The organism is Aurantiacibacter hainanensis (assembly GCF_036321025.1).
GTDB classification, from domain to species: Bacteria; Pseudomonadota; Alphaproteobacteria; order Sphingomonadales; family Sphingomonadaceae; genus Alteraurantiacibacter; species Alteraurantiacibacter hainanensis.
This window is the reverse complement of the sequence record NZ_JAZAPB010000002.1, coordinates 1,563,198-1,619,572: the sequence shown is the minus strand read 5'-3', so window position 1 is coordinate 1,619,572 and position 56,375 is coordinate 1,563,198. Positions and strand designations below refer to the sequence as shown.

At 63.8% G+C, this 56,375-nt stretch carries 52 protein-coding genes and 1 tRNA gene (2 of these 53 cut by a window edge); 24 read left to right on the top strand and 29 right to left on the bottom strand.

The features are described 5' to 3' along the window. The 6 genes in view from trpD to AAA989_RS15260 are tightly spaced (at most 31 nt apart) and all read right to left on the bottom strand, a layout consistent with a single transcriptional unit that may run on beyond the window. Positions 1-810 carry the 5' portion of an anthranilate phosphoribosyltransferase gene (gene trpD / locus AAA989_RS15285; protein ID WP_338245059.1) on the bottom strand. 183 nt of this gene lie to the left of the window's left edge, so the window shows 810 of its 993 coding nt (coding positions 1-810); it begins with the start codon at positions 808-810; its stop codon lies off the left edge, out of view. Further along, positions 807-1,421, bottom strand: a complete 615-nt coding sequence (locus tag AAA989_RS15280) for an anthranilate synthase component II (protein WP_338245057.1) — start codon at positions 1,419-1,421, stop codon at positions 807-809. The genes trpD and AAA989_RS15280 overlap by 4 nt, the downstream gene beginning before the upstream one ends. A 31-nt stretch (positions 1,422-1,452) precedes the next feature. Next, a complete protein-coding gene (pip, locus tag AAA989_RS15275; RefSeq protein WP_338245055.1) occupies positions 1,453-2,412 on the bottom strand; it encodes a prolyl aminopeptidase in 960 nt (319 codons plus the stop codon). Then, positions 2,409-3,191 carry a phosphodiester glycosidase family protein gene (locus tag AAA989_RS15270; RefSeq protein ID WP_338245053.1) on the bottom strand — a complete coding sequence of 261 codons (783 nt, stop codon included), beginning with the start codon at positions 3,189-3,191 and terminating at the stop codon, positions 2,409-2,411. The genes pip and AAA989_RS15270 overlap by 4 nt, the downstream gene beginning before the upstream one ends. After that, positions 3,188-4,705 (bottom strand): anthranilate synthase component I, encoded by a 1,518-nt coding sequence (gene trpE / locus AAA989_RS15265; protein ID WP_434781449.1) that lies wholly within the window; start codon positions 4,703-4,705, stop codon positions 3,188-3,190. Before trpE ends, AAA989_RS15270 begins: the two co-directional genes overlap by 4 nt. Positions 4,706-4,715: 10 nt before the next feature. Beyond that, positions 4,716-6,650, bottom strand: coding sequence for a peptidylprolyl isomerase (locus tag AAA989_RS15260; protein ID WP_338245051.1), 1,935 nt, complete (start codon positions 6,648-6,650; stop codon positions 4,716-4,718). A 237-nt stretch (positions 6,651-6,887) separates the two neighbouring features. On the opposite strand from AAA989_RS15260, the gene tpiA reads away from it, so the two are divergent. From tpiA to pyrG, 3 genes are all read left to right on the top strand, one after another. Next, entirely contained in the window at positions 6,888-7,652 is a 765-nt protein-coding gene (gene tpiA / locus AAA989_RS15255) for a triose-phosphate isomerase (protein ID WP_338245049.1), read from the top strand. A 91-nt stretch (positions 7,653-7,743) separates the two neighbouring features. Continuing rightward, positions 7,744-8,139 carry a preprotein translocase subunit SecG gene (secG, locus tag AAA989_RS15250; RefSeq protein WP_338245047.1) on the top strand — a complete coding sequence of 132 codons (396 nt, stop codon included), beginning with the start codon at positions 7,744-7,746 and terminating at the stop codon, positions 8,137-8,139. A gap of 90 nt (positions 8,140-8,229) precedes the next feature. After that, on the top strand, positions 8,230-9,870 hold the full coding sequence (gene pyrG, locus AAA989_RS15245; RefSeq protein ID WP_338245045.1) for a CTP synthase: 1,641 nt from the start codon (positions 8,230-8,232) through the stop codon (positions 9,868-9,870). A 356-nt stretch (positions 9,871-10,226) separates the two neighbouring features. On the opposite strand, the gene AAA989_RS15240 is transcribed toward pyrG, so the two are convergent. Next, positions 10,227-10,700 (bottom strand): Hsp20 family protein, encoded by a 474-nt coding sequence (locus AAA989_RS15240; RefSeq protein ID WP_338245043.1) that lies wholly within the window; start codon positions 10,698-10,700, stop codon positions 10,227-10,229. Between the two features lie 127 nt (positions 10,701-10,827). Between AAA989_RS15240 and grxC the strand changes: the two genes are divergently transcribed. From grxC to AAA989_RS15225, 3 genes are read left to right on the top strand one after another with little or no spacing between them, the layout of a single operon-like run. After that, positions 10,828-11,091: a glutaredoxin 3 gene (grxC, locus tag AAA989_RS15235; protein WP_338245041.1), complete on the top strand. Its 264-nt coding sequence runs from the start codon at positions 10,828-10,830 to the stop codon at positions 11,089-11,091. A gap of 9 nt (positions 11,092-11,100) precedes the next feature. Continuing rightward, the gene (locus AAA989_RS15230) at positions 11,101-11,928 is read left to right on the top strand and encodes a carbon-nitrogen hydrolase family protein (protein WP_338245039.1); all 828 of its coding nucleotides are present in this window, start codon (positions 11,101-11,103) and stop codon (positions 11,926-11,928) included. After that, complete coding sequence (locus AAA989_RS15225) at positions 11,925-12,401, top strand: DUF1178 family protein (protein ID WP_338245037.1); 477 nt, start codon at positions 11,925-11,927, stop codon at positions 12,399-12,401. Before AAA989_RS15230 ends, AAA989_RS15225 begins: the two co-directional genes overlap by 4 nt. A gap of 125 nt (positions 12,402-12,526) precedes the next feature. On the opposite strand, the gene AAA989_RS15220 is transcribed toward AAA989_RS15225, so the two are convergent. Then, positions 12,527-12,603: transfer RNA gene (locus AAA989_RS15220), tRNA-Arg, on the bottom strand. A 115-nt stretch (positions 12,604-12,718) separates the two neighbouring features. Continuing rightward, positions 12,719-15,865: a TonB-dependent receptor domain-containing protein gene (locus AAA989_RS15215; protein ID WP_338245035.1), complete on the bottom strand. Its 3,147-nt coding sequence runs from the start codon at positions 15,863-15,865 to the stop codon at positions 12,719-12,721. A gap of 654 nt (positions 15,866-16,519) precedes the next feature. Here AAA989_RS15215 and AAA989_RS15210 point away from each other — a divergent pair. Continuing rightward, complete coding sequence (locus AAA989_RS15210) at positions 16,520-17,824, top strand: MarR family winged helix-turn-helix transcriptional regulator (protein WP_338245033.1); 1,305 nt, start codon at positions 16,520-16,522, stop codon at positions 17,822-17,824. A gap of 30 nt (positions 17,825-17,854) precedes the next feature. Here the strand turns inward: AAA989_RS15210 and AAA989_RS15205 are convergent, their stop codons facing one another. Both AAA989_RS15205 and hppD read right to left on the bottom strand, forming a co-directional pair. Continuing rightward, positions 17,855-18,400: a hypothetical protein gene (locus AAA989_RS15205; protein WP_338245031.1), complete on the bottom strand. Its 546-nt coding sequence runs from the start codon at positions 18,398-18,400 to the stop codon at positions 17,855-17,857. Between the two features lie 112 nt (positions 18,401-18,512). Further along, positions 18,513-19,622 carry a 4-hydroxyphenylpyruvate dioxygenase gene (hppD, locus tag AAA989_RS15200; RefSeq protein ID WP_338245030.1) on the bottom strand — a complete coding sequence of 370 codons (1,110 nt, stop codon included), beginning with the start codon at positions 19,620-19,622 and terminating at the stop codon, positions 18,513-18,515. 119 nt (positions 19,623-19,741) lie between these two features. Between hppD and AAA989_RS15195 the strand changes: the two genes are divergently transcribed. The 3 genes from AAA989_RS15195 (at position 19,742) to AAA989_RS15185 (ending at position 22,700) form a co-directional block, all read left to right on the top strand. Further along, positions 19,742-20,056 (top strand): FtsB family cell division protein, encoded by a 315-nt coding sequence (locus AAA989_RS15195; protein ID WP_338245028.1) that lies wholly within the window; start codon positions 19,742-19,744, stop codon positions 20,054-20,056. Between the two features lie 235 nt (positions 20,057-20,291). Then, the gene (gene pdhA / locus AAA989_RS15190; RefSeq protein ID WP_338245566.1) at positions 20,292-21,302 is read left to right on the top strand and encodes a pyruvate dehydrogenase (acetyl-transferring) E1 component subunit alpha; all 1,011 of its coding nucleotides are present in this window, start codon (positions 20,292-20,294) and stop codon (positions 21,300-21,302) included. A gap of 3 nt (positions 21,303-21,305) precedes the next feature. After that, positions 21,306-22,700, top strand: coding sequence for a pyruvate dehydrogenase complex E1 component subunit beta (locus AAA989_RS15185; protein WP_338245026.1), 1,395 nt, complete (start codon positions 21,306-21,308; stop codon positions 22,698-22,700). Positions 22,701-22,800: 100 nt separating this feature from the next. Here the strand turns inward: AAA989_RS15185 and AAA989_RS15180 are convergent, their stop codons facing one another. From AAA989_RS15180 to AAA989_RS15170, 3 genes are read right to left on the bottom strand one after another with little or no spacing between them, the layout of a single operon-like run. Further along, complete coding sequence (locus tag AAA989_RS15180) at positions 22,801-23,241, bottom strand: TadE/TadG family type IV pilus assembly protein (RefSeq protein ID WP_338245024.1); 441 nt, start codon at positions 23,239-23,241, stop codon at positions 22,801-22,803. Positions 23,242-23,246: 5 nt separating this feature from the next. Next, on the bottom strand, positions 23,247-23,744 hold the full coding sequence (locus AAA989_RS15175; RefSeq protein WP_338245022.1) for a TadE/TadG family type IV pilus assembly protein: 498 nt from the start codon (positions 23,742-23,744) through the stop codon (positions 23,247-23,249). After that, the gene (locus AAA989_RS15170; protein ID WP_338245020.1) at positions 23,741-25,336 is read right to left on the bottom strand and encodes a pilus assembly protein TadG-related protein; all 1,596 of its coding nucleotides are present in this window, start codon (positions 25,334-25,336) and stop codon (positions 23,741-23,743) included. The genes AAA989_RS15175 and AAA989_RS15170 overlap by 4 nt, the downstream gene beginning before the upstream one ends. Positions 25,337-25,514: 178 nt before the next feature. On the opposite strand from AAA989_RS15170, the gene AAA989_RS15165 reads away from it, so the two are divergent. Continuing rightward, entirely contained in the window at positions 25,515-26,171 is a 657-nt protein-coding gene (locus AAA989_RS15165) for a squalene/phytoene synthase family protein (RefSeq protein ID WP_338245017.1), read from the top strand. 27 nt (positions 26,172-26,198) lie between these two features. Beyond that, positions 26,199-26,672 carry an EF-hand domain-containing protein gene (locus AAA989_RS15160; RefSeq protein ID WP_338245015.1) on the top strand — a complete coding sequence of 158 codons (474 nt, stop codon included), beginning with the start codon at positions 26,199-26,201 and terminating at the stop codon, positions 26,670-26,672. Between the two features lie 4 nt (positions 26,673-26,676). On the opposite strand, the gene trmFO is transcribed toward AAA989_RS15160, so the two are convergent. Then, positions 26,677-28,044 (bottom strand): methylenetetrahydrofolate--tRNA-(uracil(54)-C(5))-methyltransferase (FADH(2)-oxidizing) TrmFO, encoded by a 1,368-nt coding sequence (gene trmFO / locus AAA989_RS15155; protein WP_338245013.1) that lies wholly within the window; start codon positions 28,042-28,044, stop codon positions 26,677-26,679. A 54-nt stretch (positions 28,045-28,098) separates the two neighbouring features. Here trmFO and AAA989_RS15150 point away from each other — a divergent pair, with 54 nt between their 5' ends. Further along, positions 28,099-29,574 carry a S41 family peptidase gene (locus AAA989_RS15150; RefSeq protein ID WP_338245011.1) on the top strand — a complete coding sequence of 492 codons (1,476 nt, stop codon included), beginning with the start codon at positions 28,099-28,101 and terminating at the stop codon, positions 29,572-29,574. A gap of 10 nt (positions 29,575-29,584) precedes the next feature. Next, positions 29,585-30,292: a lysoplasmalogenase family protein gene (locus AAA989_RS15145; RefSeq protein WP_338245009.1), complete on the top strand. Its 708-nt coding sequence runs from the start codon at positions 29,585-29,587 to the stop codon at positions 30,290-30,292. A gap of 7 nt (positions 30,293-30,299) precedes the next feature. On the opposite strand, the gene AAA989_RS15140 is transcribed toward AAA989_RS15145, so the two are convergent. After that, positions 30,300-30,890, bottom strand: a complete 591-nt coding sequence (locus AAA989_RS15140) for a J domain-containing protein (RefSeq protein ID WP_338245008.1) — start codon at positions 30,888-30,890, stop codon at positions 30,300-30,302. Between the two features lie 444 nt (positions 30,891-31,334). Here AAA989_RS15140 and AAA989_RS15135 point away from each other — a divergent pair, with 444 nt between their 5' ends. Further along, on the top strand, positions 31,335-31,562 hold the full coding sequence (locus tag AAA989_RS15135; RefSeq protein ID WP_338245006.1) for a hypothetical protein: 228 nt from the start codon (positions 31,335-31,337) through the stop codon (positions 31,560-31,562). A gap of 56 nt (positions 31,563-31,618) precedes the next feature. Here AAA989_RS15135 and gyrA read toward each other — a convergent pair whose 3' ends face one another. Further along, positions 31,619-34,456: a DNA gyrase subunit A gene (gyrA, locus tag AAA989_RS15130; protein WP_338245004.1), complete on the bottom strand. Its 2,838-nt coding sequence runs from the start codon at positions 34,454-34,456 to the stop codon at positions 31,619-31,621. A gap of 373 nt (positions 34,457-34,829) precedes the next feature. Between gyrA and AAA989_RS15125 the strand changes: the two genes are divergently transcribed. Then, positions 34,830-35,999: a tetratricopeptide repeat protein gene (locus tag AAA989_RS15125; protein ID WP_338245002.1), complete on the top strand. Its 1,170-nt coding sequence runs from the start codon at positions 34,830-34,832 to the stop codon at positions 35,997-35,999. A gap of 64 nt (positions 36,000-36,063) precedes the next feature. On the opposite strand, the gene ychF is transcribed toward AAA989_RS15125, so the two are convergent. After that, complete coding sequence (ychF, locus tag AAA989_RS15120) at positions 36,064-37,164, bottom strand: redox-regulated ATPase YchF (RefSeq protein ID WP_338244999.1); 1,101 nt, start codon at positions 37,162-37,164, stop codon at positions 36,064-36,066. Positions 37,165-37,290: 126 nt separating this feature from the next. Here ychF and AAA989_RS15115 point away from each other — a divergent pair, with 126 nt between their 5' ends. Next, entirely contained in the window at positions 37,291-38,808 is a 1,518-nt protein-coding gene (locus AAA989_RS15115; protein WP_338244997.1) for a tetratricopeptide repeat protein, read from the top strand. Positions 38,809-38,869: 61 nt separating this feature from the next. Here AAA989_RS15115 and AAA989_RS15110 read toward each other — a convergent pair whose 3' ends face one another. Further along, complete coding sequence (locus tag AAA989_RS15110; protein ID WP_338244995.1) at positions 38,870-39,613, bottom strand: cistern family PEP-CTERM protein; 744 nt, start codon at positions 39,611-39,613, stop codon at positions 38,870-38,872. A gap of 161 nt (positions 39,614-39,774) precedes the next feature. Here AAA989_RS15110 and AAA989_RS15105 point away from each other — a divergent pair, with 161 nt between their 5' ends. Then, positions 39,775-40,791, top strand: a complete 1,017-nt coding sequence (locus AAA989_RS15105; RefSeq protein ID WP_338244993.1) for a tetratricopeptide repeat protein — start codon at positions 39,775-39,777, stop codon at positions 40,789-40,791. Positions 40,792-40,794: 3 nt separating this feature from the next. On the opposite strand, the gene pth is transcribed toward AAA989_RS15105, so the two are convergent. The 8 genes from pth to AAA989_RS15065 form a co-directional block, all read right to left on the bottom strand. Then, on the bottom strand, positions 40,795-41,364 hold the full coding sequence (gene pth / locus AAA989_RS15100; RefSeq protein ID WP_338244991.1) for an aminoacyl-tRNA hydrolase: 570 nt from the start codon (positions 41,362-41,364) through the stop codon (positions 40,795-40,797). Positions 41,365-41,376: 12 nt separating this feature from the next. After that, positions 41,377-41,841: a hypothetical protein gene (locus AAA989_RS15095; RefSeq protein WP_338244989.1), complete on the bottom strand. Its 465-nt coding sequence runs from the start codon at positions 41,839-41,841 to the stop codon at positions 41,377-41,379. Continuing rightward, on the bottom strand, positions 41,841-42,536 hold the full coding sequence (locus AAA989_RS15090; RefSeq protein WP_338244987.1) for a 50S ribosomal protein L25/general stress protein Ctc: 696 nt from the start codon (positions 42,534-42,536) through the stop codon (positions 41,841-41,843). The genes AAA989_RS15095 and AAA989_RS15090 overlap by 1 nt, the downstream gene beginning before the upstream one ends. A gap of 97 nt (positions 42,537-42,633) precedes the next feature. After that, entirely contained in the window at positions 42,634-43,506 is an 873-nt protein-coding gene (locus tag AAA989_RS15085; RefSeq protein WP_338244985.1) for a TraB/GumN family protein, read from the bottom strand. Continuing rightward, entirely contained in the window at positions 43,503-44,393 is an 891-nt protein-coding gene (locus AAA989_RS15080; protein WP_338244983.1) for a TraB/GumN family protein, read from the bottom strand. Before AAA989_RS15080 ends, AAA989_RS15085 begins: the two co-directional genes overlap by 4 nt. Before the next feature lie 43 nt (positions 44,394-44,436). Further along, positions 44,437-44,862, bottom strand: a complete 426-nt coding sequence (locus AAA989_RS15075; RefSeq protein ID WP_338244981.1) for a hypothetical protein — start codon at positions 44,860-44,862, stop codon at positions 44,437-44,439. After that, positions 44,846-45,043, bottom strand: coding sequence for a helix-turn-helix transcriptional regulator (locus tag AAA989_RS15070; protein WP_338244979.1), 198 nt, complete (start codon positions 45,041-45,043; stop codon positions 44,846-44,848). Before AAA989_RS15070 ends, AAA989_RS15075 begins: the two co-directional genes overlap by 17 nt. Before the next feature lie 398 nt (positions 45,044-45,441). Beyond that, on the bottom strand, positions 45,442-46,401 hold the full coding sequence (locus AAA989_RS15065) for a TraB/GumN family protein (protein WP_338244977.1): 960 nt from the start codon (positions 46,399-46,401) through the stop codon (positions 45,442-45,444). Between the two features lie 109 nt (positions 46,402-46,510). Between AAA989_RS15065 and AAA989_RS15060 the strand changes: the two genes are divergently transcribed. The 3 genes from AAA989_RS15060 to ppdK all read left to right on the top strand — a co-directional run bounded on the left by AAA989_RS15060 (position 46,511) and on the right by ppdK (position 52,374). Further along, positions 46,511-47,422: a glycine--tRNA ligase subunit alpha gene (locus AAA989_RS15060; RefSeq protein ID WP_338244975.1), complete on the top strand. Its 912-nt coding sequence runs from the start codon at positions 46,511-46,513 to the stop codon at positions 47,420-47,422. Then, positions 47,419-49,575, top strand: a complete 2,157-nt coding sequence (gene glyS, locus AAA989_RS15055; protein ID WP_338244973.1) for a glycine--tRNA ligase subunit beta — start codon at positions 47,419-47,421, stop codon at positions 49,573-49,575. The genes AAA989_RS15060 and glyS overlap by 4 nt, the downstream gene beginning before the upstream one ends. 120 nt (positions 49,576-49,695) lie before the next feature. Beyond that, the gene (ppdK, locus tag AAA989_RS15050) at positions 49,696-52,374 is read left to right on the top strand and encodes a pyruvate, phosphate dikinase (RefSeq protein ID WP_338244971.1); all 2,679 of its coding nucleotides are present in this window, start codon (positions 49,696-49,698) and stop codon (positions 52,372-52,374) included. Here ppdK and AAA989_RS15045 read toward each other — a convergent pair. Beyond that, positions 52,371-53,120 carry a methyltransferase domain-containing protein gene (locus AAA989_RS15045; protein WP_338244969.1) on the bottom strand — a complete coding sequence of 250 codons (750 nt, stop codon included), beginning with the start codon at positions 53,118-53,120 and terminating at the stop codon, positions 52,371-52,373. The genes ppdK and AAA989_RS15045 overlap by 4 nt on opposite strands. A gap of 41 nt (positions 53,121-53,161) precedes the next feature. Here AAA989_RS15045 and AAA989_RS15040 point away from each other — a divergent pair, with 41 nt between their 5' ends. The 3 genes from AAA989_RS15040 (at position 53,162) to AAA989_RS15030 (ending at position 56,285) form a co-directional block, all read left to right on the top strand. Further along, a complete protein-coding gene (locus AAA989_RS15040; protein WP_338244966.1) occupies positions 53,162-53,812 on the top strand; it encodes a ComF family protein in 651 nt (216 codons plus the stop codon). 350 nt (positions 53,813-54,162) lie between these two features. Beyond that, positions 54,163-54,552, top strand: coding sequence for a phosphoribosyl-AMP cyclohydrolase (gene hisI / locus AAA989_RS15035; RefSeq protein WP_434781459.1), 390 nt, complete (start codon positions 54,163-54,165; stop codon positions 54,550-54,552). Continuing rightward, a complete protein-coding gene (locus AAA989_RS15030) occupies positions 54,549-56,285 on the top strand; it encodes an acyl-CoA dehydrogenase family protein (protein WP_338244962.1) in 1,737 nt (578 codons plus the stop codon). The genes hisI and AAA989_RS15030 overlap by 4 nt, the downstream gene beginning before the upstream one ends. On the opposite strand, the gene AAA989_RS15025 is transcribed toward AAA989_RS15030, so the two are convergent. After that, a protein-coding gene (locus AAA989_RS15025) for a dienelactone hydrolase family protein (protein ID WP_338244960.1) crosses the window boundary here: on the bottom strand, positions 56,282-56,375 show its final stretch. Its footprint extends 611 nt past the window's final position; only the last 94 of its 705 coding nucleotides appear in the window; its start codon lies beyond the right edge, outside the window; it ends in the stop codon at positions 56,282-56,284. The genes AAA989_RS15030 and AAA989_RS15025 overlap by 4 nt on opposite strands.

Sequence of the window (56,375 nt, the reverse complement as noted above, 5' to 3'; positions counted from 1 at the left end):
CAGCGCGCGCGCATTGTGTTCGGCATCGCCGCCGCGGATCGCCTCCACCGGGGCGTGGGCAAGACCGGCATCCTCCGCCCGAACCCGGCGCATCAACACCTCGCGGCCGCGAACGTCGGCCAGCTCGTTGCCCTCATCCAGGCTGAGCTCGTCCAGCCCCTCGTCGCCAGACACGATGAAGGTGCGTTCCGTGCCAAGCCGCGCCATCGCATCGGCATAGATCGGAACGTAGGCAGGCCGGGCAATGCCGATCAACTGCCGACGCACCCGCGCGGGATTGGAAAGCGGGCCCATCAGGTTGAAGATCGTGCGCTTCCCCAGCTTCTGGCGAATGGGCTGGATGCGCGCCATGGCCGGGTGGTGGTTCTTGGCGAAGAGGAAACAGATGCCGATCTCGCGCAGGGTATGCTCCGCCGTGCGGCCCGCCGCATCCATGTCGAGGCCGAGAGCTTCCAGCGTATCGGCAGCACCGGCCTTGGAACTGGCTGCGCGGTTGCCGTGCTTGGCGACCGGGACACCGCAGGCCGCCACGACGAGGCTGACGGCGGTCGAGACATTCAGCGTGTGATGCCCGTCGCCGCCCGTACCGCAGACGTCGATGGCGTTTTCCGGCGCTTCGATGGGTATCAGCCTCGCGCGCATGGCCCGGGCGGCCCCGGTGATTTCCTCCGCGCGTTCGCCGCGATCGGACAGGTCCGAAAGAAAGCGGGCGATCTCGTCCTCGGACGGCTTGCCGTCCAGCATGTCGCCGAAAGCGCGCTCGGCTTGCTCTTCGCTCAGCGGATGATCGACGGGAGGGAGCACGCTCATGCCGGGACCTTCAGCGCGATGCCGCAAATCCGGCAGAAGTTGGCCAGCAGGTCGTGGCCATGTTCGGTGGCGATGCTCTCCGGATGGAACTGCACGCCGTGGATCGGCAATTCCGCATGGCGGAATCCCATCACGGCCGTTCCGTCCAGACCCGGTGTCTCGCTTGTGGCATTCACGATCAGGCAGTCGGGAATGTTCTCCACGATAAGCGAGTGATAGCGCGTGGCGGTGAAGGGGGAGGGCAGGCCTTCGAAGACGCCGGTGGAATCGTGATCGACGGGCGAGGTCTTGCCGTGCATCAGCCCGCCGCGGGTCACCTTGCCGCCGAAGTACTGCCCGATGGCCTGGTGGCCAAGGCACACGCCCAGGAGGGGGCGGCGTGCCTCTGCGCAGGCGGCCACGATATCCAGGCTGATTCCCGCTTCGTTCGGGGTGCAGGGGCCGGGCGAGATAAGGATGCCCGCAGCGCCGGTATTCAACGCCTCCTGCGCCGTGATCGCGTCGTTGCGTACCACGTCCACCTTCGCGCCCAGTTCCATGAGGTAGTGGACGAGGTTGAAGGTGAAGCTGTCGTAATTGTCGACAACGAGAATGTCGGGGCTTTCGCTCATGCGCCTGCCTTTGCCTTTCGCGGTCGTGCGATCAAGCGGATTTGCCAGCGAATTCGTCTGTCGCGCGCACAAGGCCGTCCACGATGCCCGGTTCGGACGCGCTGTGGCCCGCATCGTGGACGATGCGCAGGTCCGCTTCGGGCCAGGCTTTCTTCAGATCCCAGGCCGAGACGGGCGGTGTGCAGATATCGTGGCGCCCCTGGACGATGATGCCCGGTATGCCCTGCAACCTGGGAGCACCGGCAAGCAGTTGTCCTTCTTCCAGGAAGAAATCTTCAAGGAAGAAGCGGGCGCAGATGCGCGCGAAGGGTACGGCTTTCGAAGGGTCGGCGAAGCTGTCCAGCAGTTCCTCGTTCGGAAGCAGCGTGGCAACATTGCCTTCCCAGAGGGACCATTCGCGGACGGCGGCAAGCCGGGTTTCCTCGTCGTCGCTGGTCAGACGGTCGTGATAGGCCTTCACCAGGTTGCCGCGTTCCGCCTCAGGGATCAGGCCCGTGAAGGCATCCCACTGCTCGGCCATGATTTCGCTGGCGCCGTATCCGTAGAGCCAGGATTTTTCCTTCTGCCGCCCCAGGAAGACGCCGCGTAGCACCAGTTCGCTGGTGGGTTCCGGGTGGGTCTGCGCATAGGCGAGAGCCAGCGTCGCTCCCCAGCTGCCCCCGAACACCTGCCAGCTATCGAACCCGCACATTTCGCGCAGGCGTTCCATGTCCTCGACGATGCGCCAGGTGTCGTTGTTTTCGATCTCGGCAAAGGGCTTCGACTTGCCGCAGCCCCGCTGGTCGAACAGCAGGACATCGTAGAGATCGGGGTCCCACTGGCGACGATGATCCTCGCTGATTCCCCCGCCCGGCCCGCCGTGGAGCATGACCGCCGGCTTTGCGCCCTTCGTGCCCACGCGTTCCCAGTAGAGCGAGTGGCCTTCACCCACTTCCAGCATGCCGCTGTCGAAGGGTTCGATGGGCGGGTAGAGGTCTCGATAATTGCTCATTGATCGGTCTTTCTGTCGGTGACGACGATGAGGGGCCCGATGGGGGCGCCGGTATCCACGCGGCCCTTCGCAGGGTCCCACATCTGCGAGACGGTTCCATCGAGGAAGAGCGCGTTGTTGACGTTCAGCACGTCGCGATAGAGCCGCGCCAGCTTGCCGAAACTCACAGGTGCCTCGCTGATCACGAAATGCGCGCGGCCGGCGGCGTCCACTCCCACCGCGTTCCGGATCTTGCGACTGGTCCCGTCGATATCGAAGGCGGGGTGCAACTGCCCGCTCGCGACCAGCATGGGGCCGGACTGTGTGGCGAAATGCGGACGGTCCTCGATCTCGCGGGCAAATCGTTCGGTTTCCCAGACGCGCCAAGGGCCTTCTGCGGTGGCGCCGAAGAACACGCCGTTGGGCAGCAGGTGAAAATTGCCCGGCCCTTCGTTCTGGTTGAGGACCGTCAATCGCAGGCCGTCCTCGACGTAATAGCCGATGGGTTGGCCTTCGCCATCGAACATGCCGCCGTTCACGGCCAGCGCGATATCTCCGTCTTCCTCGTCCACTCCCTCGGCCAGGGCCTCCAGCGAGCGGTAGGGCCGATCGGATCCGTCGGGCGACAGATCCATGCCGATGGCATGTTCGCCGGGCTCGGCGATGCAATGGGTGAAGGGCGAATCCTCGAACACGATGGGATCGCAGATTGAATCGCGCGCCGCCTGCTCGTCGCCATCGGCGCGGATCGTGCAGGCCGTCAGGAACAGCAGGGAAAGGATCGCCGGCAGCCGGCTCACTGGCCGAACCCGGGTTCGCTAGCCACCTCCATGGCTTCCCGCGCGGCGGCGATCAGGGCGCCGGCCTTGTGACGACATTCTGCCGCCTCGTAATCAGGGTCGCTGTCGGCGACGATCCCGGCCCCGGCCTGAACGTGCATGGTGCCATCCTTCACCACGGCGGTGCGCAGGACGATGCAGCTGTCGACGGACCCGTCCGGCGCGAAATAGCCCACGCCGCCGGCATAGGGTCCGCGGGTCTCGGGCTCCAGCTCGGCGATGATCTCGCAGGCCCTGATCTTGGGCGCTCCGCTGACCGTGCCGGCAGGGAAACCGGCAAACAGGGCGTCGAGGGCATCGTGGTCCTCCGCCAGACGGCCCACCACGTTACTGACGATGTGCATCACGTGGCTGTAGCGTTCGACGGTGAAGCTGTCGGTCACCGTCACGCTGTCGGCTCCGGCCACGCGGCCGACGTCATTGCGTCCCAGGTCGAGGAGCATCAGGTGTTCGGCGCACTCCTTGGGATCGGCCAGCAGGCTGGCCTCGTTCGCCTTGTCCTCGCTTTCGGTCGCGCCCCTGGGCCGGGTGCCCGCAATCGGACGGATCGTGACCTCGCCATCGCGTACGCGAACCAGGATTTCGGGACTGGAGCCCACCACGGCGAAACCGGGAAGGTCGAGGAAGTAGAGGAAGGGCGAGGGGTTTACCCGCCGCAGGGCGCGGTAGAGAGCGATCGGAGGTAGCGGGAAGGGGCAGGTGAAGCGCTGGGCGAGCACGACCTGGAAAATGTCTCCGGCGGTGATGTAGTCCTTCGCGCGAAGGACCATGCGCTCGTATTCCGCAGGGGCGGTCACCGCCTTAAGGTGAGCGTCCGGCAAGTCTGCGGGGCACGGCGTTTCCGGAACCTTGCCGCCAAGTCGCCTCAGCACGTCGTCGATCCGCTCTCCGGCACGCTCGATGCGGGTATCGGCGTCGGCATCCGTGGTGCCGGCCCACAGCGGCGCGATGGCGTAGAGCGCGTCGGTCAGCCCGTCGAACACCAGCACCAGCGCCGGGCGGGCGAACAGCATGTCGGGCAAATCCAGCTCGCTCTGCGGCGCGCGGGGCAGGTCTTCGACAAGACCGATGGTCTCGTACCCGAAATAGCCGACAAGGCAGGCCAGGGCGGGCGGCAGCCCCTCGGGCATGTCGATCCGGCAGGCATTCGCCAGGGCACGAAGCTCCGCCATGGCATCGCCGTCCAGCGGATCGAACGCTTCACGATCATGGCGCCATTCGCGATTGACCTCCGCGGCTGCACCGGTGGCCCGGAACATCAGGTCGGGGTCCAGGCCAAGCAGGCTGTATCGACCACGGATTTCGCCACCCTCGACGGATTCGAGCAGGAAGTCGCCGCGCCCCGGCTCGATCAGCTTGAGCGCTGCCCCGATCGGCGTTTCGGTGTCCGCCACCACGCGCCGCCACACCAGCGTGTTGCGGCCTTCGTCAAGCGCGCGCCTTGCGGCCTGTGCATTGAGCAGTGCGGCGGACAATCGCGGGCCCCTAGTTCAGGGAACCGGTCAGCTGGGCGCGAACGGCATCGACGGCGGTCTGGTTGATTTCGACCTCGAAAGTCTCTTCCGCACCGGCCAGGAACTGCTGCAGGTATTCCTCGCCAGCGGCCTGCGCGAGCTGCTGCCGGGTGGAGACGACGACCGGATCGCCCTCGTCCACGTCCGCGGTCTGGATCTCGTCCAGCGACATGACGAACCAGGTGTTCGCCTCGGGCACGCGGACGCGCTTTGCCGTTCCTTCGGCCATCGAGAAGAACAGCAGGCTCGCGCGGGAAAGCTGGCCCTGCTCGGCCAGTTGGCGGCGGTTGATGCGCAGCGGCTCGGGCGCGGGAAGGTCGACTTCCTCGGCGGCGACGGCTTCAGCCAGCGTGGCTCCGCCTTCCACACGCTCGAGAATGCGCGAGGCGGCAGCGGCAGCCGCCGCCATGCCCCGGTCCCGGCGCCAGTCTTCCGTTACCTCGCTGCGGATTTCGGCAAGCGGCGCGGCGGCGCTGCGAGTAACCTGCGAAACCTCGAACATCAGGAACTGTTCGCCCGGAACGATCTCCGTCAGCGCAGGGTCGCTGCCTTCTTCCATCTGGAACGCGAAATCGACGACCCGCGAAAGCTCCGCCGGAACGCTTTCCTGGGTGCCATAGATGCGGCCATCCGCCGTGATCGGCGGGGTGGTGGAAATTTCCAGACCCAGCTGCTCTGCGGCTTCGGACAGGCTGCGGCCGTCCGCGAAATCGTCTTCCAGCTGCTCGGTGAGTTCGTTCAGCGCGAGACGGCGACGCTCTTCCTGCAATTGCTCGCGAATAGAATCGCTTGCCTGTTCCAGCGTCCTGCCGCTGACGCGCGTGACATTGTCGACGCGCAGCACGTACCATCCCAGTTCACCGCGCACCGGTCCCACGAGGGTGCCCTGCGATGCCTCGAAAGCTTCCTCGGCCACGTCCTCGGATGTCTGCGAAGCAAAGGCCTGGCGATCCTGATCGGTCAGGCTGACGGTGCTCAGCCCCTTCGACTGGGCAGAGGCCTCTAGAGACACGCCGCCGCGCACCTCGTCGATCACCGCCTGCGCCGCGGCCTCGGTGGGAACGACGAGTTGGGTGAAATCGCGTTGCTGGCTGGCCGAATAGACCTGTGCATCGCGCTGGTAGCGCCGGGCAATCTGTTCATCGGTGATCGCCGGAAGGTCACCCACCGCTTCGATATCGAAGGTGACATAGCGCAGCGTGCGCCGTTCGGGCCTGATGTAATCGGAACGATTGGCCTGATAGTATTCCTGGAGCTGCTCCTGGCTGGGCTCTCCTTCCGGAGCGAATGCCGCGGCCGTGAGAGCAGCCGCGCTGCCGATGCGGGTGTCGTTGATCAGCTGTGCATAACGCCGGGTCAGACTGTCTGGCAGGGCAGCGCCATAGCCGATCGGCAGGACCAGCTGGCGGGCGTAAAGGCCCATGGCCAGATCGTCGCGGACCGTGCTTTCGGTGAGGCCCTGGCGGCGCAGCGCCTCGCGGAAAGCATCCGCGCTGAAAGAGCCGTCCAGCCCCTGGAAGGCCGGTATGTTGACGATCTCGCTGTCCACAAGGCGGTTGCCCGCCCGAAGACCCAGGCTGCGCGCGAATTCCGCGATGGCCGCGCGGCTGATCATCTGATCGAGAACCTCGTCCAGTCCGCCCTGGGCAAAGAATCCTTCCATCGTAAGGGTCGGATCCTGTGCGCGCGCCTGCTGCAGTGCGTTGTTCGCATTGGTGCTCAGGTCGTTCGTGGAAATGCGGCGGTCGCCGACCACGGCCACGCGGTCGCCCCCCGTAACCCCGCCGAACATGCCGGTGTTGGCCACGTCCGAGCTGGCAAATGCGATGGCGATCAGGCCAAGGAAGGCCAGCGTCACACCGACGCCGATCTTCGACTGGAAAAACTTGCGGAAAAAGGAAATCATCGATCGATCGTTTTCTGTAGCTGTGCGGCGGACAGAGAAAATGCACGCCTTGTCTCGCGGTCGCTTTATCCGCCCTGCGACTCTCCCGCAACAGGCTGCGACAGCTTTCCCGCAAAGTGCAAAACCTGCTTTGACAAGCAGGGGAGGGCAGACTAGCGCGCTCCGGAGTATTTGCGGCAAAAAGGGCGTTTCGGCGCCCACCGCGTTCGAGTTGAAATCCACGGAAAAAGCAGAAACATGTCCAATCGACCCTACATCGTCGGCAACTGGAAAATGCACGGCACCCGCGCCATGCTGGCCGAAGCGCGCGCCATCGATCGGGCTGCGGAGCGGCTTCTGAAGGTCGAAGTGGCTCTGGCCCCGCCGTTCACGCTGATCCACGCCACGCGCAAGGAAGCGAACCTGATCGGTATCGGGGCGCAGGATGTGCACCCGGCCGATGGCGGCGCGCATACCGGAGACGTCTCCGCCGCGATGGTAAAGGATGCCGGTGCCGGTTTCACCATCGTCGGCCACTCGGAACGTCGCGCCAACCACAAGGAAAGCGATGCCCTGGTCAAGGAAAAGGCCGAGGCGGCAATCGCTGCGGGCATGAACGTGATCGTCTGCGTTGGCGAAACGGAAGACGAGCGGGATGCCGGCAAGGCCGAAAGCGTGGTCGAACAGCAGCTCAGCGGCTCCCTGCCAGGCGGCGATGGCGTCGCCGAGAAGATTACCGTGGCCTACGAACCCGTATGGGCCATCGGCACGGGCCGCACGCCGACCGTCGAGGATATCGGTGCCATGCACCGCCACATTCGCGAGAAGCTTGTCGCGATGTTCGGCGAGGAAGGTCAGGCTGTCCGCATTCTCTACGGCGGATCGGTGAAGCCGGACAACGCCGGCGAACTTCTCGCTGCGGACGAGGTCGGCGGCGCTCTGGTGGGCGGCGCCAGCCTCACGGCAGAGAGCTTTCTCGGCATCATCATGGCGGCCGCCGACAACCAGGAAGACAAGTCCTGATCGCGGCGCTCCCGCCAGCCCCCTTGTGACTGGCGGCGCGGGCGACTACATCACGCGCCACTTTCCCTTCTAGATTGTTCTGATAACCGACATGACCCTGTTCATCTTCCTCACCGTCATCCAGGCCATCGTTGCCGCGGTCCTGATCGGTCTCGTGCTCATGCAACGCTCCGAAGGCGGGGGCCTTGGCATCGGCGGCGGGGGCAGCCCCGGCGGCCTTATGTCGGCACGCGGTGCGGCAGACTTCCTTTCGCGCGCCACCAAGTGGTCGGCCATCCTGTTCGTGGCCCTTTCGATCGTCCTGGCTGCCCTGGCAGTCGACGTTTCCGGCCAGCGCGATTTCGATGACACGCTCGATCGTTCGACGACGACCTCGGGCAGCACTTCGCAGGATCCGATCCCGGGCGATCCGGGTCTCGACGGGGAAGCGCCGGTCGATCCGGTGCCTGCGCCCGAAGAGGATCCGCTGGCGGACATCGCCGAATAGGATTTTCTGCAGGCAATGCGCCTGTATCGTTGAAAAGATCGTCCAAAGCGCTTGCGCCGAATCCGGGTGTGAGCTTAAGGCCCGACTCCCATGGCGCGGTACATTTTTATCACCGGCGGCGTGGTCTCCTCGCTCGGCAAAGGTCTCATGGCGGCATCGCTTGCTGCCCTTCTCCAGGCGCGCGGGTACAAGGTCCGCATCCGCAAGTTCGATCCTTACCTGAACGTCGATCCGGGCACTATGAGCCCGTATCAGCACGGCGAGGTCTACGTCACGGACGACGGGGCCGAGACCGATCTGGACCTAGGACACTACGAACGCTTCACCGGCGTTTCGGCGCACCAGAACGACAACATCACCTCGGGCCGGGTCTATCGCGACATCATCGCCAAGGAACGCCGCGGCGATTACCTGGGCGCCACGGTGCAGGTGATCCCGCATGTAACGGACGCGATCAAGGAATTCGCGCTGGCCGACCAGGGCGATCACGATTTCATCCTGTGCGAGATCGGCGGCACGGTGGGCGACATCGAGAGCCTGCCGTTCATGGAAGCCATTCGCCAGCTGCGTAACGAGCTGGAGCCGGACCAGACCGTCTCCGTCCACGTTACCCTGGTGCCCTACATCGCTGCAGCCGGCGAGTTGAAGACCAAACCCACGCAGCACTCCGTGCGCGAGCTGGCTTCGCTCGGTATCAAGCCCGATGTGCTGCTGTGCCGGTGCGAACACCCCTTGCCCGAAAGCGAGCGGCAGAAGATCGCCAACTTCTGCAACGTGCGCAAGGAATCCGTGATCCCCGCGCTCGATGCGACGAGCATCTACGCCGTCCCGCAGCAATACCATAACGAAGGGCTGGACAGCGAGGTGCTGCGCCATTTCGGAATGCTTGGCACTTCCAATCCGCCCGACATGGCGCGCTGGGTAGACGTCGTCGACCGCTACGAGCATCCCGAGGGCGAGGTCACCATCGGCGTCGTGGGCAAGTACGTGGGCCTGCCCGATGCCTACAAGTCTCTGAACGAGGCGCTGGTCCATGGCGGCATGGCCAATCGCACGAAGGTCAACATCCGGTGGATCGATGCCGAAGTGTTCGAGCAGGACGACAGTGAGATTGCCGCCGCGCTGGAGCCGCTGCACGGCATCCTGGTGCCCGGCGGGTTCGGCGAACGCGGGTCGGAGGGCAAGATCGCCTCGGTCCGCTTCGCGCGCGAGCGCAAGGTGCCGTTCTTCGGCATCTGCCTTGGCATGCAGATGGCGTGCATCGAGGGCGCGCGCAATACGGCCGGGTTCATGAGCGCTTCCTCGACGGAGTTCGGCGAGACGCCGGAACCTGTCGTGGGCATCATCACCGAGTGGATGAGCAAGGAAGGCCTGCAAAAGCGGTCTGCCGAAACCGATCTTGGCGGAACGATGCGCCTGGGCGCCTACGAGGCGAAGCTGGCAGGAAACAGCCGTGTTTCGAACATCTACGGCGGGGCGACGTCCATTTCAGAGCGCCATCGCCACCGTTACGAGGTCAACTCGGCCTACATGGAGCCGCTGGAGCGTGGCGGATTGATCTTTTCCGGAATGTCACCCGATGGATTGCTGCCCGAAATTGTCGAAAGGCCGGATCACCCCTGGTTCGTCGGTGTCCAGTTCCATCCGGAATTGAAGAGTCGACCGTTCGATCCGCACCCCTTGTTCAGTGGATTTATAGCAGCAGCGCTGGAGCAGTCTCGACTGGTTTAGGTAAGTCCGTGATTCTGGACAAATAAATTTCTTAATCCAGAGTAATGGCAGAATAATCTTGCATTACGACGGCCCTAAGGCGTAACCAAAGCTTCAGGGGCGCTCTAGGGTCATGCGCGCAGTCGGGGGGCTGCTGTTGCTTTCCTAACAAATGAATGCCCGGAAATTCAGACCGACCCGTGCCGGGCAACAGGGAATTCCCGTGCATCGTCGGTTCGGTCTTGCCGTTGTGGCAGGCTGTCTCTTGCGACCCGGACAGTCTATCCAGGGGCGAGTCGGCGCCATGCGCGTCGAGGGGGCGGGACCTTAGCAGGCTCCGCCCCCAACTCTTTGTTCAATGGACGATCAGAATGCGATCAGGCGGCGTCGGCCTGGTCGTCACCCTTGTCCTTGTTTTCAACGACCTTAAGCGAATTGCCGCCGATCGAGATCTTCTTCGGCTTCATCGCTTCGGGCACTTCGCGCACCAGGTCGATCACCAGCAGGCCATCGGCCAGGTCGGCATTGTCCACGCGGACGAAGTCGGCCAGTTCGAAGCGGCGTTCGAACCCGCGATTGGCGATACCGACATGCAGCATTTCGCCTTCGGGAGTTTCGTCGCGCTTCTTGCCCTGCACGGTCAGCAGGTTCTGCTGCGCGGTAATATCGAGGTCTTCCGGGCGGAACCCGGCCACGGCGATGGTGATGCGATAGGCATCTTCATCGCGACGCTCGATATTGAAGGGAGGGTAGTTGTCGCCGCTGTTGCGGGCGTTGCTTTCCAGCAGGTCGAACAGGCGATCGAACCCGACGGTGGAGCGGCGATAGGGAGAAAAGTCCATACGGTTCATTTGAAACAAATCCTCTTCTGAGCAATTTGACATGTATGCGGACCCGCTTTCGGCATCCGCAGGATTCAGATAGGGACAGGCTTTCCGGTTTCAAGAACTCCGGAATTGTCCACGAGAAGGGAAATTCGTGAGCACGCCAAAGGTCGAGATCTACACCAAGATGTATTGCGGCTTCTGCCACCGGGCGAAGCGTTTGCTGGATGAAAAGGGCGTGGAATACGAGGAATTCGACATCACGCTCGGCGGCGAAAAGCGGGAGGAAATGATGCAGCGCAAGCCCGATGCGCGCACCGTCCCGCAGATTTTCATCGACGACAAGGCCATAGGCGGATCGGACGATCTCGCCGCGCTTGAAAGGTCCGGTAAGCTTGACGCGCTCCTGGGTCGCTAGACAGGCCAGATGACCGCAATAGCCCTCTTGCAGATGACATCCGGTGTCGATCCGGATGCCAATGCCGCCACCATTGCCAAGGCAGCCGAGAGAGCCGCGGGGGAGGGGGCGCAGATGCTCTTCACCCCGGAAATGGCGGGTCTGCTTGACCGCGACCGCAAGCGTGCGGCGCAGAACATCGTTGCGGAGCGGGACAGCCGCACCGTCGAACGGGTATCCCGCGCGGCGCAGGACGCCGGCATCTGGATTGCCCTGGGTCTGCCGGTGCTGAAGGACGATGGACGGTGGGCGAACCGGACTCTTCTGTTCGACGCAAAGGGCGACATCGCCGCGCGCTACGACAAGATTCACATGTTCGATGTCGAACTCGATACCGGCGAAAGCTGGCGCGAATCCGCCGCTTACGCGCCGGGCGACGAGGTCGTGACGGTATCGGACACGCCGATCGGCAAGCTCGGGCTGACGATCTGCTACGACATTCGCTTTCCCGCACTGTTCGAGGAACTTGGTCGTCAGGGTTGCGATGCCATCGCGATCCCTGCCGCCTTCACCGTTCCTACCGGCAAGGCGCACTGGCACCTGCTGCAACGCGCCCGTGCCGTGGAAGCGAGCGCATTCGTTATCGGTGCCGCCCAGGTCGGCGAGCATGAAGACGGCCGCAACACCTACGGTCACTCGCTGGTCGTGGGGCCATGGGGAGATATCCTGCTCGACATGGGCGGCGAGGGACCCGGGCTGCAGGTGTGCGATATCGATACGGCACGCGTCGCGGAAGTGCGCAAGCAGCTCCCGAGCCTTGCCAACAAGCGCGATATCCCTAAATCACTCAGCCAATGATCGTTTTCGACCTTTCCTGCGACCAGGGCCATCGTTTCGAAGGCTGGTTTCGCTCGTCGGACGATTTCGCTTCTCAGAAGGAGCGCGGCCTCGTCGCTTGCCCTCAATGCGGGTCCCAGGCGGTGAGCAAGGCACCCATGGCGCCCGCCGTCGGCAAGAAGGGCAACCAGCAGTCGCTCCAGCGTGGAAAGGCGAGGGGAGGCAAGAACAAGGGCGTCTCCAACTTCCCGCTCACTCCGGAAGTCGCGGCCGCGCTGGATCAACTGGCAAAGGCACAGGCCAAGGCGCTGGAAAACAGCACCTGGGTCGGCAAGAACTTCGTCGAACAGTCGCGTGCGATGCACTACGGCGAGCGCGAGCATGAAGCCATTCACGGCGAAGCGAGCGTGGAGGAAGCGAAGGAGCTCCTCGATGAAGGCGTGCCGGTCGCTCCCCTGCCGTTACCAGTCGCTCCGCCCGAGGACGTGAACTAGGCGCAAGAGGCGCGCTCAGCGCGCGTGACTGTGTTGGCATAGTCCAACCGCCTCTCTGCCTTTTCAGGAAATTCGTATCTGCTGGAGCAAAACAGAGCTCCCGTCCCCTGCGGGATGGTGACCATTGGTGCGCCCGACAGGATTCGAACCTGTGGCCCCCGGATTAGGAATCCGATGCTCTATCCGACTGAGCTACGGGCGCCCCTGACGGCGTTTAGTCGGGGAATTTCACGCGCACAACCACCTAGCGCAATCAAAGAAAAGGGGCCTTTCCTGCGAAGGAAAGGCCCCGGATCTTTTGGCTGTATCGCCTTGGGTTAGAAGCGGACGTTCGCACCCAGGTAGAAGCGACGACCGTTGGTGTCGTAGAACTGCGAGTTGTACGTACCACCACGAAGCTGACCCAGCGAAGGATCGGCAGTCGGGTTGAAGTTACCAAGCGGCGGAGCCTCGTTGAGCAGGTTGTCGACACCGAACCGCAGGTTGATATCGTCCGTCACGGCATAAGACCCGTTCAGGTTGAAGCGGTTGTAGCTCGGATAGCCCGTGTTCGGCGGGTTCACCGGGTCGATCGAGGGCAGGTGCTGCCACTGGATGCCCAGGTAAGCCGGACCCCAGTTGTAGCCGAGCGTGGTGAACACACGATACTCGTAGTTGTTGCCCTGCAGGCCGTTTTCACCCGTACCCAGAGTGCCGACGTAGTCGACGATCGGGATAATGGGTTCGCCGTCGGCATTCACCAGCGGTGTCGATTCGAAGGTCAGCAGGTAGTTCGCCAGCACGTTCAGGTTGAGCGAACCCGGTCCGACATCGAAGCCCCAGTCGAGCGCGAAGTCGATACCTTCGACCTTGAACTGGCCGTTGTTCACGTAGGTAACCTGCACGTTGCCCAGGGCACCGGTCGCGTTACGCGGCACGTTCTGACAGAACGGCGAGTTGGCAACGTCGAGGTCGCTGCCGGACCAGGCCGGGTTGAGCGCCGGGTCGTAGCACTGCTGGAGTGCGACGGCGACGGTCTGCGGACCGATGGCGTCCTTCACGTCGATGCTGAACCAGTCGACCGAGAAACGGAAGCGGTTGAACAGCGCCGATTCGAAGGGTGAGTTGATGACCACACCCGCAGTCCAGGTGTTGGCAGTTTCCGGTTCTAGGTTCGGGTTGCCCACCGTCGTCGGGAAGGCAAAGCCGAAGGTGCCGGAACCCTGCACGCCCGCGTAGTACGAGTCGTCCGCGGTAGGCTCGCCAGACTGTTCCATCTGGATGCGGCAAACCGCTTCGACGCGGGCACCGTTGGCGTTGCCGCCCGCGAACTGGTCTCCCGGCTGGTTGGCCGAGAACGGAAGCGGGTTGGCCAGCGAGCAGGGGTCGCCTGCCGCGTTGACACCGAAGGTCTGCGATGCCTGCAGGAACAGTTCGCCGATGTTCGGAGCACGCTCCGCGCGGTTGAAGCCGCCACGGACACGCAGCCAGTCGGTCACTTCCCAGTCACCCAGGATCTTGTAGGTGTAGCTGGTCCCCGTGGTCGAATAGTCCGAAATACGGCCACCGACTTCCAGGTTCAGCTGCTGGATTGCCGGCAGGTCAGCCAGAACCGGGATCAGCAATTCGCCATAGACCTCGTGCACGTCGAAACCGGCATCCACGTTACCGCTGGGGTAAATGCCCTGTGCCTGGTCCTGGAAGGAACGGCCCTGGGTGGTCAGCGTGTCGTTGTCGAACTGGAACTGCACTTCGCGGAAGCTGGCACCGAGAGCGGCACCGAGTTCACCGGCCGGAAGATCGAACAGGCCACCGAAGACGTTAGCCTCGGCGATGGTCTGCGTGACTTCCGAGCGGTTCTTCAGGTCCGCACGGATGGCCTCGAGGCAGTCCTCGGAGAAGCCACCGGCCGGCGGATTGAAGAAGTTCAGGCCCGTCGTACAGCTGGCGCTGGAAGCACCGAAACCGAAGTTCGGCGGTCCCTGGTTGCCCTGAGCGAAGAAGCCTTCGCCGAAGTTCGGCGCGCTGAGCACGGCCTTGAAGCGCGACAGCGAGTTCACGCCCGTCTGCTTCGCGTAGGTCGAGGAGATGCCGTGGCTGACGAAGGTTTCCCACGCCAGCGCGGTACCCGGGATGAAGCCTTCGAGACCGGCGGTCAGGTTGTAGGTCTGAACGTCGGTGAAGGTTTCACGGTCGTCGGCCAGAAGCGACTGCAGCCTGAAAGTACCATCGGGATTCGGACGGCTTGCAAGCAGCGTTTCGAGTTCCTCCGGCAGCAGGCCATCGTCGATCTTCGTCGGATCGAGTTCGACGGTCCAGCCGTTCACGGCAGGCGAAGGCTCGTTGCGCGTGAAGGTCTCGACGTGGCTGAAGAGGCCCTGTGCGAACACGCCAACCCAGTCGTTGATCTCGTAGTTGCCGCGCGCGAACAGGTTGTAACGCGTAAGTGGCAGGATCAGGTAGAGGTTGGTGTTGTTGGTACCGATGGCGCCGTTGACCGACTGCTTGTAGCGCGGATCGTCCAGCGGGGCATTGCTGTTGCCGAAGTTCTGGCCGGTACCCTGTGCACCAATGGTGAAAGGCGTTCCGTCTTCGGTGAAGTAGATGGTCGTGTTGACCGCCGGCGCAGCCGGGCCGTTCGGGAAAACCGTGGAGTAGTCGGGCAGGTTGCCTTCGAACGAAGCACCCGGAGCCGGAATGAAGAACTGGGTGCCGCCAATGTTGGGATCGGCCCACAGCTCCTGGTACCAGTCGCGATCGCGCTGGTAGTTGGCTTCGCGAGTGTTCATCGACATGGCGAGCGACACGTTGCCGCGGCCATCGTCGAAGTCGGCACCCATGATGCCCGAAAGCTGGTACTCGAAGTTGTCGCCTTCCTGCGTGATGCCCATCTGGGCGTCGAGCTCGAGGCCTTCGAAGTCGCGCTTCAGGATGAAGTTCGTGACACCCGCGACAGCGTCGGCACCGTAGGTAGCCGAGGCACCGCCCGAAATCGTCTCGATACGCTCGATGGCAGCCGAGGGGATGGTCGAGATGTCGACCACGCCCGAGGCGTTGCCCGGCGTGCCGCGACGACCGTCGATCAGGACGAGGTTACGGTTCGTACCGATGCCGCGCAGCGAGATCGTGGCAGCACCCGGCGTGTTGGTCGCGGTCGGCTGAATGTCGCCGCCTGCGGTCGGGGTCTGCGCAGGAACGAACTGCGGCAGCTTGTTGAGGTTGGATTCGATGGCGGCGGTGGAGGACTGCTCGAGCAGGCCTTCGTCGACGGTCACCATCGGGCTGTTGGAATTGAAGTCCTGCGAACCGATACGCGAACCGGTCACGACGATGCGACGGTCGGAATTGGATTCCTCTTCGCCAACCTGGACATCGTCGCCCACGTCGGCTTCCTGGGCCATGGCCGGGAAGGCCACGGTCAGGGTGCTGGCTCCTCCAGCCAGCAGGACAGCCTTGAACAGCTGCTTGTTGCTAAAGGTTTTCACTTCGTGCTCCCTTCACAGTGACGGCGAACCCGCGACCTGCGGCTCCGCCAGTTATCATCGTCCCACGAAATATGGCCCGGTGCATCGCCAGCAATCACCCTGGTTGCCGACGCGATTTCGCGGGATTGACGTGTCTGATGTAATGAAACGGGTGCGGAACACGCGTACACAGGGCCCGGAGTCACCGGTCCTCTCTCGGCGCTGTAAAGCGCTGTGTGCATGCTTGCTTCCTCCCCCGGTGGACGGCCTTGAATCAGCCTCGTCCTCACCGATTTCCAGCCATATTAGGGCTGGTTGATTGTGTCTAGTCGAGGAATCGCGGGCATGTGGAAGGTTCGCCCGGATTTGCTCTCCGGCGCCAGACATAAGGCAATCGTCCGCGCGCGGCTTCGCAAGTGTGAAATTTAATTAAGCCGATATATCAGCGGTATACCGCGATTCCGTGCCAAAACCTTTTCCGCAACGTAATAAAGTGTTGCAAGGCTGCATCGCATTGGAAAATCATCCTGCCACAGCTTTGTTGATCGAGTCCGAAACCGCTGAAAACGGCAATCCGGTGCCGGCTGTGGATGAACGGACATCCGCTGGAAACGGCTCCTGTTCAAAGCGGACAAAGTTAATTATGAAACGGGTTCGACGGGGACGAAACAGAAAATGACGAAAGCCCGCGAAGGGAAGAGGATGGAAGGCAAGGCCAAGGCGGTACCGCAGTGGCGGAGCCTGCTTTTTGATCACGCCAAGCGGGTTTACGCCGATGGTGACGCCGGAGAAGCGCCGGCGGCCGACTACGATGTCCTGGTAAATCTGATGGGGCCGATGGCTGACGAGGCCATGCGGATTGTCGAGGCTTTCGCCTTCGGTGCCCGCGCGGCCGATCGCACGTCGGGCAAGGGCAATACGGTGCCGCCCGAATTCGAGACGCGGCTCGCCATCATTCTCAATGGCCTGGCTCCCGAAGCTGAAACGCATCGCGCGGCAGATAGCGGCACGACCACGGTTATCCAGCAGGAACTGTGGCAACTGCTGTACAAGGTGCGCGAAAGTGCCGAGCTATCCTACGCGCGGGAAATCGATCTCGTGGAACTGGACAGGCGCATCCTGTTCCTTCTGCGTAGCCAGGGCTCGCTGGTCCCGGCGGACATCTCCGGTGCCGTGGGCGTGGACAAGGCCCAGGTCAGCCGTTCTGTAAAGCGGCTGCTGGAACTCAAGATGGTGGAGCGCGACCAGATACGCGCACCTGTCAGCCTGACGCGAAAGGGCGTGACCTTGAGCGACAGGCTCCTGCGTCTTGCGGAATTGCGCAACCGCGAGCTGACGTTCGACATCAAGGATGACGAACTGGCCGATTTCTTCGCAGTGATCGAGAAGCTGCTGCGCCGTGCCGTGATGCTCTACGAGCAGGAGCGCGCGCTCAGCCAGACGGACGTGAAGTCGCTCAATCCCTTCACGATCGATCCCGATTACGAGCCGGGTTCGGACAGCCCCATCGTGATAGACCGCTCGCGCATCATCTCGCCGCTGATGACTCTTTCCGCCTACTTCAGTCGCAGTGGAGCTTTGACGTTCAAGCGACTGACGAACTTGTCGAATTTCGAAAGCTGGGTGCTCAACGAGATCGCTCTGGACGCGCCCATCGACTGGAACACGCTGGTCTCCCGACTCGACCGGGACCACAGCCAGGCGGGGCGAACGGTAAGTGCGCTGGTGGAACGCGGTCTGGTGGAACGCAGCGGGAAACCGGGGCGGCGGCACGGCCGGTTCACGCCGACGGACGAGGGCCAGCGCCTGTTCGAAATCATCCAGGAAGCGAGCCGTCAGCGCGGAGCCTTCCTGATGGCGCCGCTATCGGTTCCGGAGCGCGAGAAGTTCTCCGCCACCTTCGACAAGGTGCGCCGCAATGCCGTGGTACAGCTGGAGCGAGAGCGCACCTTCGATGAACTGGGACAGGACCTGCCCTAGCGCGAAGCGAACGGGCCTCGCGGGCAGGGCCTAGCGGACGCGTTCGACCCTAACCGAACGCTGCTGATCGTAGGTCATCAGGAAGCTGCCGAGCGACGCGCGATCGATCTCCACGCTGTCACCCGCGCTGGGCGGGCGATAGGAGAACGGCACGGATTCGGTGAAGATCCACTGCGCCCCGTCCTCGAGAGTTATCAGGTAGATGCCGCGCTGCCGCTCCGTCACCGAACGCACACGGGCGCGAAGCTCTTCCAATTGTCCGGCGGGTGTTTCGAAGCGTTCGGGCGTGCGGATGTCCTCTCTGCCGAAGCCGGAGGGCCCTTGCGTATCCAGCGGCGCACCGCGTCCACCGCGCGGAGCGTCCATCTCTCCCGGTACCGACGATCGCGCTTCACCGCCTGCAGCGCGGATGTTGTTGTCGTAACATGCAAGGCGCGCGGTCGCATCGTCGATCTGGGCACAGTTGCGCAGAATATTGAGCACGATCGCATCATCCACCTGCGCGGCGGCAGGCGAGGCGATCAGGGCCAGGGGAAGACTTGCGGCTGTAAGCGTAAGGGCGCGGAACGCGGTCATGATTTCGGGAAACTCCTCTCGTCAGCCAGCGTGATGGCGCGGAAGGCCTTATCACGCAAGGGGCTTGCGGCCCGCTGAATGCGAGCCGCCAGCTTATCCCCGACTGGTGAAGTTACGCCTCTACCGTCTTCGCATCCTTTGCATCGAGAACGCCGCGACGGATCTGGTCCCGCTCCATGCTCTCGAACAGGGCCTTGAAGTTGCCTTCGCCAAAACCTTCGTCGCCCTTGCGCTGGATGAATTCGAAGAACACCGGACCGACCTGTGCCTCGGCAAAGATCTGCAGCAGCAGGCGAGGGGAGCCGCCTTCGGTGGTTCCGTCGAGCAGGATGCCGCGGGCCTTCAGTTCGTCCACGTTCTCGCCGTGATCGGGCAGGCGATCGGGCAGCATCTCGTAGTATGTTTCGGGCGGCGCGGTCATGAAGGGAACGCCGAATTCCTTCAGCTTGTCCCAAGCGGCGACGAGATCGTCGCAGATCAGCGCGATGTGCTGGATACCCTCGCCATTGAACTCGCGCAGGAACTCCTCGATCTGCCCCTTGCCGCCTTCGCCTTCCTCGTTGAGCGGGATACGGATCTTGCCGTCGGGCGCCGTCAGCGCCTTGGAGGTCAGACCGGTATATTCGCCCTTGATGTCGAAGAAGCGGATTTCGCGGAAGTTGAAGAGCGTTTCGTAATAGTCCGCCCAGTAGGCCATCCGGCCGCCGTAGACATTGTGCGTCAGGTGATCGATCACGTTGAATCCGGCACCTTCGGGATGCTTCTCCACGCCCTCGAGATATTCGAAATCGATGTCGTAGATCGACAGGCCCTTGCCGTCCTCGTCCTCGTACCTGTCGATCAGGTAGACGATGGCACCGCCGATGCCGCGGATCGCGGGGATGTGCAGTTCCATGGGGCCGGTATCCACCTGCACAGGCTCCGCTCCACGCGCCAGAAGTTCCTCATAGGCCTTGGCAGCGTCCTTTACCCGGAAGCCCATTCCGCAGGCGGAGGGGCCGTGCTCGCGGGCGAAGAACCATGCAGCGCTGCGCGGTTCGTAATTCGTCACGAGGTTGATCTGGCCCTGGCGCCAGAGATGCACGTCCTTCGACCGGTGCGAAGCGACGTGCTTGAAGCCCATGGCTTCGAACACGGGCTCTATCTTTCCCTTTTCGGGAGCGCAGAATTCGACGAACTCGAAGCCGTCGAGGCCGATGGGGTTTTCGAAGAGATCAGTCATGGTTTCAAATGTAACCTTTTTGCAGCCATCGTGCAACACTCTAACGATCCGTCGAACTATCCGCAGGTTCCCGCGGAATGCGCTTGAATCCATGGGGCGTTTGTGATTCAAGACCATCCATGAAAAGGCCGCGCCGCGATATTGTCAGGGAACGCATCGGTAACGCAGCCGCGTTGCTGGTACTGATGCTGATCGGCGGCCTCGCACTGATCGGCCCTTCGGGCGTTCTCGCTTGGGGCGAGCAGGCCTCACGGCTCGACGAACACGAGAAGCGGATCGCGGCCCTTCAGGAGACCCGCGCCGAACTGGAGAACCGGGTCGAACTCCTGGATCCCGAAAACGTGGATCCCGACTTCGCATCCGAACTTGTCCGGGGCAATCTCAACGTGGCGCATCCTGACGAGTATGTCGTGGAGCTCGAACCGATCGAGTGACCGATTGCGATTGGCTAGCAGGTCAATCCATTTTCACCGCATAGGTAAATCGCCAAAGTGCGGCGTTGCACCTGCAACGAATCCCCGCCTATAGGCATTGCCACTGTACAAGCCGCAACGAATGCGGCGCGACTTAGGGGAATGCACCTTGGCCAAAGCCTCCACCAGCAGCGACAACGGCAAGCAGGCGTCGAAGGGATCGCCGGCAGCTTCGGAAAGCGACGCGGACTTCGCCCTGCGATCGCTGCAGGAGGCGCTGGAGAAGCAGAAACGGTTCGAGGCAAGCGAAGACCAGCTGATGCATTTCTACGAGCAGATGCTGCTCATCCGCCGGTTCGAGGAGAAGGCCGGCCAGCTCTACGGCCTCGGTCTGATCGGTGGTTTCTGCCACCTGTACATCGGCCAGGAAGCCGTTGCGATCGGTCTGCAGAGCGCGCTGGACAATGACCGCGACAGCGTGATCACCGGCTATCGCGATCACGGTCACATGCTCGCCTATGGCATAGATCCCAAGGTCATCATGGCAGAGCTGACGGGCCGCGCGGCCGGCATATCCAAGGGTAAGGGCGGCTCGATGCACATGTTCAGCACCGAGCACAAGTTCTACGGCGGGCACGGCATCGTCGGCGCGCAGGTGTCGCTTGGCGGCGGGCTGGCCTTCGCGCACAAGTACAACGAGGACGGCGGCCTGTGCCTTGCCTATTTCGGCGACGGCGCGGCCAACCAGGGCCAGGTCTACGAGACCATGAACATGGCCGCGCTGTGGAACCTGCCGATCGTGTTCGTGGTGGAGAACAACCAGTACGCCATGGGCACCGCGGTTAAGCGCTCCAGCGCCGAAACCGAATTCTACCGCCGCGGAACGGCCTTCCGCATCCCCGGCATGGACGTGAACGGAATGGACGTGCTGGAAGTGCGCCAGGCAGCCGAGATCGCCTTCGCCCACGTGCGCGAGGGTAACGGTCCGGTGCTGATGGAATGCAACACCTACCGCTATCGCGGCCACTCCATGTCCGACCCGGCAAAATATCGCACGCGCGAGGAAGTGCAGGAGCAGCGCGAACATCACGATCCGATCGAGCGGGTGAAGAAGGACTTGGCCGCCGCGGGCATCGAAGAGGAAAAGTTGAAAGAGATCGACAAGGGCATCCGTTCCACCGTCGCCGAGGCTGCCGACTTCGCGGAAAGCTCTCCCGAGCCCGAGCCGGGCGAACTCTACACCGATGTCCTGGTGGGGGAGTACTGAGCCATGGCGATCGAACTCAAGATGCCCGCGCTTTCGCCCACGATGGAAGAAGGCACACTGGCCAAGTGGCTGGTGAAGGAAGGTGATGAGGTTTCCGCTGGCGACGTGCTTGCCGAAATCGAGACCGACAAGGCCACGATGGAATTCGAATCCATCGACGAGGGCACGGTTGGCAAGATCCTGGTCGCCGAAGGAACCGAAGAGGTGAAGGTCGGCACCGTCATCGCCATTCTGGCAGCGGAGGGCGAGGACGTCTCGGACATCGAGGCGCCGGCCGAAAGCTCCTCCGACGACGAGGTCGAGGACGTGCAGGGCGAGGGCAAGGACGTGGGCCGCGAAGGCAACCCGCTCGACATCGACAAGCCCGCAGCCAAGCCGCGCGCTTCCGATCCGGAAATTCCCGAAGGCACCAATATGGTAAATCTGACGGTGCGCGAGGCGCTGCGCGATGCCATGGCCGAGGAGATGCGGCTTGACGAGCGCGTGTTCGTGATGGGCGAGGAAGTCGCCGAGTACCAGGGTGCCTACAAGGTCACCCAGGGCCTGCTCGACGAATTCGGACCCAAGCGCGTGATCGATACGCCGATCACCGAATACGGTTTCGCCGGCATCGGCACGGGTGCTGCCATGGGCGGACTGCGTCCAATCGTCGAATTCATGACGTTCAATTTCGCCATGCAGGCGATTGACCACATCATCAATTCAGCTGCCAAGACCAATTACATGTCGGGCGGCCAGATGCGCTGCCCGGTGGTGTTCCGCGGTCCGAACGGCGCGGCCAGCCGCGTGGGCGCACAGCACAGCCAGAACTATGGTCCGTGGTACGCCAGCGTGCCGGGTCTCGTCGTTATTGCGCCTTACGATGCCTCCGACGCGAAGGGCCTGCTGAAGGCCGCCATCCGCAGCGACGATCCGGTCGTCTTCCTGGAAAACGAGCTGGTCTACGGCCAGAATTTCGAGGTCGCCCAGCTGGACGATCACGTCCTGCCGATCGGTAAAGCCCGCATCATGCGCGAAGGGTCGGACGTCACCATCGTCAGCTACTCGATTGCCGTGGGCGTGGCGCTGGAAGCGGCAGACGAACTGGCGGAGCTGGGCATCGAGGCGGAAGTCATCGACCTGCGGACCCTGCGCCCGCTCGATACCGAAACCATCCTGAAGAGCCTTGCCAAGACCAACCGCGTGGTGATCGCCGAGGAAGGCTGGCCGACCTGCTCGATCGCGTCCGAAGTGGTGGCGCTGTGCATGGAGCAGGGCTTCGATCACCTCGACGCGCCGGTGCTGAGGGTATGCAACGAGGACGTGCCGCTGCCTTATGCCGCAAACCTCGAAAAGCTGGCGCTGGTGGATAAGGCTCGCGTCGTCGCGGCCTGCAGGAAAGTGACCTACTCCGACTAGGCTCCGCGCCTGGATTGCGGCATCCCCATCGCCGCAATCTATCTTGAGCGCCCCTCGCTGGTCGCGCCACGCTTCAGGGCGTGGCGCAACCAGGCGTTGGTCAGGTGTTGAGCAGGAAGATGGGGCGCGTGTAGGTGACGAACGGAAGTTGAATGCCTGCGAATTGCAGGAAGCTGTCGAGCTGGTACGAAACGGTTACCTGCAGTTCGGTGGCGCCGGCGACACGCTGGGTGCCCGCGGTGGTCACCACGGCGTTCACGCGGGTCTGGTCGAGAAGGTAGGGCGCACCCAGTGCGCGGTTCTCGGTCCAGGTTTCCAGCTGCGAGTTCGAAACCTTGTTCCCCGTCTGGTACTGCACCATGGCATAGCGGGCCACGTCGGCCGACAGCCCGCGCAGGGCGTTGTAGTTCTGCAGCGCGATCCCGACCTGCAGGACGCCGAAGAACATCAGCAGGAACAGCGGGCCTAGCAGGGCGAATTCGATGGCGACCGCGCCATCCTGGTCGCGCCTGATGCGGCAGAAGCGGGAGATGATCATCATGGCTCCTATCCAATCTGCACGGTGCGGCTGACTTCATAAGATATTGTCGAACCCACGCCCCATTCGGCCCAGGTCGGCGTATACCGGTCGGTCAGATCCAGCCTGATGAACGCATATTCCGTCACAGCGCCGCAGCTTCCGGCAGCGGTGACGTAGTCGGTCGCCGTGCCGCAGCGGAAGACCGGCGTCACGCGTACGGTCACGCTGTTGCAGCTCGCCATGCTGTCCGTGGACGTGACCGGCGTCGAGCCGCAGAGCGAAGTCGCAACGATGTTGCGCACGGTCTTGCGCTCGGTCGAGGTTTCGGGGGCCACGGCGCGGACCACGGCGGCTGCTTCGGCGGCGGCGCTCTGCAGTTCCGTCTGGCGCGCGATCATGGTGCTGGCCTCGAACCCGCCCAGGGCCATGACGAGCAGGACCGGCGTGACGATGGCGGTCTCGATAGCCATCGAGCCTTTGTCGTCGCTGCTGATGCGGGTGAGGCGGGCGAGTGCGTTCATCATGCTACCAGTAACACCTTCGATGCTGTGCTCACGACCGTCGTATCCTCGGTGGAGTCCGCCGGGCAGAAAGTCTGCATGTCCGTGGTGCCGGTGATCGTGATGTTGTTCGCCGCGATCATCAGGCACTGTGAGGTGACACCGGCCGTACCGGCGAAGAAGACCTCGCTCTTCGGGAAATACATCGTGCCGTTTAGAACGGTGTTGGAATTGCCGTTGAACTTCTGGCCGTTGTTGCCCGAACCAGGACCGTCGCGATCCTCGAATACCAGCATGCCAGCCAGCTCGTTCGCTTCGGCCGGGGCGACGCCCGCGGCCATCAGGTCGGATGCCGTCATGGCGGTAAGGTTCACGTCCGCACCGCCGTTGATGGTGATATGCGCACCATCGTAGAGGACGAACATGACCCCGGCGCCGACGACCTCGTGCTGGCCGTTGATCCTCAGTTCGCCGCCGACGATGTTGTAGACACCGGGCGCGAAAGCCGTGTCGCAGGCGATATGGATGGAGGTGTAAGTTCCAGGTCGTACGTTCCCGGCCTGCCCACCTTCCACGACGCGCACATCCGAATAGGTAGTCGTGCGGCTGAAATCGCGACGCTCCCACTTCTCGTTCTGCCCCTTGCCGCCAAGACTGCGCCAAAGGATATCGTCCTCGACGACAGTTCCGGCCTCGGTCCCGCTTGCAACGACGACGTCGTTGTTGTTGGTCGTCACGTCCGAAGGCGCGAGGCCATTGGGATTATCCCACGGAATGCGGTTGTTCTTGTTGCCTTCCCAGTAGGAATATTCTGTATAGGTGCGTTCATAGACGTCGGCAAAGGTCGTGTCGCCGCTACCGCCCGAGCAGGAGTAGGTACGGGCCACTCTCGATTCCGCGGGGTTCGGCGGGCTCAGGTCGGCAAACGGGTCATACAGACCGTCCATGTATTCCATGATCACGTCGTCGGTATTGGTCTTGAGCCATTCGTCCACGCCGCCGGCGGAGAGGATCCATCCTGCCTCGACTTCGGGATTGCCGTTGACCTTGATGGAGAGATCGTCGGTGGAAAGCGCCGCCATGCCGCAGCTCGCGGTCAGAACCGCGCTGCCGCCGATGGTCACGGCGCCTTCGTCGTCCTCGTCGATGGCGATCAGGCAGCTGGTGAAGGTCACGCCTTCCTCGAAGCTGGCCTGCGCGTAAGCGTAGATTGTGGCCGGATCACCGGTCACGAAAGTGGTGAAGGGCAGCGCCTTCGTCGCCGTGGCGGATACCGCCACCGAGTTTTCGCTGCCGCCAGCGTAATCGGCCAGCTGGATAACTGGCTCTGCGTTGAAATCGTCGGTCACCGAAAGGTTTGCGTCGAATTCCTGCTGTGCGCGCTGGACGAAGGTGCCGGCGGTGTCCTCTTCCGCCGCGGCCCAGGCCCCGGCGACGGCCGCCTGGTCGACCGCGAACTGCAATTCGCGTTTCCACATGTACCATTGGGTTACGTCAACCCCCATACCGGCACCGCCGATGAGAACCGGCATGCCCAGAGCGACCAGCAAGGTTGCGTTGCCGCTACGGCAACCGGCAAGGTTCTTCAGGGTATTGCGCATGAATGAGCGGATCATTGGGTACACCTCGAATAAACCAGCTAATCGTGCATTCTTAGCGGGCCTTTGGTTTCGCGGATGTAACGCAGCGGGGTTAACAGAATCTTTGCCTTGACCGGCTCTTCCCCGCAGACACTTGCCGCGAGAGCGCGCGGTCTTTGACTTGCAGCCGTCTTTCGGGTGAAGGGGCCGCATCATGTCGACCGGCATTCTCGAAACGCTTCCCCTGCCGCAGCGCCTGGCCCTGTCCTACGCGCCGCGCGGCAGGCGGGAAGACATTCTCGCCCTCCTGGCACTCAATACGCGCCTTTCGGGCATCGTGCGGCAGCATGGAGAGCCGGTGATCGCGCAGATGAAGCTGGCGTGGTGGCGTGATCGGTTCGCCGAGGACAGGGATAGCTGGCCAATCGGGGAGCCGCTGCTCGCGCTTCTCGCGCACTGGCAGGGGGATACGCGCATGCTCGGCCACCTTGTCGATGGCTGGGAAGGCCTTCTTGCAGAGAGGCTGGGGCGGACCGAGATCGAGCAGTTCGCACAAGGCCATGCCCTGGCATGGGTCGCGCTTTGCGAGCGTAAAGGGGGCGCTGAACCAGACGACGCGCTGCGGCAGGCAGCGAAACAGTTCGCTCTTGCAGATCTTGCCCTGAACCTTTCCGACGAGAATGAGCGCGCGCTGGCGATCGAGACGCTGGATTCCATCGGTCGCGGGCAGCAGCCGCTTCCTCGCGCCGCGCGGCCGCTTGCCGTGCTACGCGGACTGGCCCTGCGCGCGCTCGGGCGAGGGAACGCCGACTTGCTCGACGGGGGAGGGGCGATGGCACTGGCCTTGCGCCTCGGTATCGTGGGACGCTAGCTAAGTCCCCGAATCTGTGGGGATAATATGGACAGGATGATACTCGGCGCTTTCGGCGCCCTTGTGCTGGTGGCCTTGGGACTGTTCTGGATGCAGGGGCGGGCGCAGGTGGAGGAAGGGGCGCCGCCTCCGAACGCCGAGCGCGGCGCAGGGTTGCAGGAAGACCCCGACGCCTTGCCGAGTGCGGACGTATCCGACCTGACGGGTCCGGAGCCACCAGAGGCCAGCGAACTGACGCGCGAACAGCGGCGGTTCTTCCGCTACGATCGCAACCGCGATCTGAAGATCACACGGAACGAGATGCTTTCGACCCGCACCGACGGGTTTCGCCAGCTGGACGTCGATGGCAACAACCTGCTGACGTTCGAGGAGTGGGCAATCACCACCAGCTCGCGCTTCGAGGAGATGGATGCGGACGGGGACCGGGAGCTGACCCAGGCCGAATTCGCCACCAGCGCCCCGAAACCGCGGCGTACGTCGCGGCCCAGCTGCAACTGCTAGGCAGTTAGGCTGGCACCGTTTCCAGTCCCGCCAGCCATTCGCCGAAATGCTCCTTCGCACGCGAGGTGTAGGCTTCCTTGCGCTGCTTCTTCTTCACGTCGTGCAGCGGCGGGAACAGGCCGAAATTCACGTTCATGGGCTGGAAATGGCTGGCTTCGGCGTTGCCGGTGATATGGCCAAGCAGCGCGCCCATGGCGGTGGTTTCCGGGGGCGGGGACCAGGTTTCGCCGGCCAGCTCGCTGGCCGTCATCATCCCGGCCAGCAGGCCCACGGCACTGCTTTCGACATAGCCTTCGCATCCGGTCACCTGTCCGGCGAAGCGGATGTGGGGAGCGGATTTCAGGCGTAGTTGCTGGTCCAGCAGTTCGGGCGAATTGATGAAGGTGTTGCGGTGCATTCCGCCCAGTCGCGCGAACTCGGCATTCTCCAGGCCCGGAATGGTCCGAAACAGCTCGACCTGCGCGCCGTATTTCATCTTGGTCTGGAAGCCGACCATGTTCCACAGCGTGCCCAGCTTGTTGTCCTGCCGCAGCTGGACCACGGCGTAGGGCCAGCGTCCCTGCGGATGCTCCTCGGTGCGGTCATGGGGATTATCGAGGCCGACGCCCTTCATGGGGCCATAACGCAAGGTCTCGACCCCGCGCTCGGCATCCACCTCGATCGGCTTGCAGCCTTCGAAATAGGGCGTGTCGGCTTCCCATTCCTTGAAGTCGCCCTTCTCGGCATCGCGCAGGCCCTGCACGAATGCCTCGTACTGCTCCTTGTTCATGGGGCAGTTGATGTAGTCGCCATCTTCGTTGGAAGCCGCGGTCGTCTTGTTCCAGCGCGACTGGATCCATGCCTTGCTCATGTCGATGGAATCCCGATAGACGATCGGGGCAATGGCATCGAAGAAAGCCAAGCGGTCCTCTCCCGTCGCGCCGACGATGCTTTTCGCCAGGCTTGCCGCAGTCAGTGGACCGGTGGCGACGATGGTCAGGCCCTCTGCGGGCAACTGCTCCACGGTTTCGCGAACGATCTCGACGTTGGGATGCTCTTCCAGACGGCGCTGAACCTCGGCGCTGAAGACGTCGCGGTCCACCGCCATCGCACTGCCTGCGGGCACCCGGGCCTTTTCGCCGGCAGCCATTATCAGACTGTCCAGTCGCCGCATTTCGTGGTGCAGCAGACCGACGGCATTCTTCTCGTCGTCGTCGGAACGGAAGGAATTGGAACACACGAGTTCGGCAAGGCCATCGGTCTGGTGAGCCGGGGTCTGACCGCCGCCGCCACGCATTTCCGACAGGCGCACCTTCACCCCGCGTCGCGCCAGCTGCCATGCCGCCTCGCTGCCGGCCAGACCGCCGCCGATAATGTGGACCTGATGTGTCATGGCTCGCCAACTAGGCTCCTTGACCGACAATTTCGAGGGAGTAATGCCCCTTCCATGTCAAATCGTCTCTGGCGCAACGTGATTGCATCTGCCGCCATTCTGCTGGCCACGCCGCTTGCCGCGCAGGATTCCGCCGCTTGCGAGGACTGTTATACGGCGGAGGAGGCCCAAGAAGATCTTTCCACGCTCTACGCCCGCCTGCAGGAAGAACACGTCGATCTGTTCGCCCGCCGAAGCCGGACAGAATACGATGCCCACGTGGAAGCATTGCTGGCGCGCATCGACGGGTCGATGCCGCGGGACGAGTTTCACCTGATGCTGCACGAGGCCATGGCCTTCGGAAACATTGGCCACGCCAAGACCGAGGTGGCCATGGGCGATGTCTTCGCTCACGTGGGCGAGGGCGGAACGATCATCCCGCTTTCGGTTACCTATCGCGACGACATGATGGTGACCGACAACTGGTCGGGGCCGGGCGATGCCCTGCCACCGGGGTCGCGCATCACCGCGCTGGGCGGGATGCCGGTATCGGAATTCGAGGCCCGTGCGCGCCAGATCATCTCCGCCGACAGCACGCGTTTGCTACGCTCTCAGATCGCGCTTGGCATGCCGGCCTATCTTCATCTCGTCTTCGGTCCGGTAGAGAGCCTGCAGGTGGAATATATCGCGCCCGACGGCGAAATCGGCACGCACGAGGTCGCCGGAATGGGCCTGGGCGAGATGTATGCCATGCAGGAAGAGCGCGCCTTGCCGAGCCCCGGCCGCCGGCCGAGCGCGCGCATCCATCGCGACATGGGCACCGGCGTGTTCTACCTTCAGCCCGGCCCGTTCTCCGCCACCGAGGAAGAGCGAGGCGAGGATGGTGAAGCCTACACCATCGCGCCTTTCCGCGACTTCATCGATGAAGCCTTTGTCGCTCTGACTGCCAGCGGTGCAAGCGACCTGGTGATAGACCTGCGCGACAACGGCGGCGGGGATGCGAGCTTTTCCGACCTGATTATCGCGCGCCTGGTGGACCGGCCCTACCGCTATGCCTCCCGCTACGCGGTGCGCGCTGGCCCAAATACCAAGGCGGCATGGTCGGACTGGGAGGGCGATCCCGACAGTTTCGCCGGGCGCATCGCATCGGCGCTGGCGTCCGCCGCAGTGGGAGAGCGGGTCGAAATCGATCTGCCTGAGACGCAGCCGATAACGGACAACGCGTTCGATGGCCGGGTGTGGGTGCTGGTGAACCAGCATAGTTATTCCAACGCGGCCGTGATTGGCGCGCTGATGCAGGACCTGGGCATTGCCACCATCCTGGGCGAGGAGACCTCTGACCCGCCCACGACCTACGGCGCAGTGGAGAGCTTCGAGCTACCGCATTCCGGTGCCAGCATCATCTATCCCAAGGCATACATGGTGCGCCATTCGGGTGATGAATCGGCACGCGGCGTGGTGCCCGACTTCGTGATCGCGCCCAATCCGGTGGGCAGCGGCGACGACGTGATGCTGGAAACCGCTCTGGCGCAAATCCGGGCCTCGCGCTAAGCGCTGGCGCGTGCCGCCAAAGCAACCTCATCCCGCGCTGGCCCAGAAGCGCCCCTTCCTGCTGCTGAGCATCGTGGCGGCGCTGTCGTTCTATTACCTGCAGGCAACGAACCTGCCGGAGCTCTACCTCATCCCCATAAAGGGGTTCGCCGTCGGCTTTCTGGCGATCTACGCCTACCTGCGGCACCAGAGCGGGGATTCGCATCGGCTTGCGCTGGCCATGGCAGTGGCGGCCCTGGCCGACATGGCCATCGAATTCGACCTTCGCGTGGGCGCGGCGGTGTTCTTCGTCTTCCACATGATCGCGGTGTCGGTGTTCCTGAAACATTCGCGCGGCAAGCTGCACGGGTGGGACCAGTGGACCTTCCTCTCGATCCTGATCCTGCCGCCGCTGATCGGCTACTTCCTGCCCTACGACCGCGCCATCGCGTGGTTCGTCGCCATCTACGCTGCGGCGCTGGCCGTAATGGCGGCGAGTGCGTGGATGAGCGATTTTCCGCGCATGCGCGTCGCGGCTGGTGCCTTGCTGTTCGTTCTCTCGGACCTGCTCATCTTCGCCGAGCTGGGCCCGCTATCGGGCAGTTCAGTGCCGGAATACCTCGTGTGGCCGATCTACTACCTCGGCCAGTTCCTGATCACCGTTGGCGTGGTGACGACACTGCGGAAGCGGAACCCGGAACTGCGGATGGTCTACCGACGAGAGGACGACGCGGCCTGACCGCGGCCTATCCGTCAGCGGGTTCGGTTCCGGGACGGGCGCGCGAAAGAAGCAGCTTTTCGGCATCCTTCATCCGGCTTTGCGAGATGATCTCGTCCACGCCGGCCACGGTAATGGCCAGCTTCCCCTCTTCGTTGATGTCGATGAAGTTCTTTGATTTCAGATACCAGATGTGGAACTCGAAGTTCTCCTCGCTGACGCCCAGCTTTTCCTGCAACAGCCAGCCCACGATGCCCGCACTGGTGGGATGCTCCCGCCGCCGTCGGTAAAGCGACTGTAGGATCTGGTTCTGGACCTCGGCATCGTTGAGCGCAGTTCTCTCATCCAGGCCGAACTTCGGGGCATCGGGACGGAAGGTCTTCTCGGAGCCAACGTGCTGGACGTAGAGCGTGTTGTATTCCTGACGCTTCTTCGGATCGCGCAGCAGGGTGTAGGCCTCGACGACTTCCAGGAACCGCTCCTCGTCCGCCGTCTCGATGTTGTCCGGATGGTACATCTTGGCGAAGTAATGATAGGCGATTTCAAGAATTCGCGCCTCGCAGTCCGGATTGACCTGCAAGACGGAATAGTAATCGACGAACGATGGCTGGGTCCCCATGGCCGGCACGATAAGTCGTCCGGAGATACGTGACTAGAGCCAAAATAGCGGGCAGGCCCCGCAACCGCGAAAGCAGGACATCCGAGACCAGTCCGGGCATTCTCTTACCTTGTCGGGGCGCTGTGCCTTTGGCGAAAAATCAGCCGTTTCACGGGCTTTCGAACCGGCGTGCCCGCCGTCAGACCCCTGTGGAAAAAGTTGTGGATAGAATGGGAGAACATTAGCTGGATTCGCTCCACGTTTTCCCCATTATGATCGGAAAACGGGTCACGGTTCGCTCACATGGGGAGAGCAATCAATGGCTAAGTTCATTTACCGATCATCAAATCCCGATCCCTGGATTCAACCGCGGCCGTTCCAGGATCCGGACATGCGCCGCATGAAATTCGGCAGGATCAAGCCGATGGAAAGCCCCGGTTTTCTGGCCAGATTGCTTGGCCGTTAATGACCTGGATCGTCTTGCTCCTGTCGTCGGCGCTGGCGCTGACCGGCGTCCTGGCCTTCTTCGTGCATTGGATGTTCTGGTCGCCGGGCGAAGACGATGCTCCGATTCACGAACCCTCGAACCGGTCGATCATCGTCCGCATGCGCAAATGGTTTACCCGGCCGACCCCAAAGCTGGAATATCGCCGCGACGAAAGAGGCCGGTTCCGCAAGACTTGGCGGGGGTGAACGCCTGACCGAAGGAGCGCGGGCAGAACTGCCCTGACGCTCCTTTCGCTACCCCTCTATTCCGCGTCATCCTCATCGAGATTATCGTCCCGATCCATCGTCGTGTGCGGTTCGGTCTGGTCACCGCCTCCGCGACGTTCCAGCATTTCCGCGACCACGGCTTCCTCGGCCTCGTTTTCCGGGCTTTCATCCTCGTCGATGCGCGCTGCGCCCACGATCTTCTCGCCCTTGGAAACGTCGAAGATGCGGATGCCCGACGAACTGCGACCGTAGACGGCCCAGCCCAGGTGGTTTTCGAACCCGCCCTCGATCAGGTGACGGAAGTTGACCGGCAGGCGGATCAGCTTTGCGCGGTCGGTCACCAGCATCAACTGCATCCCGTGGCGCACGGGGAAACTGGCGACGACGGGGCCGTTGCGATCCTCGTTGCCGGGCGTGCCGATGTTGGTGAGGCCCTGGCCCCCGCGACCGATCGTGCGGTATTCGTAGGCGCTTGATATCTTGCCATAACCGTTGGCCGTGATGGTGAGGATGAACTCCTCCGCCTCGGCCATTGCCTCGACCTGTTCGGCGGGCAGGGTGGCTTCCGCATCATTGTTCTTCCAGGCTGCGGCGCGCAGGTAGGCGTCACGCGTCTCCATGTCGGCGTCGAGCTTGTCGAGCACCGCCAGCGAGACGACCTTGGCATCGTCCTTCAGGGTCATGCCGCGCACGCCGATACCGGTTCGGCTCTTGGTCTCGCGCGCGTCGGTCGCAGCGAAACGGATGGCCTTGCCGGCGTCGGAGGCGAGGAACACTTCCTGCTCCTCGTTCAGCAGGCGCACGCCGATCAGCCGGTCGCCGCTGCCTTCGACGAAGCCCATCGCGTATTTCCCGTTCGAGGGGACGTTGGTGAAGGCATCCATCGAATTGCGGCGCACCATGCCCTGTTCGGTGGCGAAGACGATGTTGAGCGCTTCCCACTCGTTCTCGTCCTCGGGCAGGGGCAGCACGTTGGTAACGCGTTCCTCGTCGCCCAGAGGCAGGAGGTTCACCATCGGGCGGCCCTTGGTCTGCGGCCCGCCCTCGGGCAGCTTCCAGACCTTCAGGCGATAGACGCGGCCGGTATTCGTGAAGAACAACACGGGGTTATGCGTCGACGTTACGAACATTTCGACGACGGCGTCCTCGTCCTTCGTCGCCATGCCGCTGCGGCCCTTGCCGCCGTGGCGCTGGGCGCGGAAGGTGTCGAGCGGAGTGCGCTTGATGTAGCCGGAGAGGGTGACGGTGACGACCATCTCCTCCCGCTCGATCAGGTCTTCGTCCTCGAGACCGTCCCACGCGGGCGCGATTTCGGAAACGCGCGGAGTGGCGAACTGGTCGCGAACTTCCTGCAGCTCCTCCCGCATCACGGCGTAGAGCTTCGCGCGATCGGCCAGCAGCGAAAGGTAGTATTCGATCTTGTCGGCCAGTTCCTGCAGTTCGTCGCCGATCTCGTCGCGGCCGAGGGCCGTCAGGCGATGCAGGCGCAGGTCGAGGATGGCTTTCACCTGCCGCTCGGAAAGCTGGTAGGTGCCTTCGGCTTCATCCGACGTGGGTTCGATGGCTTCGACGAGGCGGATATACTGGGCGATGTCGCCGATCGGCCATTCCTTGGCGAGCAGCTTGGCCCGCGCGATCTGCGGGTTGGAAGATCCGCGGATCATGGCAACCACCTCGTCGAGGTTGGAGACAGCGACCACCAGGCCCAGCAAGATGTGCGCACGGTCCCGCGCCTTGTTCAGCTCGAACTTGGTGCGCCGGGTGATCACCTGCTCGCGGAAGGCGATGAAGCTGGAGATGAACTCGCGCAGGTCCAGCGTTTCCGGCCTTCCGCCACGGATGGCCAGCATGTTGGCCGGGAAGCTGGATTGGGCAGGCGTGTGACGCCACAGCTGGTTCAGCACCACTTCGGGAGTGGCGTCGCGCTTCAGTTCGATGACAACGCGGACACCCGCGCGACTGGATTCGTCGCGGATGTCGGAAATGCCCTCGATGCGCTTCTCCTTGGCGGCATCGGCGATCTTCTCCACCAGCCCGGCCTTGCCGACCTGGTAGGGAATGGAGGTCAGCACGATGGACTGGCGATCGTTCTTGCCGGTCTCGATCTCGTGCCGGCTGCGCATCAGGATCGAGCCGCGACCGGTGGTATAGGCGGAGCGCGCACCGCTCTTGCCCAGGATCAGCGGGGCGGTGGGGAAGTCCGGTCCGGGGATGATCTCGTGCAGCTGTTCGGCCGTGATGGCCGGATCGTCCATGTAGGCAAAGCAGCCGTCGATCACCTCGCCCAGGTTGTGTGGCGGGATGTTGGTGGCCATGCCCACGGCAATGCCGCCCGCCCCGTTCACCAGCAGGTTGGGGTAGCGCGCGGGAAGGACGGACGGTTCCTTTTCCGACCCGTCGTAATTGTCGACGAAATCGACCGTATCCTTGTCGAGATCGCTCAGCAGCGGGTCTGCCGCCTTGGCGAGGCGGCTTTCGGTGTAACGCATGGCCGCCGGGGGATCGGGGTCCATGGAGCCGAAGTTGCCCTGACCATCGATCAGCGGCAGTCGCATCGACCACGGCTGCACCATGCGGGCCAGCGCATCGTAGATCGCGCTGTCGCCGTGCGGGTGGTACGAACCCATGACTTCACCGACGATCTTCGCCGACTTGCGATAGGGGCGGGTGGAAGTGTAGCCGCCGACCTGCGCGGCATAGAGAATGCGCCGGTGAACGGGCTTCAATCCGTCGCGTACGTCGGGCAATGCGCGGCTCACGATCACGCTCATCGCGTAATCGAGGTAGCTCGTCTTCATCTCCTCGACGATGTCGATGCGGCCAAATTCGCCCGGATTACCCGGGGCGCCAAGAGTTTCGGTCTCGTCGCTCACTAAAATGCAATTCCATTATCGTTCTGGTTGGTTGCCAATGTAGGGAAGGGGGGGCTGCTTCACCATAGCCAGCCAGGGCAAAACCCTCGTAAATCCGGCCTTTTTCCACACCTCACCGCCGCGAACCTGAATTTAGGCGTCTTGCCCCGTTAAAACGCCATTCAGCGCCGTTTCGGTAGGACATATTTGCAATCTCGGCAGTTGTGTGCATGAGGCCACCGCCGGGAAAGACGGGTAGTAGAAAGCTGCCTGCCTAGAATTACCAGGAGAGATTACGACTATGCTTCGCGCCTTCCGTTCCACTCGCAACAAATCCTTTCGCGGAACCGTAGCCGGCTTCGCCCTCGCCATCGCGCTTGCCGGCGGTGTGGCCATGGGTTCGACCGCTGTTACCTCCGAAGCTGCGCAGGCGCAGAATTCGAGCGGATTTGCCGAAGCCTATCAGCCCGTCGCCGAAATGGTGAACGCGCAGCCCGCCAATTACGAAGGCGCGCGCGCCGCGATCCCGACCGTGGTCGCCGCCATCGAGAACGAGAACGACCGCCAGGTGGCCGGTAACCTCATCCTCAACATCGGCAACAACCTGTCCGACCCCGCGCTGCAGCGCCGTGGCCTGCAGATGATGCTGGACAGCGGCCTTGTCGCACCCGAGCAGGTCGGCCAGTTCAACTGGTTCGTCGGCAGCCTTGCCTATCAGGCCGATGACTGGGCCGCGGCCCGCGCGGCTTTCGAGGCGGCCCGTGCGGCCGGCTATTCCGACCCGGAAGCCGACCTCGTCTCCCTGATCGCGGACACCTATGGCCGTGAGGGCAACGAACAGGCCGGTCTCGACTACCGGATGCAGGCGATCGCCGATGCAGAAGCGGCCGGCAACACCCCCAACGAGGGCTGGATCCTGAGCGCGCTGCAGAGCACCTACGACAACGACATGTCGAGCGAAGCCATCGACGTTTCCGAGGCATTGCTGCGCCACTATCCGACCCAGACCAACTGGGTGAACACCCTGCAGGTCGTCAACGCCCTGTACGAGTTCGAACCTGAAGCCCGCGTCGACCTTTTCCGCCTGATGCGCGTCACCGACGCGTTGACCCAGCGTCCCGAATTCGTGCGCTACATCGAGGATCTCGATCCGCGCGTGATGTCGAACGAGGTGCAGAAGGTGCTGGCAAGGGGTACCGAAGAAGGCGTGTTCACCGCCGACGATCCCTACTACGTCGAGGTGAAGGGCATTGCCGATACCCGCGCTCCGCAGGACCGCAGCGGTATCGACACCATCGTGTCGGATGGTCGCTCCGGTGACGGTCTCGATGCCATCGGTGCCGGTGACGTCCTCTACTCGCTGGACGATTTCGCCCAGGCCGAAGAACTCTACAGCACCGCGCTGGATAAGGGTTACGACGCCAACGTGGCCAACACCCGCATCGGTATCGCGCAGGCCCAGCAGGGCAACTACGCTGCCGCGATCGAGACGTTTGCCAAGGTCGACGGCACCCGCGAGCCCATCGCTCGCATGTGGGCCGCCTACGCCGCATCGATGATGTAAGGGCGTCTGATCGAACGAATGCCGGAACGGCGCGGAAGCTTAGGTTTCCGCGCCGTTTCCTTTTCTAGACATTGAACTTGAACAGCAGCACGTCGCCGTCCTGCACCAGGTAGTCCTTGCCTTCCTGGCGCAGCTTGCCCGCATCGCGCGCGGCCGCTTCGCCGCCCAGGGCGACGTAATCGTCGTAGGCGATGGTTTCGGCCCGGATGAAGCCCTTCTGGAAATCGGTGTGGATCTCGCCCGCCGCCTGCGGTGCCTTGGCATCGGCGGGTGTCGTCCAGGCGCGCGCTTCCTTGGGGCCGGCGGTGAAGAAGGTCTTCAGCTTCAGCAGTTCGTATCCCGCACGGATGACGCGGGCGAGGCCGCTTTCCTCGAGGCCGAGTTCGGCGAGAAATTCCGCCCTGTCCTCGGGCTCCATGTCCACCAGCTCGGATTCGATCGCGGCGGAAACGACGACGGCTTGTGCACCCTCGGCGGCGGCCTTGGCGAACACCTTTTCAGACATCGCGTTGCCGGTCGCGGCTTCGTCTTCAGCCACGTTGCATACGTAAAGCACAGGCTTCGCCGTCAGCAGCTGGGCCTGCTGGAACAGGCGTGCTTCCTCGTCGTCGTTCGGCTGCGTCAGCCGGGCAGGCTTTCCTTCGCGCAGCAGCTCGAGCGCCTGGCCCAGCACGCTGGCCAGCGCCTTGGCTTCCTTGTCGCCGCCGGTGGCACGCCGCTTTGCGTTCTCCACCCGCTTCTCGAGGCTCTCCAGGTCCGCCAGCATCAGCTCGGTCTCCACGACCTCCGCATCGGCCAGCGGATCTACCTTGTTCGCGACGTGCTGGATATCGTCGTCCTCGAAACAGCGCAGGACGTGGACGATGGCATCCACCTCGCGGATATTGCCGAGGAACTGGTTGCCCAGGCCTTCGCCCGCGCTTGCCCCTTTCACCAGCCCCGCAATGTCGACGAACGAAAGCTGGGTGTGGATGACCTTCGCGCTCTTCGCGATGGCGGCGATCTTCTCCAGCCGCTCGTCAGGCACGGCCACCTGGCCCACATTGGGTTCGATGGTGCAGAACGGATAGTTGGCAGCCTGCGCGGCCTGCGTTTCGGTAAGTGCGTTGAAAAGGGTCGACTTGCCGACGTTGGGCAGGCCCACGATCCCGCAGCGGAATCCCATAATTTCGTGCCTTCATGCGTTTGGATTGGCGTTGCGCCGCGCCTTAGACGCTCGGCACCGGGAAAGCCAGCGGATGCGGAAAGGCGGTAAACCGCTTTTCAACCTGAACCCGCTAGGGCTGCCGGCATGAAACCGCACCCCCACTTTCTTGCCGCTGCCGCTCTTGCCCTTGCGCTCCCCGGATGCGGCATTTCGCCGGAGGAACGCATGGACCGGGCCGAACAGGCCTTTGCGGACCATCGCTTCGGCGAGGCGCGGCTCGACCTCGGCACACTGTTGCAGGCCGACGAGAACGATGCGGAGGCGCTGGACCTGCTCGCCCGGACACAGCTGATGCTGGGCGACGGCACCGGCGCAAATTCCACGCTGCTGCGCCTGGAACAGCTGGGCCGGTCCCCAGCCGATCATCGGGCGCTGCTGGCCGAGGCATTCCTGCTGCAGGGCGAGTTCGAGAGCGCCCTGGCCGCGGGAGAATCGCTCGGCACGGCGGATGGATTGCGCATCGCCGCACTGGCCCACATCGGCGTCGGTCGCCGGGAAGAGGCGGTCGATGCCTTCCAGCGCGGTGTTCGCGCGCCGGGCGATCGCTCGCGGCTCCATGCGGACTACGCGCGCCTTGCCATGGCATCCGGGGATGCCGATCTGGCGGCGGAGCAGGCGCGACTGGCGCGCGAGGCCGACCCCGAGGGGCTCGATCCGCTGCTGGCGAGCGCGCTGATTGCGCAGGAAATGGGCGCCCTTTCGCAGGCGCTCGAATTTTTCGCTCGGGCACAGGAGGAATGGCCCGATTCCCGCGCGGCCTTGCTGGGCCGCATCGGCGTGCTGGGCGACATGGGGCAGATCGAGGAGGCGAGTGCATTGGTGGCCGATGCGGCGCGCCGGATGCCGGGCGATCCCGACGTGATCTACCTGCAGGCGCGCCTGGCTGCCGAGGAGTCGGACTGGGCCGCCGTGAGAGACCTGCTCCAACCGATCGAGAGCAGGGACGATCCGCGCCAGCAGTTGCTCTACGCCCGTTCGCTGCTCGAACTGGAGATGCCCGAGCAGGCCTTGCCCCGGCTTGCGGACCTTGTCCGACGCAATCCGCAGGCAGCGGAGCCGCGGCGGGTGCTGGCGCGCGCGCAACTGTCCGTCGACGATGCCCGTTCCGCCTTCGACACGATCCGCCCCCTTGCGACCAGCGCTGACGGCACACCGCGCGATCTCGCGCTCTACGCCGAGGCTGCTCGGCAGTCGGGCCAGACACGGCTGATCGACGAAGCCCTGGCGCAGGCTCCGCCGGAAGAGCGCGTAGCCACCTTGCTGGCCCGCGCCGATGCGCACCTGCGCGCCGAACGCTGGGGCGCGGCCATCTCTGCCTACGAACAGCTGCGCGGTTGGACGGGCGATTCCAACGCCCTTGTCCTCAACAACCTTGCTTACGCGACGAGCCGGACGGGCCGGTCCGAGGAAGCGCTGGACCTGGCTCTGGCTGCGCTGGCACTCGCGCCCGATCATCCCAACGTGCTCGATACCGCGGGTTGGCTGATGGTGCAGACCGATCGCGATAGGGCGCGCGGCGTGGAACTGCTGGAGCGGGCGGCACGGCTTGCGCCGGGCAACACCACCATTGCCGAACACCTTGCGAGCGCCCGGCGCGGATAGACAAAAGGAAAGGGCGTCGTCCCACTGGAACGACGCCCCTACCAGGAACAGTAAGAGCCGATCAGGCGAAAGCGGGCTGCATCTCGCCGGTGGAAAGCTTGCGACGACGGCGCGCAAGGCCGAGGCCGAGCAGTGCAAGCCCGAGCAGGCCGATTGCACCCGGCGCCGGCACCTGCGTACCGCTCGACGTGCTGCTGGTGGTGGAGCCGCTGGACGTGGTCGACTGCCCGCTGGCAGAAGTCACGTCGCCGGCTCCGCTGATGCCCTGATAGCGCACGAAGAAGTCGCTCAGCGTGATCTCGCTGACGTCGGAGCCGAACAGCAGCGAAAGCGTGCCGCTGCCGCTCTGGCCCTCGGAGATGCCACCGCTGTTCGAGCACGAGCCGCTGTTTGCCGCCTTGAAGCAGACATCCACCGCGCCGATCTGGTTGGGATAGGACGGGTCGCTGCCCTGTCCATCCGTCACGAAGGCGAAGCTGTAGTCGCCGGTCGACGTGGCGGCGGTAATGTCGGGATCGACATTGAAGGCGAAGCTCGAGATGTTCGACGTCAGGCCGCCGCCGGTCGTGTTGTCGACCAGGTAGCCGAAGGTGTAGGCGCTGCCCGTCACGCCCTCGAGCGTGAAGGTGATCGAACTGGTCAGGTTGTCGACCGTGTTCGTCGGCGAATTGGCGAAGCCATCGAAGTCGATCGTAAAGCTCGATCCGATGTCACCGCTGCCCAGCGTGATGGGATCTGCAAGCGCGGGTGACGCGATCGCGATGGACGCAGCGGCAAGCAGCCCGCAGGCAAATTTCGAACGCATCTTAAACCCCCAGAAGAATGGTTGATGACATCGAAGCAATCGGCGTGCCAATTGCGGCTTTCTGCGGGTCACGATGGTTAACGCACGCTTCTCGAGGGTTAAGTTGTAAGGAATTTCGACGCTTCACCGAATGTTTGCGCTTTCCCGGTACAGCATCGCTGATGTTCCGCCCGCGTACCCTTGAGGCCGCCATTCTGGCCATGGCCCTGTCCGCCTGCTCGGCGGCGCCGGTCGATCCGCTGGATGAGGCGCAGGCTTCGTTCGAGGCGCAGGACTACCTTGCTGCCTACGAACACGTGCAGACAGCGCTGGTCGCGGATGCTGACAGCACCACGGCCCTGGAGTTGCTGGCGCGAATTCAGCTGGCGATGGGGAGGGGTGAAGACGTTGCCGCAACCCTCGACCGGTTGGAGGCTGCGGGCGGAGGCTCCGAGGACCTCGTTCTCGTCGAGGCGGAGGCCAAGTTACAGAGCGGCGAAACCGACGCCGCGATCGAACTGATCGGAAACGCACGAAGCGCCGAAGCCTGGCGCTTACGGGCGCTGGCAGCCGACCTCGAAGGGGATGAGGAGGGCGCCAGGGCGGCCTTTCGCCAAGGGCGCAGCGCCGAGGGCGAGCGGGTGCGCCTGTACACCGCGGAGGCGAGCTACCTCCTCGCCCGCGGCGAGACGCAGGACGCAGCGCGCGCCGTGGCCCGGGCTGTCGGCGCAGCTCCTGAACGGGTGGAAACGCTGTTTGTCGCCGGTCGCCTGGCAGAGGCGCAGGGCAATCACCTTGTCGCGCTTTCGAACTACCTTCGGATCATAGAGAAGGTGCCGCTGGACAGGCCTGCGCTGATCGCCGCCATTGCCGCATCCGAACGGGCAGATAAGCCCGAAATCACGCGGCACCTGATCGCCTACGGTGCCGAAACCCGGCCGCTGGACCCGGAATTCGTCTACCAGCAGGCGCGGGTGCGGGCCTGGGATGGCGAATGGGCCGACGCGCGCGAACTGTTGCAGGCGAGCGAAGCCGAGCTCGCAGACCACGATCCGGCCCGGCTGCTGTATGCCGAATCCCTGCTGCAGCTTGGCCAGGTGGAGACGGCCCGGGCCATTGCCGCGCCGGTTGTCGCGCGCAACCGGGGCGATGCGGAAGCGATGCGGGTGCAGGCAGCGATCGAGGCTGCCAGCAGCTGACGCTCAGTCCTGCATCCGCAGGGCGTATTCACTCATGAAGCGCGGGTCGTCGCCCGCCGCCAGCCATTCCGCGCAGGAGCCGATGGCACCCAGCATCTGGACGAGATCGTCCATCTCCGCCTTGGAATAGTTGCCCAGCACGTGGCCGTGCACCCTGTCCTTGTGACCGGGGTGGCCGATGCCGATGCGCACGCGGCGGAAATCGGGGCCGAGATGGGCGTCGATCGATCGCAGGCCGTTATGCCCGGCGTGGCCGCCGCCCTGTTTCACTTTCACCTTGAACGGAGCCAGATCCAGTTCGTCGTGGAATACCGTCAGGGCTTCCACGGGCAGCTTGTAGAAGCGCATGGCCTCGCCCACGCTGCGGCCGCTTTCGTTCATGAAAGTGCCGGGTTTCAGCAGCAGGATCTTTTCGCCGCCGATGCGGCCTTCCTGCAGCCAGCCCTGGAACTTCTTCTGCACCGGATCGAAATCGTGCATTTCGGCCAGCACGTCGCAGGCCATGAAGCCGACGTTGTGACGATGCATGGCATAGCGCGGTCCGGGATTTCCCAGGCCTACCCACAATTGCATGGGGAACCTCCCCTAGCGTTCACCCTCTTCGGGTACGCCGGTTTGCGGCGCGGCCTGCTGCGGTGCATTGGCCTGAAGATTGGTGTTGCCCAGCACTTCCATCACCGAGAGGTAGAAGTTCGCGCAGGTGTTGGCGAACCTGTCCAGCTGCTGGCGGTTGGAACTGGCAATCAGCCCGGCGGCCTGCCGGAACTGCGCCACCGCCTCGGCAGAGGAATAGTGGCTGAGCCGTCCGGCATAGAAGGCCGAGATGATGGTGAGGTTGTTGAGGATTTCGGAGCGTTGCTCAGGCGTCATGGAAGCCGCGTTCGCAAGTTGCCCGCGACGCTGCTGCATCAGCACGAAGCACTGAAAATCCTGCGGATCGGACGGCAGAACGCGGGCGGACTGGGCAAGCGCTGGAGCCGGCGCGAGGGAAATTCCCCCGGCCAGCCCCGCAGCCAGCGCGAGCGCAGCAAGGCGTGCGCGCGTCGGCATTACTCGCTCTTTTCTTCCTGCTCTTCCTCGGCATCGGCATCCGGACCCTGTTCGGTCGCGGCAACGCCGTCGGCAGGCACTTCCTCTTCGCCTTCGGCTGCCTCCTCCTCGTCGCCGGAGCGCTTGAGGGCAGACGGGGCAACCACGGTGGCGATGGTGAAGTCACGATCGGTGATCGCGCTTTCCGAACCATCGGGCAGGGTGACGGCGCTGATGTGCACCGAATCGCCCACTTCCAGGCCGGTAACGTCGATCTCGATCTCGCCGGGGATCTTGTCCGCATCGCAGACCAGTTCCAGCTCGTGACGCACGATGTTGAGCACGCCGCCCTTCTTCAGGCCGGGGCTCGCTTCCTCGTTGGTGAAGACGACAGGCACGTTCACTTCGATCTTCGCGCCCTTCGTCAGGCGCATGAAGTCGACGTGGATCGGCCGGTCGCTGACCGGGTGGAGCGCCACATCCTTGGGAATGGTGCGGGTTTTCTTGCCATCCACCTCGACCATGACGATCGAGTTCATGAAGTGGCCGGTCATCAGTTGCTTGACCAGCTCCTTTTCCTCCACGTGGATGGGAGAAGGTTCTTCCTTGCCGCCATAAATGACGGCGGGTACGCGGCCTTCGCGACGCAGCGCACGGGAGGCTCCCTTGCCAGCCCGTTCACGCATCTCGGCCGGCAGATTCAGAGCGTCGCTCATCAGTAATGCCTTTCGATTGCAGATACATACACCGCCACGCCTCCAGGGATGACATCGGCGGAAGGCGCGCGTCTAGCAGGATACGGCGCAAAAGCAACTACTGGATGCGGCGCGCCTCGTACCCGCGCGCCTGCAACAGGGCGACCACGCCTTCGTCTCCGATCACGTGGCCCGCGCCCACCGCGACAAAGGGCCGGGCGCCCGCATCGACCAGTTCGGCGATCCTTTCGACCCAGCGGGCATTGCGATCCGAAAGCAGCACGCGCTTCAGTTCGGGCGAGAAATCCAGCGTGTCGTTCACGTGCGCGGCGAGCTGGTCCTCGTCGCCGGTCAGCCAAGCCAGCAGCATTTCCTGCTCGGAATTGGCCTGATGCGATCGCGCGACGCCGTAGAGCAGGTCGGCCTGCGCTTCCTCGGACAGGGTATCGAACATCTCCAGCTGCTGGGAAAAGCCCTCAAGCCCGATCACCTCTTCGGCGTTGTGGATCAGCACGCGGTCGACGCCGTTCGCCGGATCGCCGCTGCGCACCTCGGACGATAGCATCATAGCCGCGGCCCAGCTTTCGACGCGGCCGAAATCGGTATCGGCCATGTCGGCCTCTTCCATCAGGGCCTGCAGGGCAGGGCGCTCGCCCGGCTCCACGCGGCTTTGCAGCGGGGGTTGCCCCGGCGTCTCGGAAAGATCCGCGAAAAGGCCCATTCCGGCCGGATCGTCCAGGTTGGCCACTTCCACCACCAGCACCCCGGCCTCTTCGAACGTCTCGTCCAGCACGGGAGAACCCCAGGCCATGTCGTCGGGCAGGGCATGGACCGTGCCGAACACCCAGCCTTTCTCACCCGAACGCGCGGTGATCTCCCAGATCGCGGGGGAGGCGTCGGGCCAGTCGGTTTCAGGCTCGAAAGGGGCGCCGCAGCCGGTCAGCCACAGCGCCCCTGCAACGACAAGCGAGGTAATGCGTTTCGCGATCAACTTCCGATCCGTTTCACCGTCAGGCCGCGCTCCGCCAGCAAGGCCTGCACGCTGCCTTCGCCGGCCAGGTGCCCGGCTCCGACCGCGACGAATACCGTACCGGGGGTGTCGAGGCGGTTTTCGATCCAGTCGACCCAGTTGCGGTTGCGGTTGACCAGCAGGCGCTCGCGAAGTTCCGGATCGTCCATCTCGGCATTCATCAGTTCGCCCAGCGCATCGGCATCGCCTTCCAGCCACTCGGCTTTCATAAGGTCCAGCGAGGCGACCATCTTGTCGATATTCTCGACGGTTGAATCGAGCAGTGCCAGCTGCGCGTCCATCGGCAGGGTATCGAACAGGGCAACCTGCTCCTCGACCGTTTCGAGCGCGCCGCGCTGCTTGTCCTCGCCGCGCTGTCGCAGGACCATTTCGACACCCGCGTTCGGTTGCCAGCCTGCCTGCATCAGCGGAAGCATGGAAAGGCTGAGCGTCGCCGCCCAGGGTTCCACAGGGTCCATCGCGGCGGCGGGGACACCCAGGCCTTCCAGCGCGGCCTCGTATTCGGCGCGATTTTCCTCGGTCATCAGGCTGCGCAGGGTCTGACCTTCGGGCAGCATGGCGAGACCGGCCATTGCCTGGGCGGAGCTATCCATGTCGTCCATGGAGATTTCGAAGACCAGCTCGTCCGAGGAATCGAAGGCCTTGGCGATCCGATCGTCGTACCAGGTCTCGCCTTCGGGCAGGACGTGGATCGTGCCGAACAGGTAGATCGTCGTGTCCTTGTCGGAGAGGCTCCACAGGGCCGGGCCGACGGCCTCTTCCTCGTGGTGATCGGCGAGGGCGGGGGAGATGAATGCGCCCAGCGACAGAGCCAGGGCAGAAACGGTACGAGCCAGGGTGCGTAGCATGTGCGATACTCCAGGAGAGAGTGAAGGTGGGGGGGATTGGAATTCAGCGCAAGCCCAACTTGCGAAGACCGTAGGCGATGCCGGTAACGACCGCGACGGCAACGTAGAGGAGCACGTCGTCCATCGGCGGGGCGATGCCAATGTGGGCGAACGCCAGCCAGGTCGGCAGGCCGACGCAATAGAAGTACAATCCGATCATGCCGGCCCACAGGTTGTCCATCACATCGAGTTCGTCGACACGGCGGAAGTAACCCCATGTGAACCAGGTGAAACTGACCAGCGCCAGGCCCCAGAGAACGACTATCAACCAGCCCGGAAGCGCACCTTCTTCATATAGCGCGGCGGCATAGCCGGAGCCGAGACCTATCGCGATGGTGGCGGCCATGCCCAGCGCACAGAATGTCCAGAGCCGCCGGGTTCGCGATTCCAGGCGCTGCTCTCCCGAGAGGGCTTCATTGGTGTCCGTCATCGAAGATCTCCTCGATAGGCATTTCGAAAAGGCGGGCGATCCGGAACGCGAGCGGCAGCGAAGGATCGTGCTTGCCGGTCTCGATTGCGTTCACGGCCTGGCGCGATACGTCGAGCCGACCGGCGAGTTCGGCCTGGCTCCAGTCGCGCTCGGCACGCAGGACTTTGAGGCGATTGTTCATCGGACCTGTCAGATCCCCGGCCCGGCCAAAGGCGCGGCTTCAGCAAACGGAACGAAAGGCATTAGCGGGTCGTCCGCCTTGCGGTCTCCCGACTTGTTACCTTCGTCGTGCATGAAAGATCTCCTCCGTGGCCCGGTTCAAAAGGCCAGAGAGGCCAGCGATGTGAACATCACCGCGCCGATGGATATCCAGAAGGCCAGCGCCTCGCCCCGTGTCATCGGGCGCGACTGGCAGGTTCCGAGCAACTTGCGAAACATTGTCTGTCTCCGTCAGGCAATCCTGACGTTATGTCAGGAATACCTGACTTTATGTCGTGTTTTCTTTCCAGTGTCAAGAAAACCTGACTTCACGTCAGGGCGGCCCTGCCCGAGGACACAGACTGTTTTTCAATCAGTGCTCTAGTTGATGCGTTCCGCGTGCAGGCCACGCGCCTGCAACTTCACGAGCACCGAATCGGGACCTTCGAAATGGCCCGCACCTACCGCCACCAGCACGGTGCCGGGTCTATCGAGTCGCTCGTCCAGCCACTCCGCCCACTGGGTGTTGCGATGGTTCAGCAGCACTTCGCGGAAGGCATCCCCGATCTTTCCGTCGCCGAAGCCGAGGTCGAAATCCTCGTCCACTTCGCCGCGCGCCCAGGCATGTTCCATCGCCCAGTAATCGTCGCCGGTAAGGTCGTCGTAGGAGGTGTCGTAAAGGCCATCGATCGACTTGCCGCGCCATTCGCGCAACTGCACGTCCAGCTCGCCGACCACTTCCGCCTCGTCCACGCGGAACAGGCCGTACATGACGCGTCCGAAATCCTCGATCGATTCGATCGGTCGCCCGCTTTCGGTGAATTCGCGTTGCAGCACCGTTTCCACGCCGAACTCGTAGCGGGATGGATCGCCTTCGAGGCTCGTCTGGCCAAAGCCGAGCAGCGCGACCATCACGGGAATGGAATCGACGTATTCGAAGGGCATGCCCGTCAGCGTGATCAATTCCCGCCAGCGCGGGCGGGAGCCGGGCGAGAGCTGGCGCGAAGTGGGAGTGCGATTCTCCATGACGCGGGCGATCTTCGGCCCGATGGCGTCGAGCGCGCCCATGCTGTCCTCGTCGCTGGTTTCCACCACCAGCACGTCCGCCTCGTCGATGATCGCGTCCAGCTGCGGATTGCGCCACCGGAAACCCTCGGGCAGCAGGTGGATCGTGCCGAGCATGTAGATCGTCGTGTCCTCGTCGGACAATTCCCACATCGCCGGGGCGGGCTCGTAGTCCTGCGTGAAGGCAAAGCGATCCTCTTCCGCCTGAGCGCTTGCGCCAAGCGGCAGGCAGGCGGCCAGCGGTGCCAACAGAAGTGTGAGCAAAGGGCGCGTCATCGCCCTTACCTGACACCCGCCGCGCCCGCCATGTCAAGCGCCCCGCGGCAGCGTGTTCGCGCGTGCGGCATTGACGCTTGCAGGGGCTTGAGCCATTGCCCGGCGCGAGATGACGACAACCACGGACCGCAATCCGCAATCCTCGTTCCAGGACATGATCCTTGCCCTCCACGATTTCTGGAGCGCGAACGGCTGCCTGATCCTGCAACCCTACGACTTGCGCATGGGCGCGGGCACGTTCCACACCGCCACGACGCTGCGCGCGCTGGGGCCGGAGCCATGGAACGCCGCCTTCGTGCAGCCGTGCCGCCGTCCGACCGACGGGCGCTATGGCGAGAACCCCAACCGGTTGCAGCATTACTACCAGTACCAGGTGATCCTGAAGCCGAGCCCGCCCGACATTCAGGAGCTCTACCTGGAAAGCCTGCGCGTGATCGGCATCGATCCGCTCAAGCACGATATCCGCTTCGTGGAAGATGACTGGGAAAGCCCCACGCTGGGCGCCTGGGGCCTTGGCTGGGAAGTGTGGTGCGACGGGATGGAAGTGACCCAGTTCACCTATTTCCAGCAGATGGGCGGCTTCGACTGCAAGCCCGTGGCGGGCGAACTGACCTACGGCCTCGAACGTCTCGCCATGTATATCCAGGGCGTCGACAACGTCTACGATCTCGATTTCAACGGGAAGGGCGTGAGCTACGGCGAAGTCTTCCTCGAGAACGAGAAGCAGATGTCGAAGTGGAACTTCGAGGTCGCCGAGACCGATGCCCTGTTCGACCTGTTCAACAAGGCAGAGGCCGAGTGCCGCAACGCGCTGGATGCCGACGTGCCCATCGCCGCCTACGAGCAGGCGGTGGAAGCCAGCCACCTTTTCAACCTGCTGCAGGCGCGCGGCGTGATTTCGGTGCAGGAACGCGCCAGCTACATGGCCCGCGTGCGTGACCTGGCGCGCGGTTCATGCGAGAAATACGCGGAGAAGCTCGCGCCCGAGTGGCAGGCGAAGTATCCGGAGTGGTCGCTATGAGCGATTTCCTCCTCGAACTGCGATCCGAAGAAATTCCCGCCCGCATGCAGGCCGGCGCCCGCGCGGAACTGGAAAAGCTGTTCCGCCGCGAGATGGATGCCGCGGGAGTGGAAACGGGCGCGATCACCGTCTGGTCCACCCCCCGGCGCCTTGCGCTGATCGCACGCGCTCTGCCGGATGCAACGAAGGCGGTTTCGGAAGAGGCCAAGGGTCCGCCCGTCGGCGCGCCCGATCAGGCCGTGGAAGGCTTCTGCCGCAAGAACGGCGTCTCCCGCGACGATCTGGAAGTGCGCGACGTGAAGGGCCGCGAAACCTATTTCGCGGTGAAGAACATTCCCGGCCGCGCCACGAAGGCCCTGCTCGCCGAAGCCATCCCCGCCATCGTGCGCGATTTCAGCTGGCCCAAGTCCATGCGCTGGGGCGAAGCCTCGCTCTCGACGGAAAGCCTTCGCTGGGTGCGCCCGCTTTCGGGTATCGTCGCCTTGCTGGGCGAGGAACTGATCGAGTGCGAGGTGCACGGCGTCACTTCCGGCTGGGTCACCCTGGGCCATCGCTTTCATCATTCGGGCGACATCACCATCGGCAGCGCCGACGACTATGCCGAGAAGCTGCGCGCCTGCCACGTGATCGTGGACCACGAGGAACGGCAGGACCTGATCCGCGATGCCGCAGCAAAGGTAGCCTCCGCCGCTGGCCTGACGCTGGTGGAGGACGAGGGGTTGGTGGTTGAGAACGCCGGCCTTACCGAATGGCCGGTGCCGCTGCTGGGCCGGTTCGACCCCGAGTTTCTCGCCGTGCCGCCCGAGGTCATCCAGCTTACCGCGCGGGTGAACCAGAAGTATTTCGTCTGCGAAGGCGAGGGCGGAGCGCTCGCCAACGCCTTCGTCTGCACCGCCAATATCGAGGCAGCGGACGGCGGCGAAGCCATCGTCGACGGCAACCGAAAGGTGCTTGCCGCGCGTTTGAGCGATGCGCGCTTCTTCTGGGAACTGGACCAGAAGACGCCTCTGGCCGACCATGCCAGCAAGCTGGAGCGCATCACCTTCCACGAGAAGCTGGGCACCGTCGCCGACAAGGTCGAACGCGTCGCCAAACTCGCTCGCTGGCTGGTGGAAGAAGGCGTGGTGCAGGGCGCCGACGCAGACCAGGCCGAACAGGCCGCGCGCCTTTCCAAGGCCGACCTCGTCACCGAGATGGTAGGCGAATTCCCCGAACTGCAGGGCCTGATGGGCGGCTACTACGCCGAGAAGGAAGGCCTGCCCCGCGAAGTCTCAAACGCCATCCGCGATCACTACAAGCCGGTGGGGCAGGGCGACGATGTGCCCACCGCGCCGGTGACCGTGGCGGTTTCGCTGGCGGACAAGCTGGATACGCTCGTCGGCTTTTTCCAGATCGACGAGAAACCTACCGGCTCGAAGGATCCCTTCGCGCTGCGCCGGGCGACCCTCGGCATTCTGGCCCTGATCCTCGAGAACGACCTGCGCATCAGCCTGAGGCAACTGATCACCGCTGCCGCCCATCCGGGCGGCTCGCCGGATGCGAGCCGCGACATTGCCGGCTTCTTCATCGAGAGGTTGAAAGTGCAGCAGCGTGAAGACGGCATTCGCCACGACATGATCGACGCCGTTCTTCCGAACGAACGCGACGGCGACACGGTTAGAACGGTCGCCCGCGTCCACGCCCTGCAAGCCTTCATCGATACCGACAACGGGGCAAACCTGCTCGCCGGTTACAAGCGAGCGGCCAACATTCTGAAGAAGGAAGATTGGCACGGCATCGAGGGCGAGATCGCCCGTACGGGAGAGGAAGACCCGCTGGCGCTGGTCGACGATCCCGACATGAAGGCCGTGGTCGACGCCAAGATGACCGAGCGCCACGCCCGCGAACTGTCCTACACCCCCGAACCTGCTGAAAAGGCGCTGATAGAAGCGCTGGATGCGGCGGAACCGAGAGCCAGCGCGGCCATTGAGTCCGAGGATTTCGAAGCCGCCATGTCCGCGCTCGCCAGCCTTCGCGCCCCCATCGATGCCTTTTTCGACGAGGTCACCGTGAACGCCGACGATGAGGACAAGCGCGCTGCCCGTCTCGACCTGCTTGCACGGTTTCGTGCTGCAGTGCACAACGTGGCGGACTTTTCCAGGATCGAGGGTTGAAGCGAAAGGTGACAGGTCCAACACCGATTTCGGCAGAAACCTTCGTGAAGACAATGAATTGGGATCGATCTGGCGCTTTTGGAAAGCGCGGGTTTGGCGTTCCAGGTTTGAGGTAAGGCAATGACGCAAACGGTCTACACTTTCGGCGGTGACGCGCCCCACGACGATCCCCGCCAGCGCGACAAGACCGTGACCGGAGGCAAGGGCGCAAACCTTGCCGAAATGGCCAGCATCGGCCTGCCGGTCCCTCCCGGCTTCACCATCACGACGGAAGAGTCGGTGCGTTACCTCGAACATGGCGCCGCCTTCTCCGACGACCTGCGCGCCGCCGTTGCGGATGCTCTCGCGCATATCGAACGCAGCGTGGGCAAGGCATTTGGCGACGCGGCCGACCCGCTTCTCGTCTCCGTCCGGTCCGGCGCGGCGGTTTCCATGCCCGGCATGATGGACACGGTGCTGAACCTGGGCCTCAACGACGAGACCGTCGAAGGGCTGGCAACCGTCAGCAACGACGACCGCTTTGCGTGGGACAGCTATCGCCGCTTCGTGCAGATGTATTCGGACGTGGTCCTCGGCCTCGATCACGGCCTGTTCGAGGAAGCGGTGGAGATCGCCAAGGAAGACAACGGCTATTTCACCGACACCGAGATGACCGCCGACGACTGGCGCGCCATCGTGGGCGAGTTCAAGCAGATCGTGAAGGCGGAACGCGGCGGAGAGCCGTTCCCGCAGGACGTGCATGAACAGCTGTGGGGCGCCATCGCCGCCGTCTTTGCCAGCTGGGATACCGAACGCGCGAAGATCTACCGCCGCCTCAATTCCATCCCGCACGACATGGGCACCGCCGTGAACGTGCAGGCGATGGTTTTCGGCAACATGGGCGATACCAGCGCCACCGGCGTCGCCTTCACCCGCGACCCCTCCACCGGAGAGCGCACCTATTACGGCGAGTGGCTGGTGAACGCGCAGGGCGAGGACGTGGTGGCGGGCATCCGCACGCCGCAATATCTCACCCGGGCACGGCGCGAGTCCGCCGGAGCGGAAAAGCCGAGCATGGAAGAAGCCATGCCCGGCGCCTACGAGGAGCTGACCCGCGTCTTCGACCTGCTCGAAAAGCACTACAAGGACATGCAGGACATCGAATTCACCGTGCAGGAAGGCACGCTGTGGATGCTGCAGACCCGCAACGGCAAGCGCACCGCGAAGGCGGCGCTGAAGATGGCCGTGGACATGGTGGAAGAAGGCCTGATCGACGAGGAAACCGCCATCTGCCGGGTCGATCCCATGGCCCTGGACCAGCTGCTGCACCCCACACTGGATCCCGATGCGGAGCGCGACGAACTTGCCAGCGGCCTGCCGGCCTCTCCCGGCGCGGCGTCGGGCAAGATCGTGCTGGATGCCGATACGGCGGAACTGTGGGCGAACCGCGAAGAAGACGTGATCCTGGTTCGCGTCGAGACAAGCCCCGAGGACATTCACGGAATGCACGCGGCGCGCGGCATCCTGACGGCGCGCGGCGGCATGACCAGCCACGCCGCCGTGGTGGCGCGCGGCATGGGCCGTCCCTGCGTCTCGGGCGCAAGCGGCGTGTCGATCAACCTTGAACAGCGCACGCTGCGCATCGGCTCTCGCGAACTCAGTGAAGGCGACGTCATCACCCTGGATGGCGGCACCGGGCAGATCATGGCGGGCCGCGTGCCCACGATAGAGCCGGAACTGGCCGGTGATTTCGGCACCCTGATGGAATGGGCGGACAGGCACCGCCGCATGGGCGTGCGCACGAATGCGGAAACGCCGGAGGACTGCAGGACCGCCCGCGGTTTCGGGGCGGAGGGCATCGGCCTTTGCCGCACCGAGCACATGTTCTTCGACGCCGGCCGGATCAGCGCCGTTCGCGCGATGATCCTGGCCGACGACGAGGCCGGTCGCCGCCGCGCGCTGGAGCGGCTGCTGCCCGAACAGCGGGGCGACTTCGCCGAGATCTTCCGCACCATGCACGGGCTGCCGTGCACCATCCGCCTGCTCGATCCGCCGCTCCACGAATTCATGCCGAGCCGTGACGAGGAGTTCCAGGAACTGGCCGACAGCCTGGATGTCAGCATGGATCATCTGAAGCGGCGCGCGGGCGAGCTTCACGAATTCAACCCCATGCTGGGCCACCGCGGCTGCCGCCTGGGGATCACCTATCCCGAGATCTACGAGATGCAGGCCCGCGCCATTTTCGAGGCCGCCTGCGACGTGACCGCCGAAGGCGGAGATCCCGTGGTGCCGGAAGTGATGATCCCGCTGGTCGCCACGAAGAAGGAACTCGAGATCCTCCGCAAGCTGGTGAACGAAACGGCGGAGGAAGTCTTTGCCGAGAAGGGCGCCAGGGTCGAATATCTCGTCGGCACCATGATCGAACTGCCGCGCGCCGCACTGATGGCGGGCGAAATTGCCGAGGAAGCGCGGTTCTTCTCCTTCGGCACGAACGATCTCACGCAGACCGCGCTCGGCGTGTCGCGCGACGACGCCGGGCGATTCCTGTCGCCCTATGTCGACAAGGGCATCTATGCGCGCGATCCTTTCGTCAGCCTCGACGTCGATGGCGTGGGCCAGCTGGTGGAAATGGCTGCCGAGCGAGGGCGGGCGACGCGACAGGATCTGAAGCTCGGCATCTGCGGCGAGCATGGCGGCGACCCGGAAAGCATCGCCTTCTGCGAGAAGGTCCGGCTCGACTACGTCAGCGCCTCGCCCTACCGCGTCCCGATCGCGCGGCTCGCGGCGGCGCAGGCGGCTCTGCGAAGCAAGAAGGTCTAGCGGCGACCCGTCAGGGTGATGATCTCGAAGGTCTCGCTGACCTTCCCGTCGTCATCGGCCCGCGCCAGGAACGCGCGCCGCGCCCGCTCCAGGGCAGCGCGCGACAGCGGCGGGGCGGGATTGGCAAGAACATTGCCCAGCGCATGGGCGCGCAGGTCTTCGACAAGCCGGTCGAGCGAGCCATAGCGCACCTTCAGGGCGAAGCTGTCGACCACGGGATCGCGCCACCCCGCTCGTGACAGCAATTGCGGGCAGGATCGCGGATCGACAAGCGGATGCATGCGGGCGGCGGGCCTTTCGGCGTCCGCCTCGATCATGGCGCGGCGCAGGTTCTGAAGACTGGCCCCTCCGACAAAGGTGGTGATCACAAGGCCTTGCGGCTCAAGCAGTTCGCGCATCTGGATCAGCGCACCGGGAAGGTCGTTGACCGTATCGAGCGAACCGACGCTGGCGACGAGATCGAACGATCGCTCCGTCGCCTCCACTGGCGCATCGAAGTCTCGGGGCAGGAAAGTCGTCGTGGCGTCAGTGCGGGGCAGGGCCTGCGCGAGGTCAGCGCTACCGAAACCCTGCAAGCCGATGGAGCGTGGTTCATGGCGCACGAAGGCGAGACGCTCGACGATATCGTCGATCATCGTATCGAACAGGAAGAGGTCGGTTTCCTCGCGCTTGCGCATCGCTTCGGCACGCTCGCGCCGCGCCTCTTTGCGCCGCGGTGAGAAGATCGTTGGTGGTGCCTTGTTCATCCCGCTTGCCTACCGATCAGGCGGCGGGCAGCATAGCCCGCATGGCTTTGAAGCAGGCTTTTGCCCCGTTGGTGGACCTGATCTATCCGCCGCGCTGTCCGCTTTGCGGAGAGGCGATCGCGACGCAGCAAGGACTGTGCACCGCGTGCTGGTCGACGCTGGAGCTTCCGGCCGATTCGCACTGCCAGGACGGCATCACCGCCGCCACCCTCTACAACGATACCGCGCGCCAACTGGTGCTGAATTTCAAGCATGGCCGCAAGATTGCGCTGGCGGGCATGATGGCGCGCCAGATCGCGGCGCGACTGGGGGAGCTGGAAGGCGATTGGCTGGCCGTGCCCGTCCCACTTCATCGCGTCCGTTTGTGGCAACGCGGCTACAACCAGTCGGCCCTGATCGCGCGCGAACTGTGCAAGGCGAGGGCGTTGACCCTGGTTGTGGACGCCCTCGTTCGCACGAAGCGCACGCCCAGCCTCGGTGGCCTTGGGCGCGAAGAGCGAGCGCGGGTGCTGGACGGGGCGATCGCCGCCAATCCGGCGCGGCGGGCCCAACTGGCTGGAGCGAAGGTCCTGCTTGTCGATGATGTCCTGACGAGCGGTGCCACCAGCAACGCCTGTATCGGCGCGCTGCGCAAGGCAGGAGCCGGCGAGGTGCGCGTCGCCTGCTTCTCGCGCGTTGCGCAGCACCGATAATCGGGGGAGGAGGACGGGAAATCACTGGGCGGAAATGCAAAACGCCCGGGCACAAAGGCCCGGGCGTTCGCGTGACGATTACGCTGGAATTTTCGCGCGAGCCCCCCAGCCGGCGCGTCCATTCCAAACCCTCATGAACTCGGAGCCTCCGTTTGTTCGGTTAGGCACCGAGACCCCCCATACCCTGGCCGGTATGGCAGGCGGCCCGTCCAGCCGCAGGTCAGTTCATCTCACCGAAAGGTTCTGATGAAAACAGCGAAAGTTTCGAGTGATAGTTTTTGCCGATGCGTTGTGTTTATCGTGCAACAAAATGGTATGCGGACAGCAACCTACTGTGCGAATGCGAAAGGATCGAAGCCATTTCGGAAAAAGAGAAGCTCCGCGAGGCAGGCAGCGAGTTCATGCCCAAGTTCGACGCGGCAGGACTGCTGACGGCGGTCGTACAGGATGCCCGGACCGACGAAATCCTGATGCTCGCGTTCATGGATGCCGAAGCCTTGGCCGCCACGCGTCGGACGGGGCTGGCCCACTTCCATTCGCGCAGCCGTGACACGCTGTGGAAGAAGGGAGAGACATCGGGCAACGTGCTCGCCGTGGAAGAAATACTGGTGGACTGCGATCAGGACGCCCTGGTCCTCAAGGCCCGTCCCGCCGGGCCAGCCTGCCACACTGGCGCGCGCACGTGCTTCTATCGCAGGCTTGATGGCGAAACACTTGAACCCGTGGGAGAGACCGAATGAGCGGATGGACTGCACCTTCGCGCGATACGCTTTTCATCCTCAACGACGTCCTGCAGATCACCGACTGCGATCTGCCGGGCTACGATACGCTGGATGAGGAAACCGTCCAGGCGGTGGTCGAGGGCATGGGCAAGTTCTGCGCCGATGTCCTCGCCCCGCTCAACCCCGTCGCCGATGCGCAGGGCTGTACCCGGCACGAAGACGGCAGCGTTTCCACGCCCGACGGTTTCAGGGAGGCCTATGATCGGCTGGTCGAGTCGGGTTGGAATACGCTCGCGGCTTCGGAAGAATACGGCGGGCAGGGCATGGGCCACGCGCTGGGCACGGTGCTGGAGGAATACATGAACTCGGCCTGCGCCAGCTTCATGATGTATCCCGGCATCGTCGGCGGTGCGACGGCTACGATCATCTCGGTTGGTTCCGAGGAACTGAAGGGCGCCTACGTCCCGAAAATCATCAGCGGCGAATGGCTGGCTACCATGGCGCTGACCGAAGGGCACGCCGGCACGGACCTTGGCCTCATGCGAACGAAGGCGGAGCCGCAGAGCGACGGCTCCCATGCCATAAGCGGCGAGAAGATCTTCATTTCGGGCGGGGAGCACGACCTGACAGAAAACATCGTCCACCTCGTTCTGGCGCGGCTGCCCGATGCCCCCGCCGGATCGCGCGGCATCTCCCTGTTCCTCGTGCCCAAGGTCCTGCCAGATGGCGAACGCAACGCGGTGTCGTGTGCTTCCATTGAACACAAGATGGGCCTGAACGGCAGCGCCACCTGCGTGATGAATTTCGATGGCGCGAAGGGCTGGCTGCTTGGCAAGGAGCACGGAGGCCTCGCCGCCATGTTCATCATGATGAACGCCGCTCGCCTTGGCGTGGGGGTGCAGGGCCTGGCCCATGCCGAACACGCCTACCAGCGCGCCGCCGCCTATGCCCTGGACCGCAAGCAGGGGCGCGGCATGGGAAAGAGAAGCGATCCCGATGCCGCAGCCGACTCGCTGCTCGTTCATCCCGACGTGCGGCGCATGCTGCTGGACGCGCGCGCCTTTGCGGAGGGTTTTCGTGCTCTCGTCCTGTGGACTGCGATGGAAATCGACCGCGCCCATGCCGGCGATGCGGAGGCAGACGCACTGGTTTCCTTCCTGACGCCGGTGATCAAGGCCTACGGGAGCGACCGCGGATTCGAGACGGCGGTGGAAATGCAGCAGGTGCTGGGCGGCCATGGCTACGTAAAGGAATGGGGCATGGAGCAGATCGTGCGCGATGCCCGCATCGCCATGATCTACGAAGGCGCGAACGGCGTGCAGGCGCTCGACCTAGCCGGTCGCAAGACGCTGAAGGATGGCGGCACGGTGGCAAACGCCTTCTTCGCACTGGTGGAGAAGGCAGCGAACGAGGCACCTGACGACATCGGCCATCCGCTGCTGGAGGCTCTCGACGATGCGCGCCATGCCCTGGCGTCCTTGCTGCAGACCGCCGGAGACGATCCGAACAACGTCGGCGCCGCCTCCTATGCCTTCATGCAGATGATCGGGGTTGTCGCGGTCGGCTGGATGTGGGCACGCATGGCCCGGATCGTAGAGAATCGCGACGACGATTTCTCCGCTGCGAAGCGCATCACCGCGCGGCACTATGCCGAGAGAAGCCTGCCGCAGACCGCGACGCTGCGCGCACGAGTGGAAGCAGGAGCGGAGAACCTTATGAAATTGCCGGAAGAGGCCTTCGCCCGGTCCTAACCGTCGATGATTTCCTCGAACAGGGACATCATCGCGGCCCAGCTCTGGCTGTCGGCGCTGGCATTGTAGGCCGTCGCGGGGTTCTCGCTG

Coding starts and splice junctions, on each gene's coding strand:
- AAA989_RS15280 (WP_338245057.1), bottom strand. CDS start 1,421: ATGAGCGAAAGCCCCGACATTCTCGTTGTCGACAATTACGACAGCTTC.
- pip (WP_338245055.1), bottom strand. CDS start 2,412: ATGAGCAATTATCGAGACCTCTACCCGCCCATCGAACCCTTCGACAGC.
- AAA989_RS15260 (WP_338245051.1), bottom strand. CDS start 6,650: ATGATTTCCTTTTTCCGCAAGTTTTTCCAGTCGAAGATCGGCGTCGGT.
- tpiA (WP_338245049.1), top strand. CDS start 6,888: ATGTCCAATCGACCCTACATCGTCGGCAACTGGAAAATGCACGGCACC.
- secG (WP_338245047.1), top strand. CDS start 7,744: ATGACCCTGTTCATCTTCCTCACCGTCATCCAGGCCATCGTTGCCGCG.
- pyrG (WP_338245045.1), top strand. CDS start 8,230: ATGGCGCGGTACATTTTTATCACCGGCGGCGTGGTCTCCTCGCTCGGC.
- AAA989_RS15240 (WP_338245043.1), bottom strand. CDS start 10,700: ATGAACCGTATGGACTTTTCTCCCTATCGCCGCTCCACCGTCGGGTTC.
- AAA989_RS15230 (WP_338245039.1), top strand. CDS start 11,101: ATGACCGCAATAGCCCTCTTGCAGATGACATCCGGTGTCGATCCGGAT.
- AAA989_RS15225 (WP_338245037.1), top strand. CDS start 11,925: ATGATCGTTTTCGACCTTTCCTGCGACCAGGGCCATCGTTTCGAAGGC.
- AAA989_RS15210 (WP_338245033.1), top strand. CDS start 16,520: ATGACGAAAGCCCGCGAAGGGAAGAGGATGGAAGGCAAGGCCAAGGCG.
- AAA989_RS15205 (WP_338245031.1), bottom strand. CDS start 18,400: ATGACCGCGTTCCGCGCCCTTACGCTTACAGCCGCAAGTCTTCCCCTG.
- hppD (WP_338245030.1), bottom strand. CDS start 19,622: ATGACTGATCTCTTCGAAAACCCCATCGGCCTCGACGGCTTCGAGTTC.
- AAA989_RS15195 (WP_338245028.1), top strand. CDS start 19,742: ATGAAAAGGCCGCGCCGCGATATTGTCAGGGAACGCATCGGTAACGCA.
- AAA989_RS15185 (WP_338245026.1), top strand. CDS start 21,306: ATGGCGATCGAACTCAAGATGCCCGCGCTTTCGCCCACGATGGAAGAA.
- AAA989_RS15180 (WP_338245024.1), bottom strand. CDS start 23,241: ATGATGATCATCTCCCGCTTCTGCCGCATCAGGCGCGACCAGGATGGC.
- AAA989_RS15175 (WP_338245022.1), bottom strand. CDS start 23,744: ATGATGAACGCACTCGCCCGCCTCACCCGCATCAGCAGCGACGACAAA.
- AAA989_RS15170 (WP_338245020.1), bottom strand. CDS start 25,336: ATGATCCGCTCATTCATGCGCAATACCCTGAAGAACCTTGCCGGTTGC.
- AAA989_RS15165 (WP_338245017.1), top strand. CDS start 25,515: ATGTCGACCGGCATTCTCGAAACGCTTCCCCTGCCGCAGCGCCTGGCC.
- AAA989_RS15160 (WP_338245015.1), top strand. CDS start 26,199: ATGGACAGGATGATACTCGGCGCTTTCGGCGCCCTTGTGCTGGTGGCC.
- trmFO (WP_338245013.1), bottom strand. CDS start 28,044: ATGACACATCAGGTCCACATTATCGGCGGCGGTCTGGCCGGCAGCGAG.
- AAA989_RS15150 (WP_338245011.1), top strand. CDS start 28,099: ATGTCAAATCGTCTCTGGCGCAACGTGATTGCATCTGCCGCCATTCTG.
- AAA989_RS15140 (WP_338245008.1), bottom strand. CDS start 30,890: ATGGGGACCCAGCCATCGTTCGTCGATTACTATTCCGTCTTGCAGGTC.
- AAA989_RS15135 (WP_338245006.1), top strand. CDS start 31,335: ATGACCTGGATCGTCTTGCTCCTGTCGTCGGCGCTGGCGCTGACCGGC.
- AAA989_RS15125 (WP_338245002.1), top strand. CDS start 34,830: ATGGGTTCGACCGCTGTTACCTCCGAAGCTGCGCAGGCGCAGAATTCG.
- ychF (WP_338244999.1), bottom strand. CDS start 37,164: ATGGGATTCCGCTGCGGGATCGTGGGCCTGCCCAACGTCGGCAAGTCG.
- AAA989_RS15115 (WP_338244997.1), top strand. CDS start 37,291: ATGAAACCGCACCCCCACTTTCTTGCCGCTGCCGCTCTTGCCCTTGCG.
- AAA989_RS15110 (WP_338244995.1), bottom strand. CDS start 39,613: ATGCGTTCGAAATTTGCCTGCGGGCTGCTTGCCGCTGCGTCCATCGCG.
- AAA989_RS15105 (WP_338244993.1), top strand. CDS start 39,775: ATGTTCCGCCCGCGTACCCTTGAGGCCGCCATTCTGGCCATGGCCCTG.
- pth (WP_338244991.1), bottom strand. CDS start 41,364: ATGCAATTGTGGGTAGGCCTGGGAAATCCCGGACCGCGCTATGCCATG.
- AAA989_RS15095 (WP_338244989.1), bottom strand. CDS start 41,841: ATGCCGACGCGCGCACGCCTTGCTGCGCTCGCGCTGGCTGCGGGGCTG.
- AAA989_RS15090 (WP_338244987.1), bottom strand. CDS start 42,536: ATGAGCGACGCTCTGAATCTGCCGGCCGAGATGCGTGAACGGGCTGGC.
- AAA989_RS15080 (WP_338244983.1), bottom strand. CDS start 44,393: ATGCTACGCACCCTGGCTCGTACCGTTTCTGCCCTGGCTCTGTCGCTG.
- AAA989_RS15075 (WP_338244981.1), bottom strand. CDS start 44,862: ATGACGGACACCAATGAAGCCCTCTCGGGAGAGCAGCGCCTGGAATCG.
- AAA989_RS15070 (WP_338244979.1), bottom strand. CDS start 45,043: ATGAACAATCGCCTCAAAGTCCTGCGTGCCGAGCGCGACTGGAGCCAG.
- AAA989_RS15065 (WP_338244977.1), bottom strand. CDS start 46,401: ATGACGCGCCCTTTGCTCACACTTCTGTTGGCACCGCTGGCCGCCTGC.
- AAA989_RS15060 (WP_338244975.1), top strand. CDS start 46,511: ATGACGACAACCACGGACCGCAATCCGCAATCCTCGTTCCAGGACATG.
- glyS (WP_338244973.1), top strand. CDS start 47,419: ATGAGCGATTTCCTCCTCGAACTGCGATCCGAAGAAATTCCCGCCCGC.
- ppdK (WP_338244971.1), top strand. CDS start 49,696: ATGACGCAAACGGTCTACACTTTCGGCGGTGACGCGCCCCACGACGAT.
- AAA989_RS15045 (WP_338244969.1), bottom strand. CDS start 53,120: ATGAACAAGGCACCACCAACGATCTTCTCACCGCGGCGCAAAGAGGCG.
- AAA989_RS15040 (WP_338244966.1), top strand. CDS start 53,162: ATGGCTTTGAAGCAGGCTTTTGCCCCGTTGGTGGACCTGATCTATCCG.
- AAA989_RS15030 (WP_338244962.1), top strand. CDS start 54,549: ATGAGCGGATGGACTGCACCTTCGCGCGATACGCTTTTCATCCTCAAC.